Raw genomic sequence first — 55,162 nt, 5'->3', positions numbered from 1 at the left:
GACCTGTGGGGCTTCCTGGATTGACCCCGCTCTGTGGGTGATCTGGTTGATTGCGGCCGGGGGCCACCGTCCAGCTGCGGCGGAAGCGTGGGCGGCCAGGGTTCCGAGTTGGTCGACCGCCGATCCGACGGTGGTGGACGTCTTCGCGCAGGCTCAGGCCCGGATGTGGGCCGAGATCGCCGGAGACGATCCGGACCCGTGGACCGATGGTCTGAACCGGGCGGCTCAGCTGTGGGCCCGTTTCCGGGGGCGCGGCTGAGGTCTCCCGGCCGCGCTCCCCGGCTGCGGATGTCAGTGGGCGGGTGCAGACTCGCAGAGGGTCGGGGAGGGTGCGTGTGCGCGCCCGACGGGACCCGTCCTGGTCACGTCTTCCGTCGAAGGGGCACCACCTCATGCTCACCACCGACTTTCCGGCCGGCGCGCCCTGCTGGATCGATCTCGGCAGCCCGGACATCCCCGCCACGGCCGAGTTCTACGGCAAGGTCTTCGGCTGGACGTTCCGGTCCGGCGGCCCGGAGGCGGGCGGCTACGGCTTCTTCCAGTCGGACGGCAGGACGGTCGGCGCCGTCGGCCCGCTCGACGAGGGTGACGAGCCGACCTGGACGACGTACTTCCGTACGGCCGATGTGAACGCCACCGCGCAGGCCGCCGAGCAGGCGGGCGGTTCGGTCCTGGTCCCGCCGATGGACGTCATGGGCGAGGGGTGGTTCGCCCAGTTCGCCGACCCGCAGGGGGCCAGGTTCGCGGTCTGGCAGCCGGGCCGGACCACCGGCCTGGACGTGGTGTCGGAGGACGGCACCCTGGTCTGGGCCGAGTTGCACACCGCTGACCCGGGCGCCGGGTTCGGCTTCTACCAGGCGCTGTTCGGCTGGCGGGTGGAGAACTTCGAGCCGGCCCCGGGCATGAGCTACCGGGTGGTCTCGACCTCCGAGGGCGACCAGCGGGCCACGGCCTTCGGTGGCATCGCCCCGACCATGCAGCCGGGCCAGCCCTCCGCCTGGACGCCGTACTTCGCCGCCGGCGACGTGGACGCGGTGATCGCGAAGGCGACGGCGGCCGGCGGCTCGGTGCTGATGCCCGCGGAGAGCGTGCCGAACGTCGGCCGGCTGGCCTGGCTGGCGGACCCGCACGGCACGCCGTTCGCGCTGATCAAGGGCGAGCCGCCGCAGGCCTGAGAACGCGGGAGGGCCCGCCGTTCCGAAGCCGGGACGGCGGGCCCTCAAGCCGTACGGACGGTCACCGCACCGGGTGCCCGGCCTCCCGCAGCGCGTCCTTGACCTGCCCGATCCGCAGGTCCCCGAAGTGGAAGACGCTCGCGGCGAGCACCGCGTCCGCCCCCGCCTCGACGGCCGGCGCGAAGTCGGCGAGCTTGCCGGCGCCGCCGGAGGCGATGACGGGCACGGAGACGGTCTTGCGGACGGCCCGGATCATCTCCAGGTCGTAGCCGTCCTTGGTGCCGTCGGCGTCCATCGAGTTGAGCAGGATCTCGCCGGCCCCGAGTTCGGCCGCGCGCCCGGCCCATTCGACGGCGTCGAGGCCGGTGCCCTTGCGCCCGCCGTGGGTGGTGACCTCGTAGCCGGACGCGGTCTCGGTGCCGGGGGGGCAGCGCCGGGCGTCCACGGACAGCACCAGGACCTGCCGCCCGAACCGCTGGGCGATCTCGCGGACCAGCTCCGGCCGGGCGATGGCGGCGGTGTTGACGCCGACCTTGTCGGCGCCGGCCCGCAGCAGCTTGTCGACGTCCTCGACGGCGCGGATGCCGCCGCCGACGGTGAGCGGGATGAAGACCTGTTCGGCGGTGCGGCGGACCACGTCGTAGGTGGTTTCCCGGTCGCCGGAGGAGGCGGTGATGTCGAGGAAGGTCAATTCGTCGGCGCCCTCGGCGTCGTAGAGCTTGGCCATCTCGACCGGGTCGCCGGCGTCGCGCAGGTTCTGGAAGTTGACGCCCTTGACCACCCGCCCGGCGTCGACGTCCAGGCAGGGGATGACACGTACGGCGAGGGTCACGGCTGGTTGCCTTCCAGGGTCTTTGCCAGCCCGGCACGATAGGCGTCGAGCTCGACCTCGACCATCATCCGGGAGTCGATCAGCCCGTCGACCACCACCATGGTGGCCACCGGGCGGGCGGCGTCGAAGAGTTGGTGGTGGGCGCGGCCCACCTCCTCGGCGTCGCGGGCGTGGGTGATGTACATCCGGGTGCGGACCACGTCGTCCGCCGTCAGACCGTACGCGGCGAGGGCGTTGAGCCCGACGCCGAACGCGGCGAGGGTCTGCCGGTAGGGGTCGCCCTCGTGCTCGATCCGGCCGTCCACCCAGGCGGTGGAGCCGGCCACGTGCACGTGGTCTCCCGCGGCGACCGCCCGCGAGTAGCCGAACTGGTCCTCCCAGGGGGAGAATCCGCCGACCCTGCCACGTACGATCCGACGTTCCGTCATCCTGAAACCGCCTCCAGGGCCTCTTCGAGGGTGAACTTCTGCTCGTAGAGTGCCTTGCCCACGATGGCGCCCTCGACACCCGCACCGACCAGGCCGGCGATGGCACGCAGGTCGTCGAGCGAGGAGACGCCGCCGGAGGCGACGACGGGGCGGTCGGTGGCGGCGCAGACGTCGCGCAGCAGCTGCAGGTTGGGGCCGGTCAGGGTGCCGTCCCGGTTGACGTCGGTGACGACGTAGCGGGCGCAGCCCTCCTGGTTGAGCCGCTCCAGCACCTCGAAGAGCTGGCCGCCGTCGCGGGTCCAGCCGCGGCCGCGCAGGGTGGTGCCGACGACGTCCAGGCCGACGGCGATCTTGTCGCCGTGCTCGGCGATGGCCTTGGCGACCCACTCGGGGGCTTCCAGGGCGGCGGTGCCGAGGTTGACCCGGGTGCAGCCGGTGGCGAGCGCGTTGGCGAGCGACTCGTCGTCGCGGATGCCGCCGGACAGCTCGACCTTGATGTCGAGGCGGCCGGTGACCTCGCGCAGCAGCTCGTAGTTGGTGCCGGTGCCGAAGGCGGCGTCGAGGTCGACCAGGTGCAGCCATTCGGCGCCGGCGTTCTGCCAGGCGAGGGCGGCGGCGAGGGGTTCGCCGAAGGAGGTCTCGGTGCCGGAGGCGCCCTTGACCAGGCGGACGGCCTGGCCGTCCCGGACGTCGACGGCGGGAAGCAGTTCGAGGCGGCTCATAGTCACAACTCTTCCAAGCTCAGAGGGTGTTGACCCAGTTGGTCAGGAGGGCGGCGCCGGCGTCGCCGGACTTCTCGGGGTGGAACTGGGTGGCCCAGAGCGGGCCGTTCTCGATGGCGGCGACGAAGGGCTGCCCGTGGGTGGCCCAGGTGACGAGCGGGGCGTGGATCCGTGCGCTGTGGGTCTCCAGCTCCCAGTGCCGCACACCGTAGGAGTGCACGAAGTAGAAGCGGGTCTGCGGGTCGAGGCCGGCGAACATCCGGCTGCCCTCGGGCACGTCCACGGTGTTCCAGCCCATGTGCGGGATGACGGGGGCGTCCAGCGGCTCGACGACGCCGGGCCACTCGTCGCAGCCGGCCGTCTCCACCCCGTGCTCGACCCCCTTCTCGAAGAGGATCTGCATGCCGACGCAGATGCCCATGACGGGGCGGCCCCCGGCGAGCCGGCGGCCGATGATCCAGTCGCCCCGGACGGACTTCAGGCCGCGCATGCAGGCCTCGAAGGCGCCGACGCCGGGGACGAGCAGGCCGTCCGCGTTCATCGCGGTGTCGTAGTCGGAGGTGACGGTGACGTCCGCCCCGGTCCGTTCGAGCGCGCGCTGCGCGGAGCGGAGGTTGCCCGACCCGTAGTCGAGGACGACGACGTTCTTGCCCATGTTCAGGTGTCCAGTCTCTCTGCTGCGGGTCTACAGACGCATGATGCCGGAGGCCAGGCACATGACCGAGCCGAACGCGAGCACCAGGATGACGCCCTTGGGCAGCTTCTGCTTCCAGAACGAGATCACGCCGCCGGCCAGGAAGAGGCCGACGAAGATGAGGGCGAGGGCCGCCTTGCTCACAGTGCACCCTTGGTCGAGGGGAGGATTCCGGCCGCGCGCGGGTCGCGCTCGGCGGCGTAGCGCAGGGCTCGGGCGAGCGCCTTGAACTGGCATTCCACGATGTGGTGGGCGTTGCGCCCGTACGGCACGTGGACGTGCAGGGCGATCTGCGCCTGGGCCACGAAGGACTCCAGGATGTGCCGGGTCATCGTGGTGTCGTACGAGCCGATCATCGGCGCCATGCGCTCGGGCTCGGTGTGCACCAGGTACGGCCGGCCGGAGAGGTCGACGGTGACCTGGGCGAGCGACTCGTCCAGCGGCACCGTGCAGTTGCCGAAGCGGTAGATGCCGACCTTGTCGCCGAGCGCCTGCTTGAAGGCGGCGCCGAGCGCGAGGGCGGTGTCCTCGATGGTGTGGTGGGTGTCGATGTGCAGGTCGCCGTCGGTCTTGACGGTGAGGTCGAAGAGACCGTGGCGGCCGAGCTGGTCGAGCATGTGGTCGTAGAACCCGACGCCCGTGGAGATGTCGGTCTTCCCGGTGCCGTCGAGGTCGATCTCGACCAGGACCGCGGTCTCCTTGGTGGTGCGTTCGACGCGTCCGATGCGGGACATACGGGTTACAGCTCCTTGATCACGGTTCGAACGGCGTCCAGGAAGGCGTCGTTCTCTGCGGGCGTGCCGGCGGTGACGCGCAGCCACCCGGGGACGCCGTTGTCACGGACCAGGACGCCCTGGTCGAGGATGGCCTGCCAGACGGCGTGGGTGTCGGCGAAGCGGCCGAACTGGACGAAGTTGGCGTCCGAGTCGGTGACCTCCAGGCCGAGCCCGCGCAGCGCGTCGACCAGCCGGTCGCGCTCCTCCTTGAGCCGGCCGACGTACCCGAGCAGGGTGTCGGTGTGCTCCAGGCAGGCCAGCGCGGTGGCCTGGGTGACGGACGACAGGTGGTACGGCAGGCGGACCAGCTGCACCGCGTCCACCACGGCCGGGTCGGCGGCCAGGTAGCCCAGGCGCAGTCCGGCCGCGCCGAAGGCCTTGGACATGGTGCGGGAGACCACCAGGTTGGGGCGGCCCTCGATGAGCGGCAGCAGCGAGGCCCGGTGCGAGAACTCGACGTAGGCCTCGTCGACGACGACCAGGCTGGGCCCGGCGGCCTGCGCGGCCTCGTAGAGCCGCAGCACGGTGTCGGCGGCGACGGCGGTGCCGGTCGGGTTGTTCGGCGAGCAGATGAAGACCACGTTCGGCCGGTGCTCGGCGATCGCGCCGAGGGCGGCGTCCAGGTCGATGGTGAAGTCGTCGCGCCGCGGGCCGGAGATCCACTCGGTGCCGGTGCCCCGGGAGATCAGCGCGTGCATCGAGTAGGAGGGCTCGAAGCCGAGCGCGCTGCGGCCGGGGCCGCCGAAGGTCTGCAGCAGCTGCTGGAGCACCTCGTTGGAGCCGTTGGCGGCCCAGACCTGCTGCCGGGTGACGGCGAAGCCGGTGGTCCGGCCGAGGTACGCGGCGAGGCCTTCGCGCAGTTCGACGGCGTCCCGGTCGGGGTAGCGGTTGAGGTTGCGGGCGGCCTCGGCGACGCGCTCGGCGATCCGGGCGACCAGCTCCTCGGGGAGCGGGTACGGGTTCTCGTTGGTGTTCAGCTGGACGGGCACGTCCAGCTGCGGCGCGCCGTACGGGGACTGGCCGCGCAGCTCGTCGCGGATGGGGAGGTCGTCGATCCGGGTCACCCGAGTCGCACCAGCCACCGGAGTCGCACCAGCCTCAGAAGTAACAGGAGTCACAGGATTCACAGCAGTCACGATCCCGGCACCGTCCAGTCGAAGCGCGCCTTGATCGCGTCGCCGTGCCCGGGCAGGTCCTCCGCGTTGGCGAGGTTGACCACGTGCGCGGCGACGTCCGCGAGCGCGTCCCGGTCGTACTCGACGACCTGGACGCCGCGCAGGAAGGTCTGCACGGACAGGCCGGAGGAGTGGCAGGCGCAGCCGCCGGTGGGCAGCACGTGGTTGGAGCCGGCCGCGTAGTCGCCCAGCGAGACCGGCGTCCAGCGGCCGATGAAGACGGCGCCCGCGTTGACGACCCTGGCGGCCGCCGCGTGCGGGTCCCGGGTCTGGATCTCCAGGTGCTCGGCCGCGTAGGCGTTGACCACGGCGAGGCCCTGCTCCAGGTCGTCGACCAGGATGATCCCGGACTGCCGGCCGCCCAGCGCCTCGGCGACCCGCTCGCTGTGCTTGGTCCTGGCGACCTGGACGGCGAGTTCCGCCTCGACCGCGTCGGCCAGCGCCGGCGAGTCGGTGACGAGCACCGAGCCGGAGGTCGGTCCGTGCTCGGCCTGGCTGATCAGGTCGGCGGCCACGTCGGAGGGCAGCGCGCTGTCGTCGGCGAGGACGGCGATCTCGGTCGGACCGGCCTCCGAGTCGATGCCGATCCGGCCGGCGAAGAAGCGCTTGGCGGCGGCCACGTAGATGTTGCCGGGGCCGGTGACCATGGTGACCGGCGCGCACTCCTCGGTGCCCAGCGCGAACATCGCCACGGCCTGGGCGCCCCCGACGGAGTACACCTCGTCCACGCCGAGCAGCGCGCAGGCCGCCAGGATGGTCGGGTGGACGCGGCCGTCGAACTCCTTCTGCGGCGGCGAGGTCACCGCGATGCCCTGGACGCCCGCCTCCTGGGCCGGCACCACGTTCATCACCACGGAGGACGGGTAGACCGCCAGCCCGCCCGGCACGTACAGGCCGACGCGCTCCACGGGCACCCAGCGCTGGGTGACGGTGCCGCCCGGCACCACCCGGGTGGTGTGCTCGGTGCGGCGCTGGTCGGCGTGCACGGCGCGGGCCCGGCGGATCGACTCCTCCAGCGCGGCCCGCACCTTCGGGTCCAGCGTCTCCAGGGCCTCGGTCAGCTGCTCGGCCGGGACGCGGGTCGACTCCAGCCGGACGCCGTCGAAGCGCTCGGTGATCTCGATCACGGCCGCGACCCCGCGATGGCGTACGTCCTCGGCGATCGGCCGCACCTTCTCCAGGGCGGCCGCCACGTCGAACTCGGCACGGGGCAGCAGGTCACGCGGGTCGTCCAGCGAGCCGCGGAGGTCGATTCGAGAGATCACGCCACCCAGTGTAAGGAGTGGCCGGAACCCCTGGTCCCGCATTTCAGTCCGTGATACGAAAGGCGAGACGACCGGGGGGACGGGGAAAACCATGCTGGAGCACGCCCCGGAGGGCTGGACCGACACGGAGCGTGAGCTCTGGGAGGCCTTCCGTCGCGGCAACGTCTTCGACCGGCGCAGTGGCGACGCCGCCTCCGACGACCCCTTCGGGGACGCCGTCTGGGGCCCCGGGCGGACCGTCCGGGCCCGGGTCCTCGCCCATCTGCTGCTGGCCGGCCCGGCCGCCACCACCGGGCGGGTCGCCTCGCTGCGGCTCAACGGCGTGCTGGTCACCGGCGCGCTCAACCTGGCCGGCGGCGCCATCGGCCACTACGTCGAGCTCCGCGAGTGCCGTTTCGAGCGCAAGATCCTCATCTCGGAGGCCTCGGCCTCGACGCTGCGCTTCGTCACCTGCCTGATCCCCCGCCTGGAGGCCTCCCGGCTCACCACCACCGGCGACCTCCACCTGGCCCGCTGCCGGATACCCGAGGGCGTACGGCTCACCGACGCCAAGGTCGGCACCGACCTGCTGCTCAACCAGACCGTCCTGGGCGGCGACCGCTACGGCCGCGCGCTGTCCGCCGACGGCCTGGCCGTCCACCAGGACTTCGAGGCCGAACGCGTGGACGTGGAAGGCGAGTTGAGCCTCCGTACGGCCCGGATAGGCGGGCGGCTGTCGCTGCGCGGCGCCCAGCTGCGCGCCGTCCCGCAGAACCGCACCTGCCTCAACGCCGTCCGGCTCACCGTCGGCCACACCCTCTACCTGACCAGCTCCGCCGACGGCGGCTGGTTCGGCTCCCGCAGCTACTACGGCTCCGGCTACGGCCAGAACCCGCCGCCCGGCGCCCCCAGCACCCCGTTCCGCGCCTTCGGCCGGGTCCGGCTCTCCGACGCCCGCTTCGAGAGCGCCTGCCTGATCTCCGGCGAGTTCCACCTGGAGGGCGACGACGAGCTCTCGCTGCGCCGCATCCACACCCCCGAGCTGCGGTTCACCTGCCGGGTCCGCCCCACCGGCACCGTCTCGCTCTCCCGCGCCCGGGTCGGCAACCTCGTCGACAGCCCGGACGCCTGGCCGCGCGGCCGCCACCTGGGCCTGACCGGCTTCGTCTACGAGGTGCTGCGCCCGGTCGGGCCCTTCAGCGTCCAGCAGCGGATCGCCTGGCTGGAGGGCTCCTCGGTGGACTTCCAGCCCGAGTCCTACGAGCAGCTCGCCGCCGCCCTGCGCCGCGACGGCGCCGACGACGACGCCCGCGAGGTGCTGTACGCCAAGCAGCGCCGCCGCCACCGGACCCTCCCGCTGCCCGCCCGGATCTGGGGCCGGGTCCAGGACGCCACCGTCGGCTACGGCTACCGCCCCGGCCGGGCCGGCCTGTGGCTGCTGCTCGCCTGGGCCCTGGGGAGCGTGTGGTTCGCCACCCACCCGCTGGAGCCGCTGAAGGCCGACGAGCACCCGCACTGGAACCCGGTGCTGTACACGTTCAGCCAGCTCGTCCCGGTCGTCGAGCTCGGCCAGCAGGGCTGGAACCCCGGGGGCCTCAGCCAGTACGTCTCCGCCGGGCTGGTGATCGTCGGCTGGCTGCTCGCCACCACCGTCGTGGCCGGCGCCACCCGCATGCTGCAACGGGGCTGACCGCCCCCAGGGCCGCCCCGAGGACCGCCCTGGGGCCCGCCCTGGGGCCCGCCCTCGGGCACAACCCCGACGCGCCGCGACCGCGCGGGGAACTACGCTGTCCGCCGTGACAGAACGGCTGCCGCTCTTCCCGCTGAACAACGTGCTCTACCCGGGCCTCGTGCTGCCCCTGAACGTCTTCGAGGAGCGTTACCGCCGTCTCGTCGCCGACCTGCTCCAGCTACCGGCCGACACACCGCGCCGCTTCGGCGTGCTCGCCATCAAGGACGGCCGCGAGGTCTCCCCGGTCCGCCCCGACGAGGGCCCGGCCGGGCCGCTCGACGGCCTCGGCACCGCCACCGGGGACCCGCTGGAGGCGATGTTCCACATCGGCTGCGTCGCCGACGTCGCCTCCGTCCAGGAGCAGCCCGACGGCCGCTACGAGCTGCTGGTCACCGGCACCACGCGGTTCCGGCTCCGCTCGGCGGACGTCTCCGGCCCGTACCTGACCGGCGAGGCCGAACTCGTCGAGGAACAGCCCGGCGAGGGCTCCGGCGCCCTCGCCGCCGAGGTCGAGCGGGCCTTCCGGGTCTACCAGAAGCGCCTCGCCGGGGCCCGCGAGGCCAGCACCGTCGGGCGCCAGGAGCTCCCGGACGACCCGCAGGTGCTCTCCTACCTGGTCGCCGCCGCCTCGGTGTTCGAGACCCCGGTCAAGCAGCAGCTGCTGGCCTGCCCCGACACCGCCGAGCGGCTGCGCACCGAACTCGACCTGCTGCGCCGCGAGAGCTCCGTGCTCAGCTGGCTGCCGTCGCTGCCCGCCGTCGACCTCACCCGCCAGTCGTTCAGCCCCAACTAATCCGGCCGATCCGGAAGACCCGCACGGCGAAGAAGGAGCCGCACATGGCGAAGAAGCCGAAGAAGGGCGGGCAGGGCACCCCCGCCACCGTCGCCCTGGAGACCGCCGCCGTCCCGTTCACCGTGCACGCCTACGAGCACGACCCGGCCGCCGCCTCCTACGGCGGCGAGGCCGCCGAGGTCCTGGGCGTCGCCGCCGAGCGGGTCTTCAAGACCCTGGTCGCCGACGTGGACGGCGTGCTCACCGTCGGCGTGGTCCCGGTCGCCGGGCAGCTCGACCTCAAGGCCCTCGCCGCCGCCGTCGGCGGCAAGCGCGCCGCCATGGCCGACCCGGCGGCCGCCGAGCGAAGCAGCGGCTACGTCCTCGGCGGCATCTCCCCGCTCGGCCAGCGCCGCCCGCTGCGGACCGTGGTCGACGCGAGCGCGCTCGCCCACCCCACCGTCTACGTCTCCGGCGGGCGCCGCGGCCTGGAGGTCGAACTCGCCCCGGCCGACCTGGTCACCCTGACCGGCGCCCGCACCGCACCGATCGCCCGCTGACCCCGGCCGACGGGCCCACCCGCGGGTGGGCCCGGGCCTGGGCGGTCAGCCCTGCCCGCGCTCCCCCGGCCGCGCGGCGTCCTCCGGCCTCGCACCGTCGTTCGGCCGCGCGACGCCGTCCGCCCGAGCACCGTCGTTCGGCCACGCGACGCCGTCCGCCCGAGCACCCCCGTCCGCCCGCACGGCGTCCTCCGGCCGCGCAGCGCCCTCCGCAGGGGCCTGCGGCGCAGCCGCCCCGTACGGCCCGGCCCAGTACGGCGGCGGGTCCTCCTCGCGCTTGCCGAACGCCGCCGACAGCGCCAGCAGCACCACCATCGCCGCCATCGGCCACACCAGCAGCGCCCCCAGCGCGCCGAGGTCGATGCTCGCGTCGAAGTGCCCACCGTTGCCGACCCGCCGGGCTTCGGCGATCAGGTCGTTGCTGGGGCCGAGCCAGCGCCCGAGCCGCCAGGCGCCGAGCGAGCCGAGCAGCCCGCCGACCATCAGTCCGAGCGCGACCGCGATGCCGCCGCCGCGCTGCCGGGTGGCCAGGAAGGCCCCGAGCGCGGTCAGCAGGCCGGCGCCGAGCGCGATCAGGGCGAAGACCGCGTCGGCCCCCGCCCGCTGTTCGCCTTCGGGGTCGGCGTAGAGGATGCGGTCGCCGTCGACGACCAGCGGCACCTTGGGCGCGAGCCAGACCCACAGCCCCGCCATCACCAGTCCGACCGCGATGCAGGCCAGTACCGTGCCCGCGCCGAGCCGCAGCTCGGGCAGCAGCCGCTCCTTGAGCGTGGGGCCCGGCGACTGGGCGACCGCGAGGCCCGCCGGCGGCGGGGTCCCGGCGTCGGGGGCGGGCGGCGGCGCGTACGGATCGGGGGTGATGTCCGGCACCGCGTCCGCGTCGGCGCGGGTGGGGTCCGGAGGCGTGTTCGGTACGGTCACGGACCCCATCGTTTCACGATCGCGGCCGGGACGAGCCGTCGCCCGTGCCTCCCGGAATCCGAACCCCGTGCCTCGCGGAACCCGAACCCCGTGCCTCCCGGAGCCGGCACGTCAGGACGCCCCCTACCGGGAGACGGCCCGCCGGTAGGCCCAGGTGGCGATCGCCAGCGACACCACGCCGACGCCCGCGCAGACGGCGAGGTCGCCCGCGATCAGCGCCCAGTCCGGGTCGGGTTCGAAGGTCCGGGCGAAGGCCTCGACGCCGTACGTGGAGGGCAGCAGGTCGCGCAGCCACAGGACGGGCTGCGGGAGGTGGTCGACGGGCAGCACGCCGAGCAGCAGCGCCGCCGACATGCCGAGCTGCCCGAGCATGGTGGCGATCTCCTGGCGGGGCGCGAGCAGTCCGCAGGCGGCCCCGAGCCCGGACAGGGCGGCTCCGGCCAGCGGGACGACGGCCAGCAGCACCCACAGCTGCCCGAGCGGCAGCCCGAACATCACGGCGCCGAAGGCCGCGGTGAGGACCGTCCCGGGCAGCGTGAACGAGGCGTAGGCGGCGGCCGCCCCGAGCACCACGGAGGCGGCGGGTACGGGCAGCGTCGCGTAGTGGTCGAGTCCGCCGGTGGCCCGCAGCTTCCCGAAGTACTGGGCGAGCAGGTTGAGGGCGACGAACGCCACCACCAGGACGCTGGACCCGGCGACCACGGACCGCGCGGCCGAGGTCTGCCCGGCGTCCACCACGCCCCGCATCATCACGAGGATGCCGACGGACTGGAAGGTGGCGACGAACAGCAGCGGGATCCGCGCCACCCGGGCCCGGGCGAGCTGCGCCCGGTAGACGGCGGCGAGGGCGGGCAGCAGCCGGGCCGCGGGGGCGAGCGGGGCGGGGGTGCCGCCGGTCGCGGGGGCGGTGGCCTGCGGCGGCACCGAGAGCAGCGTCACTTGGCCAGTCCTCCGTGGCGGCCCCCGAGCTTGAGGTAGGCGTCCTCAAGGCTCGGGGTGGCGAGGGTGAAGTCGTCGAGGGCGGCGAAGGCCGGGCCGGTGGTGACGGCGGCGACCAGTTCGCGGGCCTGTTCGGGGGTGGTGCGGACGGTCCAGCGGCGGCCGGTGCGTTCGGCCCGTTCGGCGAGTGCGGCGACGGCGGGGACGGCGAGCGGCGCCTCGTCCCGCCAGACCAGGTCGAGCCGGACGTCGCCGTCGACGAGGGCCTTGAGCCCGCCGGGGGTGTCGCAGGCGATGACCCGCCCCTCGTCGATGACGGCGACCCGGTCGAGCACGGTCTCGGCCTCGATGACGTTGTGGGTGACGAGCAGGACGGTGGCGCCGCGTTCGGTGCGGCGCCGGTCGACGGCGGTCCAGACGGCCCGCCGGGCGACGGGGTCCATGCCGGTGGTGGGTTCGTCGAGGACGAGCAGCGGCCGTTCCCCGACGAGGGCGGCGGCGACGCAGGCGAGTCGGCGCTGGCCGCCGGAGAGCTTGGCGAGCGGCCGCTGGGCGAGGGGTTCGAGCCCGAGTTCGGTGAGGACGTCGGCGGCTTCGGCGCGGGCCCGGGCCCGGGTGAGGCCGCGCAGCCGTCCGGTGGTCTCGGCGGCGAGCGCGACGGTCAGTTCGTCGAGGGCGCTGGATTCCTGGCCGAGGTAGCCGAGCAGCCGGGCGGCCCGTTCGGGGTGGCGGACGATGTCGTGGCCGAGGAGTTCGACGGATCCGGAGTCCGGGCGCAGCAGGCCGGTGAGCTGGCGGACGAGGGTGGACTTGCCGGCTCCGTTGGGTCCGAGCAGCCCGAAGATCTCGCCCTGGCGGACGGTGAGGCTGATCCCGTCGTTGGCCCGGATCTCGCCCGCGGCGGCTCCGCGCCCGGTGCGGTAGGTCCTGACGAGGTCGCGCACGGCGACGCACGGCGGGGTGTTCTGGGGTACTCGCCCTGCCGACTCGGTCACGACCGAAGACTTTACGCGTTCGCACGGGCGAACCGGACAAGGGGGCCTGATCACCGAAAACCGGCGCGCGGTACGCCGGGTCCAACCCGGCCCGTTCGCCCGTCAGTCGTCCACGACCACCATCGATCCGCCGGGCACCCGCACCGCCAGTTCCTTCCAGAATCCGGCCCGGATGGCGTAGCGGTCGTGTTCGTCGATCTGGTCGTCCTTGTGCGCGAGCAGTCCGAAGCGGGCGGCGTAGCGGAGGAGTTCGCCGTCGACCCGGTGCGGGATGCGGGGGTAGTCGGGCCAGAGCACGGTGAGCCGTTCGACGTCGCCCAGCCGGTCGCTCCAGCGGCGGGCGAAGACCTGGCCGACTTCGTGGGCGTCGCCGCCGATGGAGGTGATGTCCTCCTCGCGGTCGGCCCAGCGCTGTTCGGCGGTGGTGAGCTGGGCGAGGGTGGGGAGGGTGTCGCCGGCGGTGACGGCGGGTTCGGGGGCGGGGCGGTCGACCCAGCCGCGGTCGGAGGACCAGCGCAGGACGGGGCCGGCCTGTCCGGCGGCGCCCGTCGAGCCGACGGCCTGCCCGTTGGTGCCGTGCCCGTTCGCCTGCCCGTTCGCCTGCCCGTTCAGGAGCCCGTTGGCGCCGTGTCCGTTGGCGCCGTGCCCGTTGACGAGCCCGTTGCCGCCGTGCCCGTTCGCGAGTCCGGTGCCGCCGTGGCCGTTGACCGCCGGGGTGACGGCGGGGGTGCGCCCGGCGAGGTCCTTGGGGGTGGGGACGACCTTGAGCGCGGCGGCGGGCTGGGGCCGCCCCGCCGCTGGAACCGCCCCTGGGACAGCGCCCGGGACGGCGCCGAGGGCGGAGGCCCCGACGGCGGCGGGGACGGTGGCCGGGGCGACGGCGGCCGGCCGGACGACCGGGGGCGCCACGACCGGCGCCGCGGCGGGTGCCACCGCGGGCGGGCCGACGGGCGGGGCGGCGAGGATCTTGGCGATCTCCTGGCGGGCGCCGGGCGCCGGGAAGACGTTGGCGTTGTCCCGGAGGCTGAAGGAGCCCTCGATCCACTCGCGGTCGAGCACTCTTCGCTCGTCGGCCTCGCCGACCAGGTCCTCGGACTGGTTGAAGTCGCCGTCGGCGGCCTGGAGCGCCCACAGGTGGACGGCCACGCCGTGTTCCTTGGCGGTCATCATGCCGGGCAGCAGGTCGCCGTCGCCGGTGATCAGGACGACGTCGGCGCAGGCCCGGTTGCGGGCGAGCTCGGAGAGTTCGGCGTGCATGGCGGCGTCCACGCCCTTCTGCACCCAGCGCCCTTCGGCGCGGGTGAGGGCGCCGAGCCGCACGGTGACGCGGGGCAGGACGCGCAGCCGGCGGTGTTCGGGCATCGGGCGCCGGTCGGGGGCGGCGTCGAACCAGTAGATGCGCAGCAGCGGCAGTCCGGTCTCGGCTTCGGCGCGTTCGCGCAGCGCGGTGATCAGCGCGGTGTGGTCGACGGTGACTCTGGAACGGGATGGGTCACCGGCGAGCAGGCTGGCGGCGGCGCCCAGCAGGTATCCGGCATCCACCAGGACGACACAGCGGTCCATCGCGCACCTCTTTCCACTCGCCCTCGTGTGGGGGGTCGGGCCGGGTGGGCGCGGATCCGCCCGTCGTCCGGGCGTGGTGGGGTGAGGGGCCCCCGTGGCCGCCCGAGCGTTGGGTCACCTTTTCCCCCTGGTTCGCGCGCCGAACCTCGACGGATGTCGCGGTACCGCAACGGCAAGCCCAACGGAACGCAAAGGCGGGCCCCGTTCAACGACGGGGCCCGCCCTTGGTCACGCCGGGTGGTGCGAGCGGGCGCACGCCCTGCGTGCGAGCGCCTGCGGCCCGGCGGGGCCGGGTGTCAGCCCTTGAGCTCGGCGGCGACCAGCTCGGCCAGCTGGACGGCGTTGAGCGCGGCGCCCTTGCGCAGGTTGTCGTTGGACACGAACAGCGACAGGCCGTGCTCGACGGTCTCGTCGGCCCGGATGCGGCCGACGTAGCTCGGGTCCCGGCCGGCGGCCTGGAGCGGGGTGGGGATGTCGGACAGCTCGACGCCGGGGGCGGCGGCGAGCAGTTCAGCGGCGCGCTCGGGGCTGATCGGGCGCTCGAAGCGGGCGTTGATCTGGAGCGAGTGGCCGGAGAAGACCGGGACGCGCACGCAGGTGCCGGCGACCTTGAGGTCCGGGATGCCGAGGATCTTGCGGCTCTCGTGGCGGAGCTTCTGCTCCTCGTCGGTCTCGTTGGAGCCGTCCTCGACGATGGAGCCGGCCAGCGGCACCACGTTGAAGGCGATCGGGCGCTGGTAGACCTTGGGCTCGGGGAACTCGACGGCGGAGCCGTCGTGGGCGAGCGCGGCGGCGCCGTCGACGACCTTGGCGGCCTGGTCCTGGAGTTCGGCCACGCCGGCCACGCCGCTGCCGGAGACGGCCTGGTAGGTGGAGACGACGAGCGCGGCGAGGCCGGCCTCCTCGTGCAGCGGGCGCAGCACGGGCATGGCGGCCATGGTGGTGCAGTTCGGGTTGGCGATGATGCCCTTGGGCCGGTCGGCGATGGCGCCGGGGTTGACCTCGGAGACGACCAGCGGGACGTCGGGGTCGCGGCGCCAGGCGGAGGAGTTGTCGATGACGACGGCGCCGGCCGCGGCGGCCTTGGGGGCGAGGGCCTTGGAGGTGGAGCCGCCGGCCGAGAAGATCACGATGTCCAGGCCCGTGTAGTCGGCCGTGGCCGCGTCCTCGACGGTGACCTCGGTGCCCTGCCAGGGCAGGGTGCGTCCGGCCGAGCGGGCCGAGGCGAACAGCCGCAGCTGCTCGACCGGGCCCAGTCCGCCTTCACGGCCGGCGCGCTCCGCCAGGATCTCGCGGACCACTGTGCCGACCTGGCCGGTGGCCCCGACAATGCCGATCTTCATTCCGACTACTCCTCTGGATGGTGCTGTCTACAGCCGCACTCTGCCCATCATGCCTTGTCACGAGGGTGCGGCGGCCTGGTGTTCCACGGTGTGAGAGCGACTAGTGGTCCAGACCACTCACCAGCTTCAGTGCCGCCTCGACCTCCGCCCCGCCGGCCGGCAGCAGCGGCAGCCGGACGTCCGGGGTGGGGATCCGGCCCTGGGCGTGCAGCACGCCCTTGATCACCGTCGGGTTCGGCGCGGCGAAGGCGGCCAGCGCCAGCCCGGTGAGCCGGTGCCCGAGCGCCCGGGCCCGGGCGGCGTCCCCGGCCTGCCAGGCCTGCGTCAGCTCGACGAACCGGGCGGTGGCCAGATGGGCGGAGGCCAGGATGCCGCCGGCCGCGCCGAGCGCCAGCAGCGGCGACAGGAAGGCGTCCTCCCCGGTCAGCACCGCGAAGTCGGCGGGGGCGGCGGCGAGCAGTTCCACCGCCGTCTGGTCCACTCCCCCGGTCGCGTACTTGACGCCCACCACGCCGTCCAGCGCGGCGAGTTCGAGCAGCGCGGCGGCGGACAGCTGCTGCCCGGTGCGGTACGGGATGTGGTAGGCGACCAGCGGCAGCGGGCTGCTCGCGGCGATCGCCCGGAAGTGCGCGACCGTCCCGGCCTCGCCCGGCCGCAGGAACGCCGGGACGGTGACCAGCGCGGCCGCGGCCTGCGGCACCCGCTTGCCGAGCGCGGCCAGCGACTCGGCGGTGGAGCGGGTGTCGCCGCCGTGCGCGCCGACGGTCAGGAGGGCCCCGCGGCCGGCGCAGGCGGCCGCGGCGGTCTCGACCACGGCCCAGCGCTCGTCCTCGCTCAGCGCTGCGGGCTCGCCGGTGGTCCCGAGGGCGACCAGCCCGGCCGCGCCGGCCTCCAGCAGTTCGGCGGCGAGCACGGCGAGGGCGTCCAGCGCGACCGTGCCGTCCGCGGCGAAGGGCGTGATCAGGGGGACGTGGATGCCGGTGAGTTCCATGGCCACGATCCTGCGGCCCGCCGATCACCCAGGTCCAGTTCACATTCGTGATGCTTCTCGTAAGCTGAGCCGATGCTCGACGTCCGACGCCTGCGCCTGCTGCGCGAACTCGCCCACCTCGGGACCATCGCCGCCGTCGCCGAGGCGCTCTCCTTCAGCCCTTCGGCGGTGTCCCAGCAGCTGTCCGTCCTGGAGAAGGAGGCGGGCGTCCCGCTGCTGGAGCGCACCGGGCGGCGGGTCGCGCTCACCCCGGCCGGGCGCAACCTCGTCCGGCACGCCGAGGCGGTGCTCGCCCTGCTGGAGCAGGCGGGCGCCGAACTCGCCCACGCCCGGCGGGGCCTGGCCGGCCCGTTGCGGATCGGCACCTATCCGTCGGCGGCCCGCGCGATCATCCCGGCGGTGCTGGGCGAGCTGGCCGCGTGGCATCCGGGCCTGGAGCCGATGGTGACGGAGGTGGATCCGGCGGGCGTCGCGGCGGCGCTGCGCGCGGGCGAGCTGGACGTCGCGCTGGTCCACGAGTACGACCTGGTCCCGGCCGATCCGGAGCCGGGCCTGGCGGTGACCCGTCCGGTGTTCACCGAGCCGATGTACCTGGCGGCCCGCGCCCCGGGCACCGTCGCCGAGCAGCGCGGCGCGCCGTGGATCATGGCCCCGCCGGGCACGCTCTGCCACAGCATGGCCGTCCGGGCCTGCGAGTCCGCCGGGTTCGCGCCCCGGATCCGGCACCAGATCGACGACTTCGCGACCGTCCTGGCCCTGGTGGCGGCCGGCCAGGGCGTGGCCCTGGTCCCGCAGCTGGGCGCCGCGCAGCCGCCGCCCGGCGTGGTCCTCACCCGGCTGCCGATGTACCGCCGCACCCGGGCCGCCTTCCGCGCGGGCGCCGGCTCCCACCCGGCCATCTCGGCCTTCGTCTCCGCCCTGCACACGGCCGTCCCCCCGGGCCTGGGCGGGCACGGCTGATCCCCCCCCCGGGCCTGGGCGGGCACGGCTGATCCCCCGGGGCGCACCCCGGGGGATCGGTCACCGGCTCAGCCCGCCAGGCAGCTCGGCCCGAGCAGCTGCTTGAGGTCCCCGAACAGCGCCGGGTCCGACTTCACCCGGTGCCGGTCCAGCCGCAGCACGGTCGTCTTGTTGCGGCCCTCCAGCCGCACCCGGACCTCCGTGGTGCCCCGGTGGCTGCCCAGCACCTCGCCGAGCCGGGCGATCAGCGGCGGGGTGATCTTCACGCTCGGGATGTTGATGATGATCGGCGCCTCGGCGTGCGCGTTCGACAGGTCCGGGACGGACAGCTCCATCCCCATCAGTCGCGGCACGTCCTCCCGCTTGTCCAGCTTGCCGCGCACGAACACCACGGCGTCCTCGACGAGTTGGGCCGAGACCAGCTGGTAGCTGGCGGGGAAGAACATGCAGTCGATCGAGCCCGCGAGGTCCTCGACGGTCGCGATCGCCCAGGCGTTGCCCTGCTTGGTCATCTTGCGCTGGAGGCCCGAGATGATGCCGCCGATGGTGACGATGGTGCCGTCGGGCCGTTCGGCGAGGTCGGCCACCGCGCAGTCCGCCTTGTCGGCGAGCACGTGCTCGATGCCGTGCAGCGGGTGCGAGGAGACGTACAGGCCGAGCATCTCGCGCTCCTGGGTGAGCAGGAAGGACTTCTCCCACTCCTCCTCGGAGAAGACGACGTCGAGGCCGAAGCTGGGCTCGTCGGAGACGGCGTCGCCGCCGAACAGGTCGAACTGGCCCTCGGCCTCCTTGCGCTTGACCCCGACGACGTTGTCGATCATCGGCTCGAACTGCGCGCTGAGGCCCTTGCGGGTGTGCCCGAGCGAGTCGAAGGAGCCCGCCTTGATCAGCGATTCGACGGTCCGCTTGTTGCAGACCACCGACTCCACCTTGTCGAGGAAGTCCGGGAAGGAGCTGAACTTCCCCTTCGACTTGCGGGTGCGGATCATCGAGTCGACGACGGGGCCGCCGACGTTGCGGATCGCGGTGAGGCCGAACCGGACGAGCGTGTCACCGTGCGGGGTGAAGTCCGAGTCCGACTCGTTGACGTCCGGCGGCAGCACCTGGATGCCCATCTTGCGGCACTCGTTGAGGTAGATCGCCGACTTGTCCTTGTCGTCCTTGACGGACGTCAGCAGGCCGGACATGTACTCGGCCGGGTAGTTCGCCTTGAGGTAGGCCGTCCAGTACGAGACCAGCCCGTACCCGGCGGTGTGCGCCTTGTTGAACGCGTAGCCGGAGAAGGGCACCAGGACGTCCCACACCGCCTGGATCGCCGCGTCCGAGTAGCCGTGGTCCCGGCAGCCCTTCTGGAAGGGCACGAACTCGGCCTCCAGGATCTCCTTCTTCTTCTTGCCCATGGCCCGGCGCAGCAGGTCGGCCTGGCCGAGCGAGTAGCCGGCGAGGATCTGGGCGGCCTTCTGCACCTGCTCCTGGTAGACGATCAGGCCGTACGTCGGCTTGAGGATCTCCTCCAGGGGCTTCTCCAGCTCCGGGTGGATCGGGGTGATGTCCTGCTGGCCGTTCTTGCGCAGCGCGTAGTTGGTGTGCGAGTTGACGCCCATCGGGCCCGGTCGGTACAGCGCGAGGACGGCGGAGATGTCTTCGAAGTTGTCGGGCTTCATCAGCCGCAGCAGCGAGCGCATGGGGCCGCCGTCGAGCTGGAAGACGCCGAGCGTGTCGCCGCGCGCCAGCAGTTCGTAGGTCGGCTTGTCGTCCAGGGGCAGATCAAGCAGGTTGATCTTGATGCCCTTGTTCTTCTCGATCGCCTTGACGGCGTCGTCCATGATCGTCAGGTTGCGCAGGCCGAGGAAGTCCATCTTGAGAAGGCCGAGGCCCTCGCAGGTGGGGTAGTCGAACTGCGTGATGGTGACGCCGTCGGTGTGCCGGGTCCAGACCGGGATGTGGTCGGTCAGCGGCTCGGCGGACATGATGACACCGGCCGCGTGCACGCCGGGCTGGCGGATCAGGCCCTCGATGCCGCGCGCGGTGTCGATGACCTTCTTCACGTCCGGGTCGGTCTCGTACAGCCCCCGGATCTCGCCGGCCTCGCTGTAGCGCGGGTGGCTGTTGTCCGTGATGCCGGACAGCGGGATGCCCTTGCCCATCACGTCCGGCGGCATCGCCTTGGTGATCCGGTCGCCCATCGCGTACGGGTAGCCGAGGACGCGCGAGGAGTCCTTGATGGCGGCCTTCGCCTTGATGGTGCCGTACGTGACGATCATGGCGACCTTGTCGGATCCCCACTTCTCGGTCACGTACCGGATCACGTCACCGCGCCGGCGCTCGTCGAAGTCGATGTCGACATCGGGCATGGAGATGCGCTCGGGGTTGAGGAAGCGCTCGAAGATCAGGCCGTGCGGGATGGGGTCGAGGTCGGTGATGCCCATCGCGTACGCGACCAGCGAGCCCGCCGCCGAACCACGGCCGGGGCCCACCGCGATGCCCTGCTCCTTGGCCCACATGATGAAGTCGGCGACCACGAGGAAGTACGCCGGGAACCCCATCTGGATGATGGTGTCCATCTCGTACTCGGCGAGCTTCTTGTGCTCCTCGTCGTACCCGCCCGGGAAGCGCCAGTCCATGCCCTTCCACACCTGGGACTTGAAGAAGTCCGCCTCGGACTCGAAGCCCTCCGGGATCGGGAAGCGCGGCATGAGGTTCTTGAACTTGAACATGCCCTCGGTGTCGACCCGGGAGGCGACGAGGAGCTGGCTGTTGCGGCAGCCCTCCTGCCAGGCGTCCGAGGAGTCCAGGGCGTACATCTCGGCGGCCGACTTGATGTAGTAGCCGGTGCCGTCGAAGCGGAAGCGGTCCGGATCGGAGAGGTTCTTGCCGGTCTGCACGCAGAGCAGCAGGTCGTGCGCCCCGGCGTCGGCCTCGGTGGTGTAGTGCGAGTCGTTGGTGACGACCGGGGGGATGTTCAGCTTCTTGCTGATCTCCAGCAGCCCGTCGCGGACCCGCTTCTCGATGTCGAGGCCGTGGTCCATCAGCTCCAGGAAGTAGTTCTCCTTGCCGAAGATGTCCTGGTAGTCGGCGGCCGACTTCACCGCCTCGTCGAACTGGCCCAGCCGCAGCCTGGTCTGCACCTCGCCGGACGGGCAGCCGGTGGTGGCCATCAGGCCGCCGGACAGGTCGGAGATCAGCTCCTTGTCCATCCGGGGCCACTTCACCAGCCAGCCCTCGGCGTAGGAGCGCGAGGTCAGCTTGAAGAGGTTGTGCAGGCCCTCCTTGTTACGGGCCCAGATGGTCTTGTGGGTGTAGGCGCCGGAGGCGGAGACGTCGTCCCGCTTCTGGTGCGGCTGGCCCCACAGGATGCGCTTGGTGTTGGAGCGGGACTCCGGCGCGACGTACGCCTCGATGCCGATCACCGGGGTGATCCCGGCGGCGGTCGCCTGCTTGTGGAACTCGGCGGCGCCGTACATGTTCCCGTGGTCGGTCATCGCGACGTGGGTCTGGCCCAGCCGCTCGACCTCCTTGAACATCTGCTTCAGCCGGGCGGCACCGTCCAGCATCGAGTACTCGGTGTGGACGTGCAGATGCGCGAACGGCTGATCGCTCAAGGCGGGGCCTCCGGAGGCGGGTGCGGGTCTGGTGGGCCGGCGAACGCGCAGGTCACACAGGGTGCCTGGAAACAGATGTGGCCCGAACCACCTCACGGGGTCCGGACCATCACTCACGCGTTCACGCGTCTACTCTAGCTCCCCTTCGCAGGCGCCCTCCTCCCGCTCGGAGCCTCCCGAGCTCAGCCCGGCGAGTCGCGTCCCGGCGGCCTCGCGAACCTCCGGTACCTCCATCGGGTCGTCCCGCAGGTGGGCGAGGCGTTCCCGGACGTGGGGGCGGTCGGGGGCGTGCGCGACGGCCAGGAGGCGGGCGTCGGCCTCGCAGTCCCACAGGCACTCGGTGTACACCTCGGCCAGCCCGGCGGGGGCTACGGCGGCCAGTGCCTCCAGGTAGGCGGGGCGCTCGGAGGAGTGCGGCGTCCACAGCCAGAAGCGGCGCAGCAGCGACGCGGCCCCGGCGGCGTCGGGGCCGAACCGGGCCAGGCCCCGGGCGGTGTGCATCGGGCCGGACCACTCCTGGGACGTCCACTGCCGTTCCAGCTCGCCCGTCGCCGTGGGCAGATCGAGATCACTCGCGTCGCCGCCGTGCTCCGGCAGCAGGGCGTGCGGGCTCGCGCTGTGCCGCTCGGGAGCCGGGTCCGTCGAGCCGCGAGGGCCACGCCGCCGGCGTACGTCCTGCCCGGCCACCGGGTGCTCGTCCTCGCGGACGTGGGCACGGAGTGCTTCCCGGGCCTCGGCGGAGCCGGCGAGCGCCAGCAGCTCCAGGACTCCGGTGGCCCGCAGGCAGGTGTCCTCGTCCCCGGACAGCAGTTCGACGATCGGTCCGACCGGCAGTTCCAGGTCCCGGACGAGCCGCGCCAGGTAGAGGTGCCGGTCGTCCACCTGCCGGTCCCAGCGCCAGTCCCAGCGGATGCAGCCGTAGACCAGCTCGGCGGCCGAGGCCGGATCCTCCGCCGCCATCTGCGCGCCCAGGCCCCGGCCGCGCTGCAACAGCCCGGGCAGGGTGCCTGCCGGGGCGTACTCGTATCTCCGCTGTGCCACGTGCTCCATCGTCCCTCAGCCCCCGACGGCTGAGCGGCGGGGGCTGGGGGGTGGGGGGTGGGGGGTGGGGGGTGGGGGTTAGGTGTCCTCGTCGGGCGGGGTCGCGCGGAGGGCGGTGATGACGCCCAGGACGACGGTGGCGATCGCCAGGGCGAGGAGGACCGCGAAAGCGGTGGCGATCAGGAAACGCACGAGTCGTCGCCTCGCTCGGCGGCGAGGAGGAGGGAGAGGAGGTTCAGGAGGGTGGAGGCGGGGGCCGCGTTGAAGCGGACGAGGATGCGGCCGTCGATGGTCTTGTCCGTGGTGGCGGAGGGCCAGATGAGGCCGAACTTGCGGCCGCGCTCGTCGACTTCGGCGAGCAGCGTACGGATGTGGTCGTCGGTGTAGAGCCGGATCCGGGGGTCGGTCGGCATCATGGGGCGACGGCGCGGGAGGGGGTAGGACATCAGGCGGCGTCCAGCTCGAACCACACCATTTTGCCGCGTTCCTGGGGGTCCACGCCCCAGCGGTGGGTGAGGCCTTCGATGAGCTGGAGGCCCCGGCCGGACTGGGCGAGGGGCGCCGGCTCCTGCTTTTGCGGGAGGCTCGGGCTCTCGTCACTGACGGACACCCGGAGGGTGGGGCCGACGGCGAGGATGAGGACGAGCGGCGCGGGGGTGCCGCCGTGCCGCCAGGCGTTCACGAGCAGTTCCACGAGCGCGAGTTCGGCGTCGTCGGTGACCGAGGTCGGGTACCCGCAACGACCCATCGCTTCCCGGAGCGACTGGCGGGCGATGGCGAGGGAGGGCGTGTTGAGGTGACGCATGGGAGTTCTCCCGAGGCGTGATGGTGAGGGAAGAACCGGCGGGCATGCCGCCGAGAGCCCTATGAGCGGGCGTTATTGACGATCCGTCGGATCGTCGTGACACCGAACATACAGCACCGGTATCACGTGTAGAACTAAAACGGGATAGGTTCACCCTCAAGTGCCACCCTCCGTCCCCAGGTGGACCCGCGCCCAAGCGGCGCGGCAGACTTGGGACACACCGGCAAGGAAGGACCCAATGCCGCCACGACTCAATCCGACGCTCCGTCAACGTCGAATCGGTGCCGAGCTTCGGAAGATGCGCGAGGCCGCCGGTCTTCAGACGGTAAACCTGAGCAGGGCCCTTGGCATCGACCGAACTCAGGTCAGCCAGATGGAGTCTGGCAAGATCGGCGTGAGCCCAGAACGGCTCCGCTCCTTCGCCGCAGCCTGCAAGTGCACGAACATGCCCTTGATCGAGGCTCTGGAGTCCATGGTCCAAGACCGCTCCAAGGGCTGGTGGGAGGAGTACCGAGGGTCCCTCCCTGACGGCATCCTTGAGAACGCGGAGCTGGAGAAGCGTTCGGACGGGCTCATGATGTGGCTCCTCACCCACATGCCGGGCCCCTGCCAGACCATCAACTACGCCTCGTCGGTCTTCGGGCGAGTATTTCCTCCGCTCCCTCGGCACGAGTTGGAGGCCCGCACTGCGTTCAGAATGCAGCGCAAGGCCGACCTGCGCCGCAATCCGAAGCCGCTGACCGCTTTCATCTACGAGTCGGTGCTGTGGACTCGGTTCGGCGGTACCCAGATCCTCAAGGAACAACTCGGCTCCCTGCTCGAAGACTCCGAACTGCCCTGGATGACCATTCGAGTCGTACCGTTCGACGTCGAGACCTTCCCCGGGGCTGCCGAGAACCTCGCCTATGCGTTCGGCTCAGTCCCTGAGCTCGACACTGTCGAGCGGGAACTCTCCCAGGGCCCCGAATACGTCGACGCCGTCAACGAGCTGGCCAGCTACCGGTACATCTTCGAGCGCACTGAATCGGTTGCGCTGAGCACGAGCAACTCTCGCGACCTGATCAGCAAAATCGCACGAGACCTATGAAAGGCCCATCATGACCGACACCAAGTGGCAGAAGTCTTCCTTCAGCGGCAGCGTCGAGAACTGCGTGGAGGTCCGCACGGTCGACGGGCTGGTCGAACTCCGCGAGTCCGACGAGGGCCACCTCACCCTCCCCACCACCCCCGCCCACTTCGCCGCCTTCCTCCAAGCCGCCAAAGCCGGCGAGTTCGACCACCACGCCTAGACACCCCACAGCGCAGGAAGTCGGCCAGCCCGACTTCCTGCGCCAAACAACCAACGGGGGACCCCAGATGACCGACACCACCTGGCAGAAGTCCAGCTACAGCGCCTCAAGCAACGAATGCGTGGAGATCCGCACCACCCACGGGCTGGTCGAACTCCGCGAGTCCGACGAGGGCCACCTCACCCTCCCCACCACCCCCGCCCACTTCGCCGCCTTCCTCCAGGCCGCCAAAGCCGGCGAGTTCGACCACCACGCCCAAGCGGCTGTTGTTCTGTCCCGAACTTGAGGAGTGCTGGTCGAACGGGAGCCACCCGAGCTCCCGACCCGGCCGGTCCTCCCCCGCCGTCGTGACCTCCGCGTCCATCACATCGAGCGGCAGCATGACCGCGCGCACCGGGCGGAGGTCACGTCGCCGAGGGGCCCGGCCGCACGACGGGCCAGAGCACCCACAGGCACGACGCCTGGCGTACCGCCACGACCAGCGTCCTCGCGGCAGTGCGCGGCTTGTCACCCGAGCGGTGGGAGGCGAGGACGTCCGCAATGGCCGACCGGCGGCGACTGTGAAAATCGCTGTCCGACCACCGGAGCACGGTGGTAGACATCCGGCGTGGAAAAGAATCTTGAATTCCCCGATCTGTTGCGACTGATCGATGAACGGTCGACCGCCTTCCGCGCCGCGGTCGCCGCCGCGCCCGGTCTCGACGCGCAGGTGCCGACCTGCCCCGGGTGGACGCTGTTCGATCTGGTGAAGCACCTGGGCGGGGGAGACCGGTTCTGGGCCGCCATCGTCGGCGCGGGGCCCGCCGACGCGCCCCCGGCCGAGGCCGTCGCCGCGCGCGCCGCGCTGGAAGTGCCGCAGGAGCGTGAGGCCCTGCTGGCCTGGCTGGACGCGTCGACGCAGCTTCTGCTGGGCGCCCTGAGCGCGGCGGGACCGGAGAGCGGTTGCTGGACGTGGTGGCCCGCGTCGCAGTCACCGCGGACCGCCGGCGGTGTCGCCCGGCACCGGGTCCAGGAGACCGCGGTGCACACCTACGACGCCCAGCTCGCCGGGGGCGCCCCGCAGCAGCTGCCGGTCGAGCTGGCACTCGACGGTGTGGAGGAGTTCCTGTTCACCGTCTGCGCAACGCCGAGTGCCTGGCCGCACAAGCCCACGGCCTTCGACTTCCACGCCGCCGAGGGCCGCTCCTGGCGCCTCACCGTCGACGGCGACGGCGCACGCACCACCCGCGTCCCCGCGCCCACCGCCGCGACCGGCGAGGACTCGGACGCGGCTGGCGCCTCCGTCCACGGCACGGCCGGTGAGCTGGTCCTCTACCTGTACGACCGGATCCAGGCCGACTCCTTGCACGTTGACGGAGACGCAGGGCTGCTCGACCTGCTCCGCGCCTGGGAGCCGGAGGAGAAGTAGCGCAGAGACATCTGTTCGCCGTCATTCGATCGAGGCGTTTGACAGCGAACCCGGTCGTTCAGGCTTCCTTGTCAGCGAACCTGGTCGCTCTTCGGCCCGATGCCTTCGGCCCTGGCCGGAGTTCCGTCCGGGGCGAACGCGTGGTGGAAGGTGAAGGCGTGCGGCGCGGAGCCGTGGTCGTGGAGGTGTTCCAGCCTGGAAACCCCGTCCTGCCAGACGGGTATCTCGCCGTCGGCGACCCACCAGAACACGTAACCCGGGCGTCCTGTCCTCTCGAACCAGTCGTAACGTGTTTCTAGCGGGGTGAAGTAGAGCCACTGGGGCGGTGGTTTCGGGAGCCGTTGCTTCGGCGGCGAGTTTGGGAGCCACCGGGTCTGAAGGTGTGTGACATGCCGTCTTTGGAGTAATGGGGGCTTTGGGCTGTTTGGCCGGGCAGGCTGTGCGAGTTGGTCACGGTCGTGTCAGGAGCCCGTGGGTGTACAGGTCGCGCGAGTGGATCTTTGAGCGGATCCGGCGGGACCGCCGGTTGGATCCGACGGTCTCGGGGCGGGCGTTGGCTCAGCGGTACAAGGTGTCGCGGAACACCGTGGCGATGGCGCTGGTGTGTCCGGTGCCAGCGAAGCGGAAGAAGCCTCCGCCGCGCACGAGCGTGCTGGAGCCGGTGAAGGGCTTCATCGACGCGATGCTGCGCGCGGACCTGGCCGCGCCGAAGAGCCTGGAGATTCTGCTGGTCAAACCCGGCGCGTTCGCCGGAGCCGCTGCCTTGGCGCAGGCCCGGGCGGAGGGCGGATTCACCAGGGTGCACGAGGCGTTCTGGGCCGCGGCCAAACAAAAGGCCGGGGACAGGGAGGGCACCCGGATGCTGATCGAGGTCCTGCTGCTGCACCGTCAGCTGCCCGCCGCCGCAGTCGTGGCGGGGATGGAGACGGTGCTCAAGGTCGGCTCGGTCAGCACGGACCTGGTCGCGATCGAGGCCCGCAAGGCGATCGAGAACAGCACGCTTGCGGTGGCCACCAACTCGCCGTTCGCCGAATGGGACAGGATCTTCGCCGACCCCCGGCTCTGCGCGGCCATCGCCGACCGGATCACCTTCCGCTGCACACTCATCCAGACCGGCACCGAGTCCTACCGTTTCCAGGCCACCGAGGCCGAACGCCAGGCCAAGCCGACGCGCTGACCGCACGTGTGCCGGGCTTGCCACCGCGCATGGTGGCAGGCCCGGCACATGTCGGCGCTGGTTCACGCCGGACGGCCAGAGCGGCGTCGGCACGGCTGCGGGGAGCAGCGTGGTCGCTCCGGCCCGACACTCACCAGGTGATCAGCGCGTAGCCCGGGCCGCCTGCGCTGCCCGCGCCGCCTGCGCCGTCGGCGCCGCCTGCGCCGTCGGCGCTGCCTGCGGTGAGGCTGCTGGCTCCGTTGCCGCCTCTGCCGCCCGTGGCGGCGTTGCCGCCGTTGCCGCCCGCGCCACCGACGCCGGTCCCGGCGGGCGGGGTGACCGCGCCGACGGGCGCGGCGACGGCGGGAGCACCCGCGCCGCCCGTGCCGCCGGCGCCTCCGGCCTCACCCGGGCCGGCGACAGCTCCGCGCCTGCCCTCGCCGCCGGTGACACCGGCATTGCCGGGGCTGCCGCCCTGGCCGGCGGATCCGCTCGCGCCGAGCACTTTCGCGACGGCCGTGCCATCGCAGATACCCGGACGAATGAAGGAGGCCGCGCCGCCTCCGCTGGACGCCCCACCCGGCGAGCCACCCGCGCCACCGGGCGCGGTCGCCGCGCCGATCTCGCCGCCGTCACCGCCGCTGCCGCCGCCACCGCCCGGACCTCCGCCACCCGGAAGCCCCGAGTCGCCATTGAACGCGACAGCCTCGTCGAACGTCCGCTGGTTCTCCACGCCAGTGGAGAACCTGCCGCCATCGGCGCCGGCGTCCACGCGTCCACCCTCGCCGCCCGGACGTCCGGTTCCCCCGCTCTTCCCGTCGGCGGTCACGATTCCACCGCCACCGCCACCGCCACCGGCCGCGCCGCCACCGCCGCCCGCCGAACGCATAGTGTCGATCGTGACCTTCAGGACATCTCCGGGGTCAACGGCGAGCGTGCACGCGACGTAGCTTCCGGCCTGGCCCGCGCCACCGCCACCACCACCGCTGCCGCCAGCCCCTCCACCGCCACCGCCACCGCCCAGCGTGTCCGGGATTCCCAGATTCGAACCGCCGCCACCACCTCCACCGCCGGCCCCGCCGGCCCCACCGCCTCCGCCACCGGGCGCCCCGGGCCCCCAGGCGTACACGGTCACCGACGTCACCCCCGCCGGCACCGTGAACGACCCGCTTCCGGTGAACGCCATCTGATGGGTCGGCTGAGCTGCCGGGGCGACGGCCTGCGGTACCCGGGTGTCGCTCGCGACCGCGGGGAACGGCGTGGCGAGGGCGCCCGTCGTGGCGGCCAGGGCTACGAAGGCCGCGGAGACGGCGGGCAGCCGTCGCGCTCGGCCCGGGCCGGTGACTATGAACGGTGTACGCACGGATTTCTCTCCTTCGATGAACCTGCTGCGGTCGTGCGGCCAGTGCTCTGGACACCTCAGGCGTCGTGTCAGGCCGGTGGTGTCACCGCCGCGAGTCAAGCGTGTACAGAGCGCCCTTGCCCCGATAGCCGTGAAGGCCGATCAGGTGGCGTCTGGTAGCTCGACACGGCGAACGGTGGGGAAGGGGCCGTGCTTGAGACGGCCAGTAGCACCGGCCTGCATCGTCGTCGTTGGCCGGGACTGATGCCCGATTGCCGGCCGCTCCTGGCCGTCCCTGCCGTCTGCTGCTCCTCGAAGGCGGCTGGGCCAACCGCGACAGCTTCCCGCTGGCCGCCGGCCCCAAGCCCGCCTGGCCGCCCTTGACGACTACCGGCTGACCGTTCACCGGCCCAGCGGGCTGCCCCGTTCGACGACGAGATCGCCCTGACCCGTGAGTGGCACCGGGCAGGTGTCCCTGTCGGTGAAGGTGGCCATGGCGGACGAGACGGTGTCTCCCGGGATCGCCGCCCTGCGACAACTAGGGAATGCCGATTACGACAGGGGCCAGTGCTCTCGTCGAGGACGGCCAGGCTGGGCTGTCCGGGGAGACGGCGCCGCGCCCTTCAACCGCACCTGTCAGGGACACGGGGCAGGAGGGCCCGGCGCCCTCAAGCTACCCAGGGCAGGGACCGCCACCGCGGTCGCCCCCCGATCAGAAGTCACCCGATAGGGGTGGCTCCCATTCTCGCCGACGATCATGAACCTGTGGCACAGTCCGACGCCTTCACAAATGGACCAACGTGGCTCCCGAAACCACCGTCCCAGTGGCTCTACTTCACCCCGCCGAAAACACGTAACGCCTGTTCAGCGCCTCACGGTGCAGACCGGTGTAGATGGCGTCGAAGGCGGAGTGCAGGTCGGTCCAGAGGGAGAGGGTCGCGGCCAGCGCGATGGTTTCCGCCGTACGGCCCTTGCCGTACCAGGCCGGGACGACGAACTCCCCCCATGCGCCCCAGTCCAAGTCGAAATGCGCGCCCTGGCCGTCGTCCGCCGCTTCGGCATGAGCGAGGTACCCGGGGTGCTGGCTGATCTTCTGGTAGACGGGCCCGCCGGTGTCCTGGAATTCGCGCGTGAGAGGTGCGGGATCGGCGACGGGTGACTTCAGGGCGCCGAACGTGTACAACGCGAGATGAGGCATGCGTCTCTCCCTGGTTGAGGGTGCCTGGTGTGGGCCCGGCCGCGGGCGGCTCGACCCGAGGCAACTTCCTTACGAGCGTGGGCGATCGCCGAGGACCAGGTGGAAGATAGCCGCCTCCGCACCCCCTGTCGAAGTTGCGTTTTCCCCGCCCGGATGGCCTCTTGCACCAGCCGTCGCGGGCGCCCCGGGCGCCCGGCCGGGTCTGCGCCAGCTTCTGGGCGGGGAGCACCCCGAGGGAGAAGCCCCCGTAGACGACCTGCCGAGGCAGGTCCCCGGCCGCGCGGACGCCGCGCTCGATGATCTCGCCGAAGCCGACCTGCTGCGCGTAGCCGACGCCCTCCTCGACCGAGTCGAACGTGCGCCCGTCGAACAGGTCGGGGGTGTGCACGGCATACCCGGCCGCACGCAGCTCGTCGGCGAAGCCGACGACACCGGTGGTCAGCCCCTGCGCGTGGTGAAACAAGACGATCTCTGCCATGCCCGAACCGTTCCCGCCCCTTGACGTCGACTTCAGCCTGTTGCACGAACGATCGGAAATCTAGTGCCGCATCAGGCAACGTTCGCCCCGTCATGACGTGTCGTTCAGTTGCTGTGCTGGGCGTCACTGGACGTGATCCACGACTTCAACGCCGACGGCTTCGACTCCCCCTACCCGAAGTACCGGGGCGGGCGGCCCAGGACGTTCACGCTGCCCGAGCGCGCCGTGAGATCAAGAAGATCGCGAGGTCGAAGCCGGTCGAGCCCGGCCGGTCGTTCTCGACCTGGAGCCTGGCCAAGCTGGCCGACTTCCTGGTCGCCGAGGGGGTGGTCGACGACATCAGCCACGAGGGCCTTCGGGTCCTGCTCCGCGAGGAGGGAGTGTCGTTTCAACGCGTGAAGACCTGGAAGGCCTCCCGCGACCCCGACTACGCCGCCAAGAAGGCCCGCGTCGAGCACCTCTACGCGATCGCCGACCGCGAGGTCGTACCCGAGGAGGGCGAGCCCGGAGTCGTCTTCTGCCTCGACGAGTTCGGACCGCTCAACCTCCAGCCCCACCCCGGCCGACAGTGGGCCGAGCGCGGCGGCCGGCCCAAGGACCCCGACCGCGAACCCCGCTCCCGGCGGCGGGCCACCTACAGCCGCCCGCACGGGGTGCGGCACCTGTTCGCCGCCTACGACCTGGCCGAGGACCAGCTCTACGGGCACGTCAAGAAGACCAAGAACCGGTCCAAGTTCCTGGAGTTCTGCCGCTACCTGCGCTCGCTGCACCCACTGGACGTGCGGATCGCGATCGTCTGCGACAACTACTCGCCGCACCTGAGCACGAAGCGGTGCCAGCGGGTCGGGTCGTGGGCGGCGGCGAACAACGTCGAGATCGCCTACACCCCGACGAACAGTTCCTGACTCAACCGGATCGAGGCCCAGTTCACCGCCCTTCGCTACTTCGCCCTCGACGGCACCGACCACCCCAGTCACAAGGCCCAGGGCAGCACGATCCGCCGCTACATCATCCGGCGGAACAAGAACGCCGCCGACAAGCGCCTCACCGCCGTCGTGAGCAGGGCCAACACGGCCTGACGTGCGACGGCGCCGGCCGGCGTCGCCAAAGGCGCAGGAAGCCCCGTACATCGTCACGACCGTCGGCAGCCCGCCCCTCCACGTCCGCCGGGTCCGTTTCGGCACGCACCGCCGACAGCCTCGCCGACGTGAGGGCGTCGTCACCGAGACGGCCGAGGCGTCCAGCGGTACGGCCCGGACACAGGCCGGCCGGCCCTGGAAGCGGACGGACCGACACGGCGCGCGCCCCGACCTCCATCCACCGGTGCCCGACGAACCTCCCGGCCGTCGTCGCTCAAGGCGGTGGCGACCAGGACGTCCACCACCGCGCCCCCGGGTGAACACTCACGCGGGACCGCCTCAGCATCTCGGCCCGGTCACGACCTGCGGGACCCGCGGCCCGGAGTGCATGACGGCCGTCGCGCCCGGACCCGGCGGCCGCCGACGCGGAACGCCCGGCCGGGGAAACCCCCGGCCGGGCGTCCGGCCGAACTCACCTGGTCCCGGACGACCGGCCGCGCGCCGGAACCGGCGGACACCTCCGCGGTTCCGGGCGGGCCCCGGGCCGGCCGGGTTCCGGTCTCAGGAGAAGACGACCGAGCGCAGCTTCAGACGCTGGCCGAGGATCTTCCCGGGGTTCATCACGTAGAAGACGTCGCCCGCGCAGTCGAAGTCCACGAAGACGGTGGCCGTGGACAGGGTGAGGTTCCGCGGCGAATCGGCCGGCTCGTCCTCCGACGTGCCGGGCAGGTTGAGGCACTCCTCGCTCGGGGGGTCGGTGAGGCCCTGGGGGAGGCCGGGGCCGACCTTGTAGAGGAACTCGCCGGTGGCGGCGCTGGCGGAGGTGGGGACGGCGAAGAGGAGGGCGCCTGCGCTGACGGCGGCGATCGTGGCAAGGCGAAGACGCGCGGTGGAACGACGCATGGCTGAGCCTTTCGAACGAGGCCGGGAAGTCGGCCAGGACCACGTTAAGTGGCCGATCCGTCACGGAGCCAGATGTCCGACAGTAGCCCTTTCGAGTGAATTGCGAACGAGGGCCGCCACTTCCCGGCACATCCGCCGGAGCGCGCCGTGACCACCGCAGGATCGCGTACCCGCCCAGGCGGCACGGCCGTAGGGCACCGGTCGCGCCCGTCAACCGCACGTCCGCCCGCAGTGGCACTGACACAGTCCCCGGCCGCAACCGCACCACCCTGGGCGGATCACCGCATCGGAGCAGCGAACCCGTACGACCCTCCCCCGGTGCGCTCCACCGTGTCCACTCCGGCCCACGTGAACCCGGACCCGGGCGGCTGATCACAAAGACGACCGCCGAGGACGACCTCGTCCCGATCCTCGGCCCGCCCCGGGCAGGGAGGCCCCGGCCCCCACTTCCGGCCCGCCTCCCGCCCCGGCGCCCGCACACCCGGCCGGCACGACAGCCGGACGGGATGTCACGACAGGGCAACCGTTGCCTGCTGCGGCACTGGAAGGCGAGTTCGACCCATGTCGGTCTCTTCCCGGCCCGGGTTCCGACTCCGCGCGGGGCCGCCCGCTCCCGGAGCGCCTAGAGTTGCGAGGCCCCTCCGTCGACGGGGAACTCCGCTCCCGTCGAGAAGGTCGCGCCGAACGCCAAGTACGCCACCGCGGCGGCCACTTCCTCGGGCGCCCCCAGCCGCTGCATCGGGTTCGCGCTCCGGTAGGCGTCCTTCATCGTCTCGACGGCGTCGGCGGGCACGGAGCGGTCCAGGATGCCCGTGTCGATCGGTCCGGGGCTCACGGCGTTGACGCGCACCTTGCGCGGCAGCAGCTCGCGGGCCAGGGTGCGCGTCATCGACCGCAGGGCCGCCTTGCTCGCCGAGTAGACACTGAGCGCGTCGAGGCCCAGGACGTTCACCACCGACGTGGTGAGGACCACGCCGCTTCCCTCGCGCAACAGCGGCGCCAACGCCTGCACCGTGAAGTACGGGCCCTTGGCGTTGACGCCGAACAGCGCGTCGTACATCTCCTCCGTCGTCGAGTCGAACGGCGCGGAGGCGGTGACGCCGGCGTTGACGAACAGCGCGTCCACCGCGCCGAACCGCTCCTGGACCGTGCCGGCCAGCGCCTTGATGTCCCCCAGGGACGCGGCGTCGCTGCGGACGGCGATCGCCCTGTCCCCCAAGTACTCCAGCGCGGCGTCCAGGGTGGCTCGGGTACGGCCGGTGATCAGTACGTGCGCCCCACCGTCCGCGAACAACCGGGCCGCGGCCAGGCCGATGCCGCTGCTTCCGCCCGTGATCACGATCTTCTTGCCGTCATACGTCTTGCCGTCATCAGTGGTCATGCCCCAAGCCAAATGCCCACCCGCACACCCCGTCCAAGACCTGTTCCGCATGCCGCCATGCCCCAGGCGCATGACGGCGCGCGGCGTACCCTGGGCGGATGGACCTCGACCTGCGGCTCGTGCGCTACTTCACGGTCGTGGCGGAGTACGGCAACTTCGGCCGGGCCGCCACCAGGCTCCACCTGGCGCAGCCGTCGCTGAGCCGTCAGATCCAGCGACTGGAGTCCCAGCTCGGTGTCCGGCTGTTCGACCGCTCGCCGCAGGGCAGCAGCCTCACCGACGCCGGTCAGGCCTTCCTTTTCAGGGCCCGGATACTGCTCCAAGAGGCCGATCAGGCCGCTCACACGGCCAGAGCCGCCGCCCAGCCCCGCACCATCACCGTCGGCTACGCCGAAGGACTGGTCATCACCGCCTGCGTGCAGGAACTGCGCCGCCGGCACCCTGACGGCCGGGTCCGTACCAGGCACCTCGACTGGCGGGACACGCACGCCCTCGCCGAGGGGCGGGTCGACGCCCTCGTCGCGTACAGGCCCCTGCCCCTGCCCACGGACGGCTTCCGGGTGACCGAACTGCGCGAGGAGCCGCGGGTCCTGGTCACGTCGACGAGTCACCGCCTGGCGAACGAGAGAACCGTCAGCCTGCGGGCCCTGTCGGACGAGGAACTGATCGCCTGCGCCAGCACCCCGGTCCTCTGGAGCACACCCAGGCCCGTCGGCGACCGCCCGGCACCACCCCCGCCCGCGATCGACGACAGCTTCGAGGACAAGCTGGAACTCGTCGCCACCGGCCACTGTGTCGCGATCTTCCCTGCCGGCGATCGACGCGCCGCTGTGCGCGAGGACATCGCCCTGGTGCCCGTCATCGACATCGACCCCTGCGAGGTCGTGCTCGTCACGCGCGCCGACGACCCCAACCCGTTGCTCGGACAGCTGGCAGACGTCGCGCGCACACTGCTCGGCCCGGCCTCCCGACGGGAGAACGACGGGCCGCCGGTCGGCTGAACCCCTCGCCTCCGAGAGGAGTCGACTCAGCCCGCCCAACACCCGACCGCGCAGGAAGTCGGCCGGCCCGACTTCCTGCGCAGCCCCGGCGCGGGATCAGACGCTGCCCGCCTTTTCCTCGACCAGGACGGCGCCGGACGCCGGTTCGGTCGTGCGCAGCGGAAGCTTGGACCAGCGGAACGGGGCCAGCAGCAGGCCGAGGTAGGAGTCCGGCAGCCGGACCTGGTCGGCCAGGCCGATGTCCTCGGGCGGCATCCGGTCAGCGGGCAGGTAGAACGTCCCGAACAGCAGATCCCACAGGACGACCTTGCCGCCGAAGTTCTTGTTGGCTTCGCGCAGGTCCCGCGAGTGGTGCCAGCGGTGCCCTTCCGGTCCGGGCACCAGGTAGTTCAGCGGGCCCAGCCGGACGTCCATGTTGGAGTGCATGGTGACGCCGTGGCAGTTGTAGAAGGTGAGCAGGATGATCAGACCGGAGAGGCTGTGCAGCGTCCACCCGGTCAGGGCCAGCGGGAAGACGATCGCCACGTCGTCGAGGAAGAAGTCGATGGGGTGGAACCGGGCGGAGTTGAGCCAGTAGAGCCGCTCCGAGCTGTGGTGCACCGCGTGGAAGCGCCAGAAGACCCGCGAACCGTGAATCCAGCGATGCATCCAGTAGTAGAAGAACTCTCCCACCAGGAGCGCCAGTGCGGCCTGGGCGACGGGAGGCCAACTCGTCGGCCACAACGTGCTGTCCAGCTCTTCGGAAAGCAGGACGGATCCGGCGAACAGGACCGAGAGGAACAGCGGCTCGACCAGCCGGGCGACCACCACCAAGGCCACCAGACTGGAGGTGGCGTCCGAGACAACGTCCTTGCGCGAGCGGTTCCAACCCTCGTAGAACGGCTGGACCCGCTCCAGGACGGCCACGTACACCGAGGCGAAGAGGGTGACCATCGGCACGATGGCCCACTGCGGGAACGAGGTGTCGACCAGGGTGATGGATGCCCCGAGGGTCAGCACCATGAGGATCGGATAGCTGAGATAGCGGATGGCGAAACGCAGGGTTCTGCGTGCGGCGCCGAGTTCTCTTTCGGTTGCTGAGTTCATTCCCGATCTCCCCCTGGACTTCATCGGACTTCTTCTGCACCCCTCCGCGCGGGACGGGCAGGTATTTATCGGCCTCCGGCGATCTGCTGCCATATCCGGACCGGCCCCAGCGGCGCGAATCCGTTCGCCTCGGCAGCCGCCAGCTCCGCGTCCCGCTCGTATCCGACCAGGTCGATTCCCGGCACCTCTTCGCGAGCGCAGGAGATGAGACCGGCCCATGTCCGGGCGGATTCCCCCGGAGGGCCGAAGACGTTCGTCACCCCCGCCACACCGTGGCTCAGGTGAAGCACGGCTCCCGCCACCAGGCTGTCGCCCGAGAATCCCCCGAGGAAGATCACGTCGTCATCGAGCAGAAGGGTTTCGGGGAACGTGGTCACCGACGTGTCGCCGCCACCCGCCCATGCCCGCTCCCACGTACGCAACTCATCGGTGCCGGTGACAGGCCGCCACCGCTGGTCGGCACCGTCCCGTGACGCCACCTGCGCCGGGGCCGCGGCTGCGGCCGGCCGGTGGATCCACTCCGCCTCGATGAGGATTCGATAGTTCCCCGGGAGGAGGTCGGCGTTGGCGAAACTGTCCTTGACGAAGAGCGGCCCCAGCGGCGCCTCCCGCAGGACGTCGAGCACCTCCGAGCCGGACATCGACGGGCTCAGGACCACCAGGTTCGGGTAGTACGTGAGGCTCTTCTTCAGATTCACCCACGCGACGTCGGAGAGTTCTCCGGAGAACCCGTTCGCCCGGCACATCGCCTCGCACCAGGACGAGTTGTTCCGGGCGGCGGCGAGCAGCATCGGCGCCACCGGGGAGTCTGCGGCCGCAGCCCGGCCGTGGCCGAACCGTCTCGCCGCGGTGGCCGCCGCCGAGAGAACGGATCGGCACCAACGGACCCACGGACTCGTCACGTCCACCAACTCCCCTTCGTCAAGGCCGACTCCGCACCCGGCCGGCTTCCGCACCGCCGGCCCTTCGAAAGGGATGGGTTTTGCCCGCGAAATCCACAGACCGCACTCCGGCTGCCGAACGTCTTCAACGACCTTCGGGTGCATCAGTGTTGCGCGGTGCTCCGCTATGATCACCTCCGCTCATGACCACGTCAAGATCCTTCCCGGGGACACCCTGCGACGCTCGCACGCGCCCGCCGGCGCCGGCGCGTCCGTGGGCCGGAAGCGCGGTCGCGCCGACAATTCCCGCGCGCACTCGCTGCTTCGTGCACCAGAATGCCCGCATGGAAACGGACACCGTCGCGGAACTGGTCACCCAGGCACTGTCGGCCATGCGCGCCATCACCGCCTCGGACGACCCGGACGACCACGACGGCTGGAACGAGTACGGCCCGCTACTGTGGCGGGCGTCCGCCGACGAGGCGGCGCTGCCGCTCGGCCTGGAGCTCATCGGCTCCGCCGATCCGATCGAGCGCGCGACCGGCTGCGACCTGCTGCGCGACACCAGCTACCACCACGAGGCGGTCCGCACCGAAACGGCCACCGCGCTCGTCGCCCTCGCCCAGCGGGAGACCGACGAGCACGTGCTGCGCGCCCTGGCACGCGCGATCGAGCAGACGCACGACCCGCGCGCCGTCCCCGTCCTCGTCACCCTCGCCGGGCACCCGGACGCCGAGGTCCGCGAGGGGGTGGCCCGCTCGTTCGCGGAGGTCCTCACCGGGCTGCCGGACGGGCCGGACATCCGCACCCTCATCGGGCTGACCCGGGACCAGAATCCGCACGTCCGCGACTGGGCGACGTTCACCCTCGGCGTCCAGTCCGGGGCGGACAGCCCCGCGATCCGGGCCGCGCTCTGGGAGCGGACGGCCGACGAGCACGACGAGACCCGCATGGAGGCGATCCACGGACTCGCCGGCCGGCACGACCCCCGCGCCGTCCCGCTCCTCGCCGAACTGATCGGCAACCCCGAGGGCGCACACGCCCTCACGTTCGACGCGGAGCCGATCACGGGCGACCCCGAACTCCTGCCGGCCCTCCCGGAGTACGAGCCCGGCGACGACTGGACCACCGACGCCGTGAACGCCTGCAACCCGGTGCGGCGGGCCCGCCTGGACGCCTTCGCCTGGGAACTGGTCTGCACGCTCCACCGGCTCCGCCCCGACCTGGACGCCGCCGTCTCGATGGAACGCTGCGGCTGGGGCCGCACCCTCGACATCCACGCCGCCTCGGAGCCGACGGGCTACGACATCGAGGCCCTGCTCACCCGCGCGGACGGCGACCCCGCGCGCGCTGCCGACCTGGTCTCGACCGACCTGCCGCGAATCCAGCCCGCCTGATCTAACCCCTGGCGCCCCTGCCGCGCAGGAGCTCCGCGATGCGCGCGTCGACCTGCTCGCAGTCGTAGCCCCGCCGCACGATCTCGAACGCCGGCGGGGGCGGCGGTGAACCGGCTTCGGCCAGGGCCCTGAGGTAGTGGTCGACTTGCTGACGCTCGTAGCCACGCCGCACCAGGTCGAAGCCACGGAACTCTGACGTTGTCGACACTTCGCAGGCCCTCCCACCTTCTGTGTCCACGTCCGTCGCCACGGCACTGGCGGCGCAGACGCCGGTGCGGCCGCCGGTGCCCACCGACGTGGCCGCGGCTCACACCCTAGACCCCGACCTTTCCACGGCCGGCCACCGGCCTTGAGTCCGGTCCGCGGAGTCCACCGTTCCGGGGCGGTGCGGGAAAAGGCGTCAAGACCTCCCGGACCGCCATATGGATTCCGTATGGAGTCGCGAGACGGAGGGATTCCGGAATCTACGATCCATCTTTGCCGACCAGAAAGATGAATCCGCTATGAAACCCCTGTCCCGTCTCAAACGCGCCCTGGCCTGCGGGATCGCCGCAGTCGCCATGGTCTCCAGCCTGACCGCACAGGCCCAGGCCGCGCCGGAGCCGCCCCTCCACGCGGACAAGACCTGTGGGACCCCGGCCTCGCCGGGCGGCGGCAACTGCATGACCGCGCTGATCAGCTCCGCCTTCGACATGATCAGGCTCATGCGCAACGCCGCCAACCTCAACAAGGTGGACAACGCGGAGTTCACCCAGAGCACCGCGTCGAAGTTGAGCGCGAAGTTCCCGGGGTTCAACGTCCTGGTGTTCAAGACCATAGGCACCGACCTGTATGACACCGAGTGGTTCAAGAACGAGTACAAGTCCGACATGAAGGGGGTGTTGATCGACACCACCTACAAGCTCAACCATTTCCTGGACAAGGAGAAGAAGGAACCCTCCGGCTACGACATATTCCGGATCTGGGTCTTCCAGGGGGATTCGACCATCCGTAACCGGGGCGACGGCGGTTACATGAACTGGGCGTTCATCGGCAACGACGGCGACACCGTCAAGAAGGAGCCGTGGACCTGCCGGGCGGGCACCGCGCGGCCCTACAAGTGCGACGGCGACGTGCGCACCATCCACTTCCCCGCGCGGTCCGGCTACGGCACCAGGACCGGCAGCCTGACCCCCGACTCCAGCCCCGGCTACCACGCCTGCCTGGACGTCAACGGCAACGGCAACGCCAACGGCACCCCCGTGCAGATGTGGGAGTGCAACGGCAGCGACGCCCAGAAGTGGACCTACAACGGGTACAAGCTCCAGGCGGCCAACGGCAAGTGCCTCGACCTGGAGGCCAACAAGACCGCGAACGGGACCAAGCTCCAGGTCTGGGACTGCCTGGAGATCCCCGGTCAGCGCTGGAACATGTCGGCCAGCGGCGGTTTCCGGCACATGGCGGACATGGACGACCGGTCCAAGGACGTCTGCATCGACGACTTCAACGGCCGGACCGCCAACGGCAGCACCGTGGCGGCCTGGGCCTGCGGCTCCGAGGACAAGCGGGACGCCCCCAACCAGAACTGGGCCTGGGGCGGCACCCCGCCGACCACCAACCCGCCCACGCCCGGCGGAGGCGGCGGCAGCAACGGCGCCGACGTGACCCTGAAGCTCGACAACGGCCTGGGTGCCGTCCCGGTCAACGGCTCCGCCGGCGCGTCGGTCGTCCCCGGGATCCGGGGTGGCAACGAGTCCAAGTGGAAGCTCACCCCGCTCGGCGGCGGCCGCTACCGGATCACCAGCTCCTACGGGCTGGAACTCACCGAGAACAGCAACTACATGGCCGAACTCCAGCCGTGGAGCAACTCCTCCCGGCAGAAGTGGGAGCTCGTCGGAGTCGGCAACGGCAAGTACCAGATCCGGATCTCCGACGACGACTGCCTCGCCCACGACGCCGACTTCAAGCAGCTCGGCGTGTGGACGTGCAAGTCGGGCTGGCAGCAGGAGTGGATCCTTGAGTCCGCCTCCGGCGGCGTGATCACCCCGACCGATCCGACCAACCCGACGAAGCCGGACCCGAAGCCCAAGCCGGACCCCAAGCCGAAGCCCGACCCGAAGCCGGACACCAAGCCGACCGTCCCGACCGAGCGGCCGCTGTTCCTGAAGCTCTCCAACGGCCTGGGCGCGTCGGCCCCCACCGAGACCTCGACCTGGGGTGCGCCGATCGTGGGCGGGATCCTGGGGTACAAGGGGTCCACCTGGACGATCAAGCCGCTGGGCGGGGACCGCTACCGGATCGTCAACGACCTCGGGTACAACCTCACCGAGAACCCTGACACCTACGTCGCCGAGCAGCAGGCGTGGGGCGGCACCTCCAACCAGAAGTGGCAGTTCGTCGGCCTCGGCAACGGCAAGTACCGGGTCCAGATCGACGACGACAACTGCCTCACCCACGACTCCGACTTCAAGCAGCTCGGGGTGTGGAGCTGCGAGGGCGGCTGGAAGCAGGAGTGGACCTTCCAGCTCCTCTGACGGCCGGTCCGGCCGCACAAGGCCACACCGGGCCGCAGTCACGACGGAGGACGAAGGACGCCGGCCACGTACGGCCGGCGTCCTTCGGTCGTTGTTCTCAGCCGACGTCCCGCCCGGAGGCGGCGCGGTGGCGCAGACCGTCCATCAGGAGGTCGAGGAGGCGTTCCATCCGGGCGTGGTGCTCGGGGGTGGTCGCGGCCAGGGACAGTCCGCTGAGGCTGAACAGCACGTCCTCCGGTTCGACGTCGGCGCGCAGCACGCCCGACTCGGCCCCGGCCCGCAGGAGTCGGGTGATCGCGGTGGTCAGCATCGCGCGGCTGTGCGAGAAGGGGTTGCTCCCGGAGGCGATGAGCGCGCGCAGCGCGTCGGACATCCCGCGCTTGGTGGTCATGTAGCGGACGAAGCCGTCCATCCAGGCGCGCAGCGCGGCGTCGGGTGCCGTGCCGTCGAGCAGTTCCGCGGCGGAGTCGCACAGCTTGGCGAGTTCGCTGCGGTAGACCGCCTCGACGAGTTCCTCGCGGGTGGCGAAGTGCCGGTAGAGGGTGCCGATGCCCACGCCGGCCTCCTTGGCGATGGCCCCGAGCGTCGCGTCCGGTCCGTCCTGGGCGAAGGCCCGTGCGGCCACTTCGATCAGTCGGTCGCGGTTGCGGCGCGCGTCGGCGCGCAGCGGCCGGGGGTCGGCGGTGGTCACGGCTGGTCCTCCTCGGGTTGCAAGCGGAGGATCCTCCGCTTAACCTGGAGACATGCGGAGGGCCCTCCGGTTTCCACTCTACCGGCCGCCCCCTCCCGCGCACCCCAGCTCCGGTCACCCAGCCAGACGGGAACGATCATGAACGCCAGCACCCCGCGCCTCACCACCCCCTTCGGCGCCGAGTCCACCGCCGCCGAGGTCATCTCCGGCGTCGACCTGACCGGCCGCCGCGCCGTCGTCACCGGCGGCGCCTCCGGCATCGGCGTCGAGACCGCGCGCGCCCTCGCCTCGGCGGGCGCGCAGGTCACCCTCGCGGTCCGCAACCTCGACGCCGGCGCCCGCACCGCCGAGGACATCACCGCGACCACCGGCAACGCGGACATCCGGGTCGCACCGCTGGACCTGGCCGACCAGGCCTCCGTCGCCGCGTTCGTCTCCGCCTGGGACGGGCCCCTGCACATCCTGGTCAACAACGCCGGCGTGATGGCCTCGCCCGAGGTCCGCACGCCGGAAGGCTGGGAGCTCCAGTTCGCCACCAACCACCTCGGGCACTTCGCACTGGCCACCGGCCTGCACGCGGCCCTGGCCCGGGACGGCGGCGCCCGCGTCGTGGCCGTCAGCTCCAGCGCCCACCACCGCTCCCCCGTCGTCTTCGAGGACATCCACTTCCGCGAGCGCGCCTACGAGCCCTGGTCCGCCTACGGCCAGTCCAAGACCGCCAACGTCCTGTTCGCGGTCGAGGCCGCCAAGCGCTGGGCGGCGGACGGCATCACCGTCAACGCCCTGATGCCCGGCGGCATCCGCACCGCCCTCCAGCGCTACGTCTCCGAGGAGGAGCTCGCCCGGCTGCGCGCCCAGTTCGCCAACGGCACCGAGCTGCTGTGGAAGACCACCGAGCAGGGCGCGGCGACCTCCGTCCTGCTCGCCGCCTCGCCGCTGCTGGCGGGCGTCAGCGGCCACTACTTCGAGGACTGCAACGAAGCCGTCCGCGGCGAACTCAGCGCCCGCAGCGGCGTCTCCGACCACGCCCTCGACCCCGAGGCGGCCGCGCTGCTCTGGCAGGTCTCGCACGACACCCTGGGCAGCCGCGACTGACGGCCCGCAGCAGAACGCCCCGCTTCCCCCTCCTCGCAGAGGGGAAGCGGGGCGCGGGGCGGGCCCGCTACCTACGCGGCCCCGCCAGGGCGTAGAGCCCGGCGCCGATCACCAGGAGGGCCACCGCGGTCCAGGTGGACGCCTCCGTGCCAGGGGGGTAGGACATCCAACCGAACGCCTTCCCCACGGTGTTGGGCGGCAGCGGCGGAGAGACGACGGCGAACGCGAGCCAAGCGGTCGGCAGCGTCCAGGCGAGGTGCGCCCCGCACAGCACCGCCCCGAACGCGGCCAGGCCGGCCATGCCCGCGGTATCCCGGACGACGACCTCGGTGGGGGCGAACCTCGGCCCCACCGCCTGGACCGCCAGCATCGCCGCGCCCGCGACCACGCCGATCAGCAGCGCGTGCGCCGCCCGGCGGGGCACCCACCGGATCGCGGCCGTCCTGTCCAGCGCGGAGTCCTGCCCGCCGAGCCCGACCGAGCCGGCCGCCACGCTCGCGGCGAGCACGAAGTACACGATCGGGTTGATCGCGTCCGGTTCCATCACACCCGTGCCGCCGCCCCGGTTGAAGACCCACACCACCAGCGCGGTGAACGCGACCGCGGCGGCCGACGTGGACACCTGCCGTGAACGCGCGTACAGCATCAGCCACCTCACTGCGCCGCCTCCCCGGCCATCTTCTGAAGCTGCTTGTACCCCGCGCAGGAGAGGGCGGCGGTGTGCAGCTCGACGATCTGCGAGCGCTGCTCGGCCGGTGGCAGCGCCATCAGCTTCTGCCACGCGGCGTCGGCCTCCGCCCAGAGCTTGATCGCGTACGCGTCGGTGCCCTTCTCCTTCAGCGGTTGGAGCTGGGGGTCGTGGAGGGCCCAGCTCACGGCGAGGCTCTGGCCGAGGACGTCGTAGCTCCCCCCGCCCTCCTTGTCGTTGTCCGGGTAGCAGCTCGGCGCCAGGCCCCTGCCGATCAGCGCGCGGGTCAGCTTCTCGCCCTTCGCGTCGGCGAGCATCCGGTCGTTGAAGTCGACCAGCAGCACGTCTGCGGAGAGTTCGCGTGCCGCGGCGAGCTCGTGCAGCGCGTTGTCCTCCCGCACCGAGGCCGGCGCCTTGTCGCCCAGGACGTCGTGCAGCACGCGCAGCGCGTCCTTGCTGCGCTGCGCGAGCTCGGCGAGGTGCGAACGGCTCGCCTGCGTCACGCACACCGGCCCGTCGCACACCAGCGTCGCGGCGGCCTTGTCGACGACGTAGGTGTCGCGCGCGGCGGCCGGGAGGACCAGCAGGGCCAGGCCCAGGCCGGCCAGGACGGGAGTCACCGCGAGCAGCCGGGCCCGGCGGGTCGCGGCCGCCAGCAGCGCGAAGCCGGTGGCGAGCAGGCCGAGCAGCCAGAGCGTCTGGCCGAGGTGGACGGAGCCGGACAGGGTCAGCAGCATCTGCCGCGGCTCCACGGTCGCCGGGGACAGCTGGGCGAACCGGTTCCCCACCCTGCCCGTCGGCACCAACCCCTCATTGTTCATGCGCAGGAACAGGCCCGTCCCCACGAAGACGATCACCACCAGGGCCGGCGGCGTGAGGGTGGAGGGCAGCGCCCGCGCGACACCCATGCCGAACACGGCGCCCGCGACCAGGGCCAGTGCCGCCACCAGCGAGATCGGCAGCCAGCCGAGGGATGCGTAGGTGGTCGGACCGGCCGCCACCTGGGCTCCGCCCACCAGGACCAGCAGACCGAAGCCCACCGCCGCCGCGAGCCCGATCGCACCGGCCGGCAGCGCCGCACGGCGCCAGGCCGGCAGCGGCGTGGTCGACAGCAGCTCAGTCATCCGCGAGCGGGATTCGCGCAGCCCGTACACCGCCCCGATGCCGATCACGAACGGCCACCAGTAGGCCAGCAGCGACCGGGTCCACATGGCCATGGTGGTCCACTGGGCCGTCCACCCCGCGGTGCCGTGCCACCAGAACGCGTCGAACGGGAGGAAGACCGCCAGGCTGCCGCCCAGGACGACGAGGCCGGCCCACGGGGCGGCGGAGCGCCTCAGCTCCGTCCGCAGCACACGTCGGTTCACCAGGCGCTCCCCTGCTGGCCGGAGTTGCGCAGCAGCGCCGAGTAGCCGCGCTCCAGGGGGCTGTCGCCCGGGTGGTCGGGGCTGCCCGCCGCACCCAACTCGTCCGGCGTGCCCTGGAAGACGAGGCGGCCGTCGGCGAAGAGCACCACGTCGGAGCAGGCGGCAGCGACGTCCTCGACCAGGTGGGTGGAGACGACCACGCAGGTGTCGCGGCCCAGGTCCTGCAGCAGCTCGCGGAAGCGCAGCCGCTGCGCCGGGTCCAGCCCGGCCGTCGGCTCGTCCAGCAGCAGCACCGCGGGGGAGTTGACGATGGCCTGGGCGATGCCGGCCCGCCGCACCATGCCGCCGGACAGGGTCTTCATCCGGTGGTCGGCGCGGTCCGCCAGGCCCACCCGTTCCACGGCCCGCTGGACGGCGCCGGGGATGTCCGCCTTCGGCACCTCCTTCAGCCAGGCCATGTACTCGACGAACTCGCGCACCGTGAAGCGCTTGTAGTAACCGAAGTCCTGCGGCAGGTAGCCGATCTGGCGGCGCAGGGCCCGGTGGTCGCCCACCCGGCCCCCCAGGGAGGTGCCGAGCATCTCCAGTTCGCCCTCGGTGGGGCGCAGCACGGTGGCCAGCGTCCGGATCAGGGTGGTCTTGCCCGCCCCGTTGGGCCCGAGGAGCCCGTGGGCGCCGATGCCCAGGGAGAGGTCGAGCCCGTCGACGGCCATCTTGCTCCGTCCGACGCGTACCCTCAGGCCGCTGGCCCGGATCTCCCAGGCGTAGGTCTTCGGCGCGGTGTCGGCCGCGCTCGCCGTATACGTCATGCGATGGTCCCTTTCCAGGGTGGACATGGGTTTCACAGCGTCGAGTACGCGTCCCTGCGAGTGATCACGGCGCAGACGCCGAGCGCGAGGAGCAGCCCCCACACGGGCAACTGGTCGCGGTGCAGGGCGAGTTCGAGGATGGCGGGGATGTGCCCGGTGACGAACGTGGGCACCACGACGGCGGCGCCCCACCCGGCCACCAGCCCCACGGCGGCGCGGGTCACGCCGATCACGCTGCCCAGCGCCAGGGCGGTGGAGGTGAAGGCCAGGGAGGGCAGCAGCCACTGCGCGGGCGTCGTGTTCCCGGTCAGCCATCCCCCCGCCAGGAGCCCGGGCACGACCACCACGAGGACCGCGGTGGTGCGCCTGAGCAGCAGGGTCAGGCCGGCCCGGGCGGTCGAGGCGGTCAGTTCGTACGCCGGGTCCAGGCCGCGCGACCACGATGCGGCGACACCGCACAGCGGCAGCACGGGCGCGATCAGCGCCACCATCGAGGAGCCGCCGAAGACCTTCGCCGGCGCGGCCACGTCCAGCAGCAGCGCCATCAGGGTGACGACGGCGGTCATCGCCAGCCACGGGGTCATGGCCGGGGTCAGCCAGGCCGACACCCACGTCGGGCGGTGCCGCCGCCGGGGTGCCCCGACGGCCGCGTCCAACTGCGCGTCCAGACCGGCCCGGACGGTGTCGACGAGCGCGGCGACGCCGGGCGCCTCGGTGGCCACGGAGGCCGCCAGCAGGCTCCGGCACGGCGCGCACGTCTCCAGGTGGGCTTCCAGCGCCCACACCGTGTCCGCGGCCATCGCCGCGTCACCACGCGCGTAGTCGTCGATCAGTCGCCTCGACGCGTGTTCCGCGTTCATGCCAGCGCCTCCCGCATCGCGATCCGGGCCCGGCGGGCACGGGTCTTGACCGTGCCTTCGGGCAGTCTGAGCAGGACGGCGGTCTCCCGGACGGAGAGCCCGTCGAGCACCGTCGCCTGCAGTACGTCTCGGAGTTCCGGCGCCAGCCGCCGCAGGGCGTCGCCCACGTCGCCGCCGACGGTCCCGGCGAGCGCCTCCTCCTCCGCCGCGGGCACCACGGCCCGCTCGGCGGCGGCGGCCGGCGGTTCCGCGTGGTGGGCACGGCGGCGGAAGGCGTCGACGAGGCGGCGCGCCGCGATCGTCCACAGCCACCCGACGGCCGTCCCGCCGACGGCGCTCCCGGCGAACGCGCCGGCCGCGCGCCACACCGCCAGATAGGTCTCCTGCATGACCTCGGCGACGATCTGCTCGTCCGCGCAGCGGCGGCGCAACCGCACCGCCAGCCACGGCGACGTGCGCCGGTACAGCTCGTCGAACGCCGCGCGGTCACTTCTGGCGATCAGCCGGACGAGGCGTTCCTCGTCCAGCTCGTCCAGTGCTCTCCTGCGTGATCTCACACCAGCCAGACGCCCGCTGCGGCGTGCAGGTTCTGCATTCGGCGTGACCTGCATCACACCGATGTCCTGACATGACCGCAGCGCAGGAGGTCGGTCAGCCCGACTTCCTGCGCTGCGGTCACCTCGGCACCCTTCAGTCGGGCAGGTTCCCGTCGCCCCCCAGGTTGGCGACCATCCGACGCAGGACGTCGATCGTGGTCGCGAACTCGGCCGCGCCGATGCCCTCGTGCGTCTGCCGGTGCACCCGCAGGTTGCGCTCCCGCGCCCGGAGGCGGCCGGCCTCCCCCGCCCCGGTCAGCGTCATGGCCCCCGCCTCCTCCGTCAGCCACCCCCGGGCGACGAGGTCGTCGAAGACGTCGCCGAAGTCGATCCCGAGGTTCTCGTACCTCGCCAGCCGCTCGACCAGCGCCGCCCGGGTCCACCGGCCCGGATCCCCGGCCACGTGGTTGAGCGTCCACCAGTGCGGCTGCGTGAGATCCTCCACCGCCAACTGCGCACGGATGGCCCCGACCACCCGCTGGCACGCCTCACCGCTCCACGCGCCGATGGGCTGGGCGGCCAGCTCCTCCTGCGAGTACTCCCGGACTGCCATGTCCATTCGCCCCCTTCAAGCGATCACCGGAACACGGCCACCGTAGAACCTCAACCGCCCTTGAGATCAAGGCCGGTTCAGAAGGCGGCCGCCCGGATCAGGCACCTGTGGCGGCAGGCACCCCGGCGCCGGCGCGCTACCGGGCCGTCCGCGCCAGCAGCGCGATCTCGGCCGCCACCGCCGCCGGCTCGGCCGCGACGCTGACGTGGGCGACGCCGTCCAGCCCGGGATGCGTGCCGACCCGCACCGCCCGCTCGGCGTTGCGCAGCAGGTCGAAGTCGTTGATGTCGTTGCCGAAGGCCGCGTACGCGCCGATGCCCATCGAGGTCAGGGCCTCCCACTTCGTCGTGGAACCGGGCGCGAAGTCGATGATCGCCTCGTCGAGGTGGTGGTTCACCATCAGCCCGAGCCCCCGGCCGGCCTCGGCGAGCTCCGCCATGTCCGACGCCTCGACGACCAGGAACTTCACCACCTCGGGCAGTTCGGCCAGCTCCACCCGGCTCGCCAGGCCGCCCTGGTCGACGCGGCCCCGGATCGGGTGGTCCACCGGCCCGGTGTACGCGTAGTCCCAGGGCCCGTCCGCGAGATAGCCCGCCTCGTGGCGCGCGACCGCCGCCATCAGCCCGCCCAGCACCGCCGGTTCGAACACGGCCCGGGCCCGCACCTGCCCGTCGACCGACACCAGGCTCCCGTTCCCGCCGATCAGCATCGCGGCCGGGAAGGCGCCGTCGAGCACCGGCAGCATGTCCCGAACCGGCCTGGCCGACGCGAAGACCACCTGGTACCCGGCCCGCTCGCACTCCCCGATCGCCGTCAGGATCCGGCTGTCGATCGTCCGCCCGTCGAAGCAGAGCGTGCCGTCGAGATCGAAAACCACCGTGCGGGTGCGAAGGTTGACCATTCCCGGATGATATCCGTCCGTTCGGAGCCCGCGATGTGATCCCCACTACGCCGCCCCCGCCACCCGTTCGACCGCGATCGCCCCGGCACTCCCGCCTCCCGAAAACCGCTTGCCGGGCAGGCGACGGCCCCCGTACCGTCGCCCGGCATGACCCCGACCCTGCGTACCCGGCGCCTGCTGCTCGACCCGTACGTCCTCACGGACGAAGAGGACTTCGTGGCGCTCTTCCAGAACCGGCAGGTGTCCCGGTGGATGGGCGACGGCCCGCAGTCCGAGGCCGAGGACCGGGCCCTGTTCGGCCGCATCTTCACCCAGGTCTACGCCTCGAACCGGTTCGACGTCTGGGCCGTGCGGCACGACGGCCGCCTCGTCGGGCACGCCGAGATCAAGCCCACCACCGTGGTCGAGGGCTTCGAGATCGTCTACGCGCTGGCCCCGGAGGCGTGGGGCCGCGGCCTGGGCACCGAACTGGCGGCCGCGATCGTCGACCACGGCTTCACCACCCTGGGGCTGGCCGAGGTACACGCGACGGTCGTCGACGCCAACCTCGCTTCGCTGGCGCTGCTAGGCAGGATCGGCTTCCGGCACGTCCGCGACATCCCGGAGGACGACGGCACCACCACCCGCCTGCTCACCCGGGGCCGCGCCGATGCCGCCGGGGCCGCCTCGCCGTAGCTCTCCCCGCCGTAGCTCTCCCCGCCGCAGCTCTCCCCGCCGCAGCTTTCCCGCCCGAGCCGGACGGCCCGAACGAACGCTCCCCCGATCGGGGGAGGCCCCCCATGAGCTGCGCCGCGATACTGGTGATCATGATCAGGGGAATCCGGCCGCTGCTGCGCGGCTCCACGTACTCGGGTGTGCTGTTCGCCTTCCTCGGCGCGCTGGCGAGCCTGGCGCTGCTGCCGTTCGCGATGCTGCCGGCGATGGCCTGGCCGTCCGGCCCCTACCTCGCGCGGGCGGTGCTCACCCTGCTGGTCTGGGCGGCGCTGCTCGCCGTGGTCGGGCTGGCCCGCACCACCCGGCGGGTGCTGATCGGCGGCGCCCGCCGGCTGCTGAGGGTGCCGCTGCCGGATCCGGTGTCCGCCGCCCGGGCGGCGGACCTCCCCGGCACCGACCGCTGGCGCACCCCGCTGTGGCTGCTGCTGCACGTGGCACTGGGCTGGGTGGGCGGCCTGGTGAGCCTCATGCTGCTCGGCGTGGCCGTGGCCCTGCCGGGCAACTGGGTCTCCGGTGATGCCTGGCTGAACTGGTACGGCCGGCCGGTGCAGGTGACGGGCGTCTGGAGCTGGGTGGTGGCGGCGGCCTGCCTGCTGCTGGCGCCGGCGGTGTGCGCGGCGGTGGCGAGCGCGCTGCGCGGGCTGGCCCCGAAGCTGCTGGGGCCGTCGGCGGCCGAGCGGCTGGCGCTGGCGGCGGAGCGGGAGCGCCGGCTGGCCGAACGCAACCGGCTGGCCCACGAGTTGCACGACTCGATCGGGCACACCCTGACGGCGGCCACGATCCAGGCGGCGGTGGCGGGCGAGGTGCTCTCCGCCGACCCGGTGGCGGCGCGGGCCGCCATGCGCAGCATCGAGGAGTCGACCCGGGCCGCCCTGGAGGACCTGGACTACGTGCTGGGCGCGCTGCGCGAGGAGGAGTCGGGAGCGGCCCCGGCCCGGACCCTGGCCGACCTGCCCGAGCTGCTGGACCGGTTGCGGCACGCCGGCGCGGCGGTGGAGCCTGAGCTGTCCGGCGAGCTGGCCCAGGTGCAGGGGACGCTCTCCCGGGCGGCGTACCGGATCCTCCAGGAGGGGCTGACGAACGCGCTGCGGCACGGAGCCGGCGGCCCGATCGAGGTCCGGGTGGCGGCCGGGCCGGACACCCTGGAGCTCAGCGTGGTCAACCGGACCGGGACGGGCCCGCGCCAGGGCGCCTTCCCGACGTCCGGCCACGGCCTGCCGGGCCTGGCCGAGCGGGTCCGGCTGCTGCACGGCGAGATCGAGGCCGGACCGGACGGGCCCCAGGCCTGGCGGCTGGCCGTGCAGCTGCCCGTACGGTTGTCGGCATGACCGGCCCAAACCCCACCACCGCCGCGCCCGACGCCGCCGGCACCCCCGTCACCCTCCTGATCGCGGACGACGACGAGGTGACCCGCAGCGGCCTGCGCACCCTGCTCGCGGTGCAGCCGGGGATCACGGTGGTCGGGGAGGCGTCCGACGGCGTCGACGCGGTCGAGCAGGCACAGCGGCTGCGGCCGGACGTGGTCCTGATGGACGTACGGATGCCGCGCCGCAACGGGATCGAGGCCACCCGGCAGCTGCTGGCCGAGTCGGCCGCGCCGCCGAAGGTCGTGGTCATCACCACCTTCGAGAACGACGGCTACGTCACCGCCGCCCTCAGCGCGGGGGCGAGCGGGTTCGTGCTGAAGCGGCTTCCGGTGCGGCAGATCGCGGAGGCGGTGCGGGTGGCGGCGGCCGGGGAGGCGATCCTCTTCCCGGCGGCGCTGCGCCGGATGGTCTCCGCCCGCCCGCTGGACTCCGCCGAGGCGCTGCCCCGGGCGGCGTTGACGGTGCGGGAGGAGGAGGTACTGCGGTCGATGGCCACCGGCCAGTCCAACCCGGAGATCGCGGAGTCGCTCAGGGTGAGCCTGGAGACGGTGAAGACGCACGTCGGGAACGTGCTGACCAAGCTCGGCGCGCAGAACCGGACCCACGCCGTGGTGATCGCGTACGAGTCCGGCCTGGTGGTGCCGGGGCTCGCCGGCTGACCGGCCGCCCCGACGACCCCCTCACCTCCCGGTCAGGAATCCAGCTCGCCGAGGAAGTCCAGCGCGATGGCCCAGGCCCGCTCCGCCGCCTCGGCGTCGTAGTCGGCCAGCTCGGTGTCGGTGAACAGGTGCCCGGCGCCCCGGTAGCGGTGCACCTCGACGTCGGCCCCGGCCCGCCGCATCCCCAGGTACCAGGCGTTCAGCCAGTCCTCGGTCTCGAACGGGTCCGGCTCGGCGACGTGCAGCTGCACCGGGATCTCGGTGTCCGCGTCCTCGCGCAGGTCGGAGGTGCCGTGCAGGAGCAGCAGGCCGCGGGCCTTCTCGTCGGCGAGGGCGAGGTTCTGCGCGAGCGAGCCGCCGAGCGAGAAGCCCGCGTAGACCAGGCCGCCGTCCGACAGCGGGGCGGCGGCGGTGACGGCCCGGCGCAGTAGTTCCTCGCTGCCGCCGACCTCCTCCTGGTACGCCAGTCCGGCCTCGATGTCGTCGAAGGTCCGCCCGTCGTACAGGTCCGGGGTGTGCACGGTGTGCCCGGCGGCGCGCAGCCGGTCGGCGGCGGCGTGGACGGCGGGGCGCAGCCCGAGGGCGGAGTGGAAGAGGACGATCTGGGCCACGGTCGGGGTCCTTCGGCAGCTGAGAGCGGGTACTCCCCCATGATCCCGCATGATCCGGCGACCCGACCTCCCCGGCCCGCCCGCCCCGGGCCCGCCGCACCCACGCGGCGGGCCCACAGCACGACGGCCCTACGACACCACGTCCTTGCGCGCGAACCCCCGGAACGCCAGCGCGAGCAGCACCGCCGCGTACGACAGCGACAACGAGACCCCCTGCACCATGCCGCCCCACTCCAACTGCGGCTGCAGGGCGTCCGCCCAGGCGTACTGCCAGTGCGCGGGCAGCCACTCCCGCAGGCCCCCCAGCGCCGTGACGGCGTCCAGCACCCCGGTGATGATCGACGCGAACACCGCCCCGCCGACGGCGCCCAGCGGCGCGTCCGTCGCCGTGGAGAGCCAGAACGCCAGCGCGGCGATCACGATCTCGGCGAGGAACACGTAGGCCGCCGCGACGGCCAGCCGGGGCAGCGCCTCCCCGGCCGAAAGGCTGGCCCCGGTGGGCAGCTTGAGGTCCCCCCAGCCGTACGCGGCGGTGCCGACGAGCAGCCCGATCAGCGGCAGCATCGCCACCGCCACCGCCGAGAACGCCAGCCCGACCGCGAACTTGCGGGCCAGCAGCCGGGCCCGGGGCACCGGCGCGGCCAGCAGGTAGCGCAGCGAGGACCAGCTCGCCTCGGAGGCGACCGTGTCGCCGCAGAACAGCGCCACCGGGATGACCAGCAGGAAGCCGGTGCCCACGAACAGCATGGTGGCGGCGAAGTTGGGCCCGGACGCGGTGGCCAGGTCGATGAAGGTGGTCCGGTCGGGGCGGCTCGGGGTGCCGCCGATCTGGAACGCGGCCAGCATCACGAACGGCAGGGCGGCCAGCACCGCGCCGATCACCAGGGTGCGGCGTCGCCGCAGTTGCCGCATCGCCTCCACCCGCAGCGGCAGTGTCCGGCCCGCCCGGTACCCCTCGGCGTGGTCCGCCGACACGACGCCGCTCACGACACCGCTCACATCACCGCTCACGTCACTGCTCGCCCCGCTACTCACGCCGCCGCTCACGCCGCACCTCCGATCAACGACAGGAACGCGTCCTCCAGCCGCCGCTGCGGCCCGGCGCTCTCCACCGGCACGCCGAGGCGCACCAGTTCGGCCAGCAGTTCGTGCGCCGCCAGCCCGTCCAGGCGCACCAGCAGCCCGCCCTCGACGGCCTCCGCCGAGCCGACCCCGGCCAGCGCGCCCACCTTCTCGACGACCGACCCGGGCTCGTACCCGGCGGGCACGCCGAGGAACAGCAGCTCGCCCGCACCGACGATCTCGCCGACGGCGCCGGTGGTGATCAGCCGCCCGCGGTCCATCACCACCAGGTCCGTGCAGCTCTGCTCGACCTCGGCGAGCAGGTGGCTGGAGACGATGACGGTCCGGCCGGCGGCGGCGTACCGGATCATCACCTCGCGCATCTCGCGGATCTGCGGCGGATCGAGCCCGTTGGTCGGCTCGTCGAGGATCAGCAGGTCCGGCATCCCGAGCATGGCCTGGGCGATGGCGAGCCGCTGCCGCATGCCCTGCGAGTAGGTCCGCACCGCGCGGTCGAGCGCCTCGCCGAGACCGGCGATGGCCAACGCCTCGTCGAAGCGGGCGTCCTCCTCCGGCCGGCCGGTGGCCTGCCAGTACAGCCGCAGGTTGGCCCGGCCGGTGAGGTGCGGCAGGAAGCCCGCGCCCTCGACGAAGGCGCCGACCCGGGAGAGCACCGGTGCGCCGGGGCGCACCAGGTGGCCGAAGATCCGGATCTCGCCCGCGTCGGGCCGGATCAGGCCCATCAGCATCCGCAGCGTGGTGGTCTTGCCGGCGCCGTTGGGCCCGAGCAGGCCGAGCACCTGCCCCTGCTCCACCCGGAAGCCCAACTCCCGCACGGCGTAACGGTCCTGGACGCCCTTGTAGCGCTTGCTCAGGCCGGTGATCTGCAGCGGCACCCCGGCCAGCGCCGGGTCGTACGCCGGCCCGTCGCCCGCCCCCCGCCGACGGCGGCGCAGCAGCCGGGGCGACAGCACCAGGCCGAGCGCCACCACGACGGCCGCCAGCGGCAGCAGCCAGGTGCGCGCGGGCAGCGGCGCGGCCTCGGTGACGAGTTCGTCGTCGGTCGGCACGGTGAGCGCCCCGGCCGGCGCGACCCGGTAGGTGGCGGGCTCGACGGGCGAGGCGTACGCGAGGTCGGTGGCGGCCAGGACGAGCCGCATCCGGTGCCCGGCGGCGAAGGTGTGGTCGACGGCGGGCAGCGCGACCGTGACGGTGCGGCCCGCGTCGGCGCCGGTGACCCGCAGCGGGACGGCGAGCTGCTGCGGGAGCACGGACTTGCCGTCCGGGCCCACGTCGTACAGCTTGGCGAAGAGCACCGCGTCCGGCCGGTCGGCGTGCACCTGGACGGGCACGGTGGGCTGCCCGGTCAGGTGCAGCGGCCGGTCCAGCGGCGCGGAGTCGAAGGCGGCGTGCTGGCCGGGGAAGTCGAGCGACAGCCCGGCGCCCAGCGAGGCCGCCTGGCTGAGCGCGCCGATCCCGGGCAGCGTCGAGATGCCGGGCGGGGCGCCGCCGGGCGGGTTGGCGATGGTCTGTTCGCCGCCGGCCAGTTCGACGCCGTGGGAGCCGGTGCCGCCCAGGCCCGGGTAGCGGTCGGCGGAGGCGCCGCGCAGCACGGCCTGGAAGCCGGTGGAGTCGACGCCCCCGGTGCGGGTGACGCGGAACGCGGGGCCGGTGTCGTCGCCCTGCCCCTTCAGGTAGTGGTCGAACCAGGCGGTCACCCGGTCGTCGACCCGGGCGCTGGTGTCGGTGCCGCCGTCGTGCCCGCCGGCGAACCAGTCCACCGAGACGGGCGCGCCGTTGGCCGCGACGGCCCGGGCGATCCGGTCGCCCTGGTCGAGCGGGAACAGCGAGTCCTGCTGGCCCTGCACGACCAGGGTGGGCGCCTTGAGCTGCGCGGCCACCGAGGACGGGCTGGAGCGGTCCAGCAGCGCGACGGCCTCCGGGTCGGCGTGCCCGGCGGTGGCGACCCGGTCGTACATCTGGCAGAGCGACTCCAGGAACCGCCCGCAGCCGACCGGCCCGTCCGCGGCGTCGCCGCCCTGCCCCGGCCCGCCCTGCCCGGCCCCGCCGCCGCGCGGCGCGCCGCCGGAGGGCCCGAGGTCGCCGGCCGCGCCGGTGGTGAAGAAGATCCCGGCCCAGAGCTTCTTGAACACGCCGTCGACGGCGCCCGAACCCTGCACGCCCTGCGGGAACAGCGCGTCGGCCAGGTTCCACCAGGTGATCTGGGTGGCCACCGCGTCGATCCGGTGGTCGTACGCGGAGGCCAGCAGCGAGACGGCGCCGCCGTACGAGGCGCCGGTGATGCCGACCCGGGGGTCGCCGGGCCCGTCGAGCTGCACCTCGGGCCGCTGGGCCAGCCAGTCCACCAGGTGCTTGACGTCCTCGACCTCCCGGTCGGGCGCGTTGAGGCCGATCTTCCCGCCCGAGTGCCCGAAGCCGCGCGCCGACCAGGTCAGCACCGCGTAGCCCTGCCGGGCCAGCTGCTGGGCGCGTTCGCGTTCGCCGTCCTTGGACCCGCCGAAGCCGTGCGCGAGCAGGACCGCCGGGCGCGGGGTGCTGCCGGTGGTGAAGAAGGAGGTGTCCACCTGGACCTGCTGGTCACTGCCGGGGGTCTCCGGCATGGCGAGGAAACGGTCCTCCTGATGGACCGCCGGCTCACCGCCGGACGCCACCGTCGCCGTGCCGACCCCGGCCACCACCACCAGGGCCGCCGCACCGGCCACCACCCTGCGCCGCACCGTCGTACCCCGGCTGCGCCACCGGCGCCACGCCCCACCGAACTCCATGGGGGCTGATCGTATCCGCCC

53 protein-coding genes and 4 pseudogenes (1 of these 57 cut by a window edge) are annotated in these 55,162 nt (G+C 72.4%); 19 read left to right on the top strand and 38 right to left on the bottom strand.

Annotated elements, in window-relative coordinates; translation table 11 throughout:
• On the top strand, positions 1–259 hold the end of the coding sequence (locus ACIQVZ_RS17710; protein ID WP_402450878.1) for an aminoglycoside phosphotransferase. Its footprint begins 551 nt before the window's first position; only the last 259 of its 810 coding nucleotides appear in the window; its start codon lies beyond the left edge, outside the window; it ends in the stop codon at positions 257–259.
• A 133-nt stretch (positions 260–392) separates the two neighbouring features.
• Positions 393–1,175 (top strand): VOC family protein, encoded by a 783-nt coding sequence (locus ACIQVZ_RS17705; protein WP_402450877.1) that lies wholly within the window; start codon positions 393–395, stop codon positions 1,173–1,175.
• A gap of 61 nt (positions 1,176–1,236) precedes the next feature.
• On the opposite strand, the gene hisF is transcribed toward ACIQVZ_RS17705, so the two are convergent.
• From hisF to hisD, 8 genes are all read right to left on the bottom strand, one after another.
• A complete protein-coding gene (hisF, locus tag ACIQVZ_RS17700; RefSeq protein WP_063347178.1) occupies positions 1,237–2,007 on the bottom strand; it encodes an imidazole glycerol phosphate synthase subunit HisF in 771 nt (256 codons plus the stop codon).
• Positions 2,004–2,435: a RidA family protein gene (locus ACIQVZ_RS17695; protein WP_402450874.1), complete on the bottom strand. Its 432-nt coding sequence runs from the start codon at positions 2,433–2,435 to the stop codon at positions 2,004–2,006. The genes hisF and ACIQVZ_RS17695 overlap by 4 nt, the downstream gene beginning before the upstream one ends.
• A complete protein-coding gene (priA, locus tag ACIQVZ_RS17690) occupies positions 2,432–3,157 on the bottom strand; it encodes a bifunctional 1-(5-phosphoribosyl)-5-((5-phosphoribosylamino)methylideneamino)imidazole-4-carboxamide isomerase/phosphoribosylanthranilate isomerase PriA (protein ID WP_350885736.1) in 726 nt (241 codons plus the stop codon). The genes ACIQVZ_RS17695 and priA overlap by 4 nt, the downstream gene beginning before the upstream one ends.
• 19 nt (positions 3,158–3,176) lie before the next feature.
• Positions 3,177–3,812: an imidazole glycerol phosphate synthase subunit HisH gene (gene hisH, locus ACIQVZ_RS17685; RefSeq protein ID WP_350885738.1), complete on the bottom strand. Its 636-nt coding sequence runs from the start codon at positions 3,810–3,812 to the stop codon at positions 3,177–3,179.
• Positions 3,813–3,842: 30 nt separating this feature from the next.
• A complete protein-coding gene (locus tag ACIQVZ_RS17680; protein WP_350885740.1) occupies positions 3,843–3,995 on the bottom strand; it encodes a hypothetical protein in 153 nt (50 codons plus the stop codon).
• Complete coding sequence (hisB, locus tag ACIQVZ_RS17675; RefSeq protein WP_350885742.1) at positions 3,992–4,585, bottom strand: imidazoleglycerol-phosphate dehydratase HisB; 594 nt, start codon at positions 4,583–4,585, stop codon at positions 3,992–3,994. The genes ACIQVZ_RS17680 and hisB overlap by 4 nt, the downstream gene beginning before the upstream one ends.
• A gap of 5 nt (positions 4,586–4,590) precedes the next feature.
• The gene (locus tag ACIQVZ_RS17670; protein ID WP_350885744.1) at positions 4,591–5,691 is read right to left on the bottom strand and encodes a histidinol-phosphate transaminase; all 1,101 of its coding nucleotides are present in this window, start codon (positions 5,689–5,691) and stop codon (positions 4,591–4,593) included.
• A 68-nt stretch (positions 5,692–5,759) separates the two neighbouring features.
• Positions 5,760–7,067, bottom strand: coding sequence for a histidinol dehydrogenase (gene hisD, locus ACIQVZ_RS17665; protein WP_402450871.1), 1,308 nt, complete (start codon positions 7,065–7,067; stop codon positions 5,760–5,762).
• Between the two features lie 91 nt (positions 7,068–7,158).
• On the opposite strand from hisD, the gene ACIQVZ_RS17660 reads away from it, so the two are divergent.
• The 3 genes from ACIQVZ_RS17660 to ybaK all read left to right on the top strand — a co-directional run bounded on the left by ACIQVZ_RS17660 (position 7,159) and on the right by ybaK (position 10,110).
• Complete coding sequence (locus ACIQVZ_RS17660) at positions 7,159–8,736, top strand: oxidoreductase (protein ID WP_402450869.1); 1,578 nt, start codon at positions 7,159–7,161, stop codon at positions 8,734–8,736.
• A gap of 106 nt (positions 8,737–8,842) precedes the next feature.
• On the top strand, positions 8,843–9,571 hold the full coding sequence (locus ACIQVZ_RS17655; protein WP_350885750.1) for an LON peptidase substrate-binding domain-containing protein: 729 nt from the start codon (positions 8,843–8,845) through the stop codon (positions 9,569–9,571).
• Between the two features lie 44 nt (positions 9,572–9,615).
• Positions 9,616–10,110, top strand: coding sequence for a Cys-tRNA(Pro) deacylase (gene ybaK, locus ACIQVZ_RS17650; protein WP_402450866.1), 495 nt, complete (start codon positions 9,616–9,618; stop codon positions 10,108–10,110).
• Between the two features lie 45 nt (positions 10,111–10,155).
• Here the strand turns inward: ybaK and ACIQVZ_RS17645 are convergent, their stop codons facing one another.
• The 6 genes from ACIQVZ_RS17645 to ACIQVZ_RS17620 all read right to left on the bottom strand — a co-directional run bounded on the left by ACIQVZ_RS17645 (position 10,156) and on the right by ACIQVZ_RS17620 (position 16,862).
• Entirely contained in the window at positions 10,156–11,031 is an 876-nt protein-coding gene (locus ACIQVZ_RS17645; RefSeq protein ID WP_402450863.1) for a hypothetical protein, read from the bottom strand.
• 123 nt (positions 11,032–11,154) lie between these two features.
• Positions 11,155–11,970, bottom strand: a complete 816-nt coding sequence (locus ACIQVZ_RS17640) for an ABC transporter permease (protein WP_063347189.1) — start codon at positions 11,968–11,970, stop codon at positions 11,155–11,157.
• Positions 11,967–12,965: an ABC transporter ATP-binding protein gene (locus tag ACIQVZ_RS17635; protein WP_350885754.1), complete on the bottom strand. Its 999-nt coding sequence runs from the start codon at positions 12,963–12,965 to the stop codon at positions 11,967–11,969. Before ACIQVZ_RS17635 ends, ACIQVZ_RS17640 begins: the two co-directional genes overlap by 4 nt.
• A 102-nt stretch (positions 12,966–13,067) precedes the next feature.
• Positions 13,068–14,528: an NYN domain-containing protein gene (locus ACIQVZ_RS17630; RefSeq protein WP_402450861.1), complete on the bottom strand. Its 1,461-nt coding sequence runs from the start codon at positions 14,526–14,528 to the stop codon at positions 13,068–13,070.
• Positions 14,529–14,824: 296 nt separating this feature from the next.
• Positions 14,825–15,871, bottom strand: coding sequence for an aspartate-semialdehyde dehydrogenase (locus ACIQVZ_RS17625; protein WP_350885758.1), 1,047 nt, complete (start codon positions 15,869–15,871; stop codon positions 14,825–14,827).
• A 100-nt stretch (positions 15,872–15,971) separates the two neighbouring features.
• Positions 15,972–16,862, bottom strand: coding sequence for a dihydrodipicolinate synthase family protein (locus ACIQVZ_RS17620; RefSeq protein ID WP_402450859.1), 891 nt, complete (start codon positions 16,860–16,862; stop codon positions 15,972–15,974).
• A 72-nt stretch (positions 16,863–16,934) separates the two neighbouring features.
• Here ACIQVZ_RS17620 and ACIQVZ_RS17615 point away from each other — a divergent pair, with 72 nt between their 5' ends.
• The gene (locus ACIQVZ_RS17615) at positions 16,935–17,822 is read left to right on the top strand and encodes a LysR family transcriptional regulator (RefSeq protein WP_350885762.1); all 888 of its coding nucleotides are present in this window, start codon (positions 16,935–16,937) and stop codon (positions 17,820–17,822) included.
• Positions 17,823–17,890: 68 nt separating this feature from the next.
• Here ACIQVZ_RS17615 and dnaE read toward each other — a convergent pair whose 3' ends face one another.
• The 4 genes from dnaE to ACIQVZ_RS17595 all read right to left on the bottom strand — a co-directional run bounded on the left by dnaE (position 17,891) and on the right by ACIQVZ_RS17595 (position 23,270).
• Entirely contained in the window at positions 17,891–21,424 is a 3,534-nt protein-coding gene (gene dnaE, locus ACIQVZ_RS17610) for a DNA polymerase III subunit alpha (protein WP_350885764.1), read from the bottom strand.
• A 129-nt stretch (positions 21,425–21,553) separates the two neighbouring features.
• Positions 21,554–22,465, bottom strand: a complete 912-nt coding sequence (locus ACIQVZ_RS17605; RefSeq protein WP_402450855.1) for a hypothetical protein — start codon at positions 22,463–22,465, stop codon at positions 21,554–21,556.
• 179 nt (positions 22,466–22,644) lie between these two features.
• Positions 22,645–22,911, bottom strand: a complete 267-nt coding sequence (locus ACIQVZ_RS17600) for a hypothetical protein (protein WP_350885768.1) — start codon at positions 22,909–22,911, stop codon at positions 22,645–22,647.
• Positions 22,911–23,270, bottom strand: a complete 360-nt coding sequence (locus ACIQVZ_RS17595) for an ATP-binding protein (protein ID WP_402450853.1) — start codon at positions 23,268–23,270, stop codon at positions 22,911–22,913. The genes ACIQVZ_RS17600 and ACIQVZ_RS17595 overlap by 1 nt, the downstream gene beginning before the upstream one ends.
• A gap of 238 nt (positions 23,271–23,508) precedes the next feature.
• Here ACIQVZ_RS17595 and ACIQVZ_RS17590 point away from each other — a divergent pair, with 238 nt between their 5' ends.
• The 4 genes from ACIQVZ_RS17590 (at position 23,509) to ACIQVZ_RS17575 (ending at position 25,967) form a co-directional block, all read left to right on the top strand.
• Positions 23,509–24,357 carry a helix-turn-helix domain-containing protein gene (locus ACIQVZ_RS17590; protein WP_402450852.1) on the top strand — a complete coding sequence of 283 codons (849 nt, stop codon included), beginning with the start codon at positions 23,509–23,511 and terminating at the stop codon, positions 24,355–24,357.
• A gap of 10 nt (positions 24,358–24,367) precedes the next feature.
• A complete protein-coding gene (locus tag ACIQVZ_RS17585) occupies positions 24,368–24,559 on the top strand; it encodes a DUF397 domain-containing protein (protein ID WP_402450850.1) in 192 nt (63 codons plus the stop codon).
• A gap of 67 nt (positions 24,560–24,626) precedes the next feature.
• Positions 24,627–24,845: a DUF397 domain-containing protein gene (locus tag ACIQVZ_RS17580; protein WP_402450848.1), complete on the top strand. Its 219-nt coding sequence runs from the start codon at positions 24,627–24,629 to the stop codon at positions 24,843–24,845.
• Between the two features lie 321 nt (positions 24,846–25,166).
• Positions 25,167–25,967, top strand: a complete 801-nt coding sequence (locus ACIQVZ_RS17575; protein ID WP_402450846.1) for a maleylpyruvate isomerase family mycothiol-dependent enzyme — start codon at positions 25,167–25,169, stop codon at positions 25,965–25,967.
• Between the two features lie 71 nt (positions 25,968–26,038).
• Here ACIQVZ_RS17575 and ACIQVZ_RS17570 read toward each other — a convergent pair.
• Positions 26,039–26,266: pseudogene (locus ACIQVZ_RS17570) on the bottom strand (DUF3291 domain-containing protein); the annotation flags it as partial.
• Positions 26,267–26,628: 362 nt separating this feature from the next.
• Here ACIQVZ_RS17570 and ACIQVZ_RS17565 point away from each other — a divergent pair.
• Positions 26,629–27,144 (top strand): ATP-binding protein, encoded by a 516-nt coding sequence (locus ACIQVZ_RS17565; protein WP_402450844.1) that lies wholly within the window; start codon positions 26,629–26,631, stop codon positions 27,142–27,144.
• A 130-nt stretch (positions 27,145–27,274) separates the two neighbouring features.
• Here the strand turns inward: ACIQVZ_RS17565 and ACIQVZ_RS17560 are convergent, their stop codons facing one another.
• From ACIQVZ_RS17560 to ACIQVZ_RS17550, 3 genes and pseudogenes are all read right to left on the bottom strand, one after another.
• The gene (locus ACIQVZ_RS17560) at positions 27,275–27,895 is read right to left on the bottom strand and encodes a hypothetical protein (protein ID WP_402450843.1); all 621 of its coding nucleotides are present in this window, start codon (positions 27,893–27,895) and stop codon (positions 27,275–27,277) included.
• Positions 27,896–29,318: 1,423 nt separating this feature from the next.
• Positions 29,319–29,663: pseudogene (locus tag ACIQVZ_RS17555) on the bottom strand (DUF3291 domain-containing protein); the annotation flags it as partial.
• A gap of 178 nt (positions 29,664–29,841) precedes the next feature.
• Positions 29,842–30,141 (bottom strand): annotated as a pseudogene (locus ACIQVZ_RS17550) (dienelactone hydrolase); the annotation flags it as partial.
• Positions 30,142–30,270: 129 nt separating this feature from the next.
• On the opposite strand from ACIQVZ_RS17550, the pseudogene ACIQVZ_RS17545 reads away from it, so the two are divergent.
• A pseudogene (locus ACIQVZ_RS17545) lies at positions 30,271–31,220 on the top strand (IS630 family transposase); the annotation flags it as partial.
• A 561-nt stretch (positions 31,221–31,781) separates the two neighbouring features.
• On the opposite strand, the gene ACIQVZ_RS17540 reads toward ACIQVZ_RS17545, so the two are convergent.
• Together ACIQVZ_RS17540 and ACIQVZ_RS17535 are read right to left on the bottom strand one after the other, a co-directional pair.
• Entirely contained in the window at positions 31,782–32,123 is a 342-nt protein-coding gene (locus ACIQVZ_RS17540; RefSeq protein WP_402450840.1) for a hypothetical protein, read from the bottom strand.
• Positions 32,124–32,745: 622 nt separating this feature from the next.
• Positions 32,746–33,504 carry an SDR family oxidoreductase gene (locus tag ACIQVZ_RS17535; protein WP_402450837.1) on the bottom strand — a complete coding sequence of 253 codons (759 nt, stop codon included), beginning with the start codon at positions 33,502–33,504 and terminating at the stop codon, positions 32,746–32,748.
• Positions 33,505–33,602: 98 nt separating this feature from the next.
• Between ACIQVZ_RS17535 and ACIQVZ_RS17530 the strand changes: the two genes are divergently transcribed.
• Positions 33,603–34,505 carry a LysR family transcriptional regulator gene (locus ACIQVZ_RS17530; protein ID WP_402450835.1) on the top strand — a complete coding sequence of 301 codons (903 nt, stop codon included), beginning with the start codon at positions 33,603–33,605 and terminating at the stop codon, positions 34,503–34,505.
• 96 nt (positions 34,506–34,601) lie between these two features.
• On the opposite strand, the gene ACIQVZ_RS17525 is transcribed toward ACIQVZ_RS17530, so the two are convergent.
• Complete coding sequence (locus ACIQVZ_RS17525; RefSeq protein WP_402450833.1) at positions 34,602–35,591, bottom strand: sterol desaturase family protein; 990 nt, start codon at positions 35,589–35,591, stop codon at positions 34,602–34,604.
• A gap of 65 nt (positions 35,592–35,656) precedes the next feature.
• Positions 35,657–36,382, bottom strand: a complete 726-nt coding sequence (locus ACIQVZ_RS17520) for a hypothetical protein (RefSeq protein ID WP_402450831.1) — start codon at positions 36,380–36,382, stop codon at positions 35,657–35,659.
• A 434-nt stretch (positions 36,383–36,816) separates the two neighbouring features.
• Between ACIQVZ_RS17520 and ACIQVZ_RS17515 the strand changes: the two genes are divergently transcribed.
• Positions 36,817–37,869 (top strand): HEAT repeat domain-containing protein, encoded by a 1,053-nt coding sequence (locus ACIQVZ_RS17515; protein WP_402450828.1) that lies wholly within the window; start codon positions 36,817–36,819, stop codon positions 37,867–37,869.
• A gap of 1 nt (position 37,870) precedes the next feature.
• Here ACIQVZ_RS17515 and ACIQVZ_RS17510 read toward each other — a convergent pair whose 3' ends face one another.
• Positions 37,871–38,077, bottom strand: coding sequence for a hypothetical protein (locus ACIQVZ_RS17510; RefSeq protein ID WP_402450825.1), 207 nt, complete (start codon positions 38,075–38,077; stop codon positions 37,871–37,873).
• A 295-nt stretch (positions 38,078–38,372) separates the two neighbouring features.
• On the opposite strand from ACIQVZ_RS17510, the gene ACIQVZ_RS17505 reads away from it, so the two are divergent.
• Complete coding sequence (locus ACIQVZ_RS17505) at positions 38,373–40,382, top strand: ricin-type beta-trefoil lectin domain protein (protein ID WP_350884306.1); 2,010 nt, start codon at positions 38,373–38,375, stop codon at positions 40,380–40,382.
• A gap of 97 nt (positions 40,383–40,479) precedes the next feature.
• On the opposite strand, the gene ACIQVZ_RS17500 is transcribed toward ACIQVZ_RS17505, so the two are convergent.
• Positions 40,480–41,073 (bottom strand): TetR/AcrR family transcriptional regulator, encoded by a 594-nt coding sequence (locus tag ACIQVZ_RS17500; protein ID WP_402450822.1) that lies wholly within the window; start codon positions 41,071–41,073, stop codon positions 40,480–40,482.
• A gap of 138 nt (positions 41,074–41,211) precedes the next feature.
• On the opposite strand from ACIQVZ_RS17500, the gene ACIQVZ_RS17495 reads away from it, so the two are divergent.
• On the top strand, positions 41,212–42,168 hold the full coding sequence (locus ACIQVZ_RS17495) for an SDR family NAD(P)-dependent oxidoreductase (protein WP_402450820.1): 957 nt from the start codon (positions 41,212–41,214) through the stop codon (positions 42,166–42,168).
• A 67-nt stretch (positions 42,169–42,235) separates the two neighbouring features.
• Here ACIQVZ_RS17495 and ACIQVZ_RS17490 read toward each other — a convergent pair whose 3' ends face one another.
• From ACIQVZ_RS17490 to ACIQVZ_RS17460, 7 genes are all read right to left on the bottom strand, one after another.
• Positions 42,236–42,826 carry a hypothetical protein gene (locus tag ACIQVZ_RS17490; RefSeq protein WP_402450818.1) on the bottom strand — a complete coding sequence of 197 codons (591 nt, stop codon included), beginning with the start codon at positions 42,824–42,826 and terminating at the stop codon, positions 42,236–42,238.
• The gene (locus ACIQVZ_RS17485; RefSeq protein ID WP_402450816.1) at positions 42,823–44,223 is read right to left on the bottom strand and encodes a hypothetical protein; all 1,401 of its coding nucleotides are present in this window, start codon (positions 44,221–44,223) and stop codon (positions 42,823–42,825) included. Before ACIQVZ_RS17485 ends, ACIQVZ_RS17490 begins: the two co-directional genes overlap by 4 nt.
• Positions 44,220–45,032, bottom strand: a complete 813-nt coding sequence (locus tag ACIQVZ_RS17480; protein WP_350884316.1) for an ABC transporter ATP-binding protein — start codon at positions 45,030–45,032, stop codon at positions 44,220–44,222. Before ACIQVZ_RS17480 ends, ACIQVZ_RS17485 begins: the two co-directional genes overlap by 4 nt.
• A gap of 32 nt (positions 45,033–45,064) precedes the next feature.
• Entirely contained in the window at positions 45,065–45,892 is an 828-nt protein-coding gene (locus ACIQVZ_RS17475; protein ID WP_402450812.1) for an anti-sigma factor, read from the bottom strand.
• Complete coding sequence (locus ACIQVZ_RS17470) at positions 45,889–46,392, bottom strand: RNA polymerase sigma factor (protein WP_402451029.1); 504 nt, start codon at positions 46,390–46,392, stop codon at positions 45,889–45,891. Before ACIQVZ_RS17470 ends, ACIQVZ_RS17475 begins: the two co-directional genes overlap by 4 nt.
• A gap of 190 nt (positions 46,393–46,582) precedes the next feature.
• Positions 46,583–47,047 (bottom strand): MarR family transcriptional regulator, encoded by a 465-nt coding sequence (locus ACIQVZ_RS17465; RefSeq protein ID WP_350884322.1) that lies wholly within the window; start codon positions 47,045–47,047, stop codon positions 46,583–46,585.
• Between the two features lie 130 nt (positions 47,048–47,177).
• Complete coding sequence (locus ACIQVZ_RS17460) at positions 47,178–47,942, bottom strand: HAD hydrolase family protein (protein WP_402450810.1); 765 nt, start codon at positions 47,940–47,942, stop codon at positions 47,178–47,180.
• A 147-nt stretch (positions 47,943–48,089) separates the two neighbouring features.
• Here ACIQVZ_RS17460 and ACIQVZ_RS17455 point away from each other — a divergent pair, with 147 nt between their 5' ends.
• The 3 genes from ACIQVZ_RS17455 (at position 48,090) to ACIQVZ_RS17445 (ending at position 50,682) form a co-directional block, all read left to right on the top strand.
• A complete protein-coding gene (locus ACIQVZ_RS17455) occupies positions 48,090–48,617 on the top strand; it encodes a GNAT family N-acetyltransferase (RefSeq protein WP_402450808.1) in 528 nt (175 codons plus the stop codon).
• Positions 48,618–48,748: 131 nt separating this feature from the next.
• Positions 48,749–49,984 (top strand): sensor histidine kinase, encoded by a 1,236-nt coding sequence (locus tag ACIQVZ_RS17450; protein ID WP_402450806.1) that lies wholly within the window; start codon positions 48,749–48,751, stop codon positions 49,982–49,984.
• The gene (locus tag ACIQVZ_RS17445) at positions 49,981–50,682 is read left to right on the top strand and encodes a response regulator (RefSeq protein ID WP_402450805.1); all 702 of its coding nucleotides are present in this window, start codon (positions 49,981–49,983) and stop codon (positions 50,680–50,682) included. Before ACIQVZ_RS17450 ends, ACIQVZ_RS17445 begins: the two co-directional genes overlap by 4 nt.
• 32 nt (positions 50,683–50,714) lie before the next feature.
• Here ACIQVZ_RS17445 and ACIQVZ_RS17440 read toward each other — a convergent pair whose 3' ends face one another.
• The 3 genes from ACIQVZ_RS17440 to ACIQVZ_RS17430 all read right to left on the bottom strand — a co-directional run bounded on the left by ACIQVZ_RS17440 (position 50,715) and on the right by ACIQVZ_RS17430 (position 55,141).
• Positions 50,715–51,344 carry a dienelactone hydrolase family protein gene (locus ACIQVZ_RS17440; protein ID WP_402450803.1) on the bottom strand — a complete coding sequence of 210 codons (630 nt, stop codon included), beginning with the start codon at positions 51,342–51,344 and terminating at the stop codon, positions 50,715–50,717.
• Positions 51,345–51,422: 78 nt separating this feature from the next.
• Positions 51,423–52,280, bottom strand: coding sequence for an ABC transporter permease (locus ACIQVZ_RS17435; protein ID WP_402450800.1), 858 nt, complete (start codon positions 52,278–52,280; stop codon positions 51,423–51,425).
• Positions 52,281–52,336: 56 nt separating this feature from the next.
• Positions 52,337–55,141 (bottom strand): alpha/beta fold hydrolase, encoded by a 2,805-nt coding sequence (locus ACIQVZ_RS17430; RefSeq protein ID WP_402450797.1) that lies wholly within the window; start codon positions 55,139–55,141, stop codon positions 52,337–52,339.
• Between the last annotated feature and the right edge of the window lie 21 nt (positions 55,142–55,162).

Source organism: Kitasatospora sp. NPDC098663, from assembly GCF_044760075.1.
Classification (GTDB): Bacteria; Actinomycetota; Actinomycetes; order Streptomycetales; family Streptomycetaceae; genus Kitasatospora.
This window is presented reverse-complemented; position numbering and strand designations above follow the sequence as displayed.

What these genes read in the sequence shown, in the direction of transcription:
- ACIQVZ_RS17585 (WP_402450850.1), top strand. Translation starts at nt 24,368, where the DNA reads ATGACCGACACCAAGTGGCAGAAGTCTTCCTTCAGCGGCAGCGTCGAG.
- ACIQVZ_RS17540 (WP_402450840.1), bottom strand. Translation starts at nt 32,123, where the DNA reads ATGCGTCGTTCCACCGCGCGTCTTCGCCTTGCCACGATCGCCGCCGTC.
- ACIQVZ_RS17615 (WP_350885762.1), top strand. Translation starts at nt 16,935, where the DNA reads ATGCTCGACGTCCGACGCCTGCGCCTGCTGCGCGAACTCGCCCACCTC.
- ACIQVZ_RS17440 (WP_402450803.1), bottom strand. Translation starts at nt 51,344, where the DNA reads ATGCGGGATCATGGGGGAGTACCCGCTCTCAGCTGCCGAAGGACCCCG.
- ACIQVZ_RS17620 (WP_402450859.1), bottom strand. Translation starts at nt 16,862, where the DNA reads ATGGAACTCACCGGCATCCACGTCCCCCTGATCACGCCCTTCGCCGCG.
- ybaK (WP_402450866.1), top strand. Translation starts at nt 9,616, where the DNA reads ATGGCGAAGAAGCCGAAGAAGGGCGGGCAGGGCACCCCCGCCACCGTC.
- ACIQVZ_RS17450 (WP_402450806.1), top strand. Translation starts at nt 48,749, where the DNA reads ATGATCAGGGGAATCCGGCCGCTGCTGCGCGGCTCCACGTACTCGGGT.
- ACIQVZ_RS17525 (WP_402450833.1), bottom strand. Translation starts at nt 35,591, where the DNA reads ATGAACTCAGCAACCGAAAGAGAACTCGGCGCCGCACGCAGAACCCTG.
- ACIQVZ_RS17475 (WP_402450812.1), bottom strand. Translation starts at nt 45,892, where the DNA reads ATGAACGCGGAACACGCGTCGAGGCGACTGATCGACGACTACGCGCGT.
- ACIQVZ_RS17495 (WP_402450820.1), top strand. Translation starts at nt 41,212, where the DNA reads ATGAACGCCAGCACCCCGCGCCTCACCACCCCCTTCGGCGCCGAGTCC.
- ACIQVZ_RS17590 (WP_402450852.1), top strand. Translation starts at nt 23,509, where the DNA reads ATGCCGCCACGACTCAATCCGACGCTCCGTCAACGTCGAATCGGTGCC.
- ACIQVZ_RS17630 (WP_402450861.1), bottom strand. Translation starts at nt 14,528, where the DNA reads ATGGACCGCTGTGTCGTCCTGGTGGATGCCGGATACCTGCTGGGCGCC.
- ACIQVZ_RS17600 (WP_350885768.1), bottom strand. Translation starts at nt 22,911, where the DNA reads ATGTCCTACCCCCTCCCGCGCCGTCGCCCCATGATGCCGACCGACCCC.
- ACIQVZ_RS17625 (WP_350885758.1), bottom strand. Translation starts at nt 15,871, where the DNA reads ATGAAGATCGGCATTGTCGGGGCCACCGGCCAGGTCGGCACAGTGGTC.
- ACIQVZ_RS17505 (WP_350884306.1), top strand. Translation starts at nt 38,373, where the DNA reads ATGAAACCCCTGTCCCGTCTCAAACGCGCCCTGGCCTGCGGGATCGCC.
- hisH (WP_350885738.1), bottom strand. Translation starts at nt 3,812, where the DNA reads ATGGGCAAGAACGTCGTCGTCCTCGACTACGGGTCGGGCAACCTCCGC.
- ACIQVZ_RS17465 (WP_350884322.1), bottom strand. Translation starts at nt 47,047, where the DNA reads ATGGACATGGCAGTCCGGGAGTACTCGCAGGAGGAGCTGGCCGCCCAG.
- ACIQVZ_RS17535 (WP_402450837.1), bottom strand. Translation starts at nt 33,504, where the DNA reads ATGACCACTGATGACGGCAAGACGTATGACGGCAAGAAGATCGTGATC.
- ACIQVZ_RS17660 (WP_402450869.1), top strand. Translation starts at nt 7,159, where the DNA reads ATGCTGGAGCACGCCCCGGAGGGCTGGACCGACACGGAGCGTGAGCTC.
- ACIQVZ_RS17480 (WP_350884316.1), bottom strand. Translation starts at nt 45,032, where the DNA reads ATGACGTATACGGCGAGCGCGGCCGACACCGCGCCGAAGACCTACGCC.
- ACIQVZ_RS17580 (WP_402450848.1), top strand. Translation starts at nt 24,627, where the DNA reads ATGACCGACACCACCTGGCAGAAGTCCAGCTACAGCGCCTCAAGCAAC.
- ACIQVZ_RS17595 (WP_402450853.1), bottom strand. Translation starts at nt 23,270, where the DNA reads ATGCGTCACCTCAACACGCCCTCCCTCGCCATCGCCCGCCAGTCGCTC.
- ACIQVZ_RS17455 (WP_402450808.1), top strand. Translation starts at nt 48,090, where the DNA reads ATGACCCCGACCCTGCGTACCCGGCGCCTGCTGCTCGACCCGTACGTC.
- ACIQVZ_RS17705 (WP_402450877.1), top strand. Translation starts at nt 393, where the DNA reads ATGCTCACCACCGACTTTCCGGCCGGCGCGCCCTGCTGGATCGATCTC.
- ACIQVZ_RS17460 (WP_402450810.1), bottom strand. Translation starts at nt 47,942, where the DNA reads ATGGTCAACCTTCGCACCCGCACGGTGGTTTTCGATCTCGACGGCACG.
- priA (WP_350885736.1), bottom strand. Translation starts at nt 3,157, where the DNA reads ATGAGCCGCCTCGAACTGCTTCCCGCCGTCGACGTCCGGGACGGCCAG.
- ACIQVZ_RS17530 (WP_402450835.1), top strand. Translation starts at nt 33,603, where the DNA reads ATGGACCTCGACCTGCGGCTCGTGCGCTACTTCACGGTCGTGGCGGAG.
- ACIQVZ_RS17430 (WP_402450797.1), bottom strand. Translation starts at nt 55,141, where the DNA reads ATGGAGTTCGGTGGGGCGTGGCGCCGGTGGCGCAGCCGGGGTACGACG.
- ACIQVZ_RS17445 (WP_402450805.1), top strand. Translation starts at nt 49,981, where the DNA reads ATGACCGGCCCAAACCCCACCACCGCCGCGCCCGACGCCGCCGGCACC.
- hisB (WP_350885742.1), bottom strand. Translation starts at nt 4,585, where the DNA reads ATGTCCCGCATCGGACGCGTCGAACGCACCACCAAGGAGACCGCGGTC.
- ACIQVZ_RS17515 (WP_402450828.1), top strand. Translation starts at nt 36,817, where the DNA reads ATGGAAACGGACACCGTCGCGGAACTGGTCACCCAGGCACTGTCGGCC.
- ACIQVZ_RS17695 (WP_402450874.1), bottom strand. Translation starts at nt 2,435, where the DNA reads ATGACGGAACGTCGGATCGTACGTGGCAGGGTCGGCGGATTCTCCCCC.
- ACIQVZ_RS17520 (WP_402450831.1), bottom strand. Translation starts at nt 36,382, where the DNA reads ATGCTGCTCGCCGCCGCCCGGAACAACTCGTCCTGGTGCGAGGCGATG.